Genomic DNA, 40,406 nt, shown 5'->3' on the forward strand with positions numbered 1-40,406 from the left:
CTTGTATTTACATTACCACAATAGTAGAACGTTATCCGAATTATTTGACTGGCGAATTTATTCGCTACCTAGACGGTTCGCTCGGTTTCATCTCCCAGCTAAAGAGCGTGGGAGCCTTCACCCATCGCTTGAACGGTAAAACCCGTTCCTACAGAACCCCCATCTCCCCCTGCTCCCTTGTCTCCTCATCCAAAAAAGTCCGTGATAAGTTCGATTGTGAGATAGAGTTGGATACTTGAATAATAGATAGTTCTGATAGTATTCATACCCTTTGACTGTCTCACCAGCTCAAACCCAGACTTATCGAGGATGATGACAATGACCATTAACACGACGAAAATTGAGAGCATTTTGCAAAATTTTGTCACTGGCACCAGTGAGGTTCAGGGAGCAGCTCTGGTGTCTCCCGATGGGTTACCCTTGGCTTCAAGCTTACCCAATGAGATGGACGAAGAACGAGTTTCTGCAATGTCAGCAGCGATGCTGTCGTTAGGAGAGCGGATTGGATCAGAGTTGTCCAGAGGCTATCTTGATCGTATCTACGTGGAGGGCGATCGCGGCTATGGTATTTTGACCAATTGCGGCGAATATGCTGTATTACTCGTTTTAGCCAGCAAAGCGGCGAAACAAGGCGTACTTTTGTTGGAAATTAAACGTGTGATCCCAGAACTCAAAGCAGCGCTTGATCCGATCCGGAAAATATCAGGAGCTTATGACAATCAATCACAGGTTGCCGAATAATTCATGACTACGACGGGAACTGCACTTGATCTCCTACCTCTATCATGGCTGTGACGAGGTGGGATGCGCTGTTCACCAGCCGAAGCATGAGTTTTTCCAGAATCCTGTGTAGACTTGAGTTTAAGCTCAAATCTGGGTAGAGATTCAATCCCAGAGCCATCAAGTCGGTGAGGTAAGCTAAAGCGCTGCTGGCAGACAACTCATTGAAACCGAAAGAATCCTAAGCATCGACACCCAATCTTGAATCAGCCAGTGTAAACTTATTCTGATTGCTCCCGTTGCCCTTTGACTGATGTTGCCAAGGTAAGGATAACACGATTACTATAGATTACTATAGATCATAAAGATATTTATGATTTATCTAAGAAAAGTAACAAAAAATTGATTATTCTTCAATTCGGCTTTCAGACCTAAGACAATAAGTCTAAAGGCTGCCTATTTTTTTGACAATTTTTTAGACAGTAGTGAACAAGTAATGGCAATTACAAGTTGTTTGTCGGAGTTTTCTCTCCCCGAACTATTTCAATTTCTGGATCAAGGCAGCAAAACTGGATTGCTGACCTTGCGATTTCACACAGACAATCAAGAGAAACGGGTACGCCATGTGCTATTACATCAAGGTCGCATTGTCGCGGTGACCAATCGTTTGGATCACCAGTGCTTGCTCGCCATGATTGTACAACGAGGTTGGATTAGCCCGGAAGTGCTGCGAGAGCAGGTGAACCGTTGTCCAGCAAATATTCCGATTGGTTTATATTTAAAGACTCAATCGTTTCTTTCGCCGGAACAACTCAGACTATTGTTCCATGCTCAAGTGCTAAGGCAAGTCTGTGGTTTGTTTAGGTTGAGGGAGGCGCGATTTAAATTTGATACTAAAGCGACTTTGCCCACCACGGAAATGACTGGCTTGAGCCTCAGCGCCACCGAAGCCACGCTGATGGGTTTACGAGTGTTAAGAGACTGGGTATTATTAGCAGACAAACTTCCAGAACCAACCTCTGCCCTGTCTAGGGTGGTGATTGGTAAGCGTCATCTGCGCTTGGATTCGGTGGAAGGGCAAGTTTGGCAGCGCTCGAATGGCTCGATTTCTCTGAATACAATGGCAACTCAGCTCAAACAACCCATAGAAATAATTCAACAAACGGCATTCCGACTGATCAGCGTGGGTTTAGTCCAAGAAGTCCCCATGATGACGGCGTTGTCTCGTTCTAAAGCAATGGCAGAAGATGTACTAGAGCCTGTAGCTGCTGGAACAAATCACGGTGGTAAGGAGGATAATGTCTCTGGCGTTAGTCATTCCTTTATGCAAAACCTGCTGGGTTTCTTGAGGAGCAGCAAGTAACGGTGGAAATTATGCGTCTGGTTGTGACAGGTACTGTGGGTGCTGGCAAGTCCACCTTCATTCGCTCAGTGAGCGAGATTGCCGTAGTCGATACGGATCGAGTCTCAACCGATCAAACCACTGACATCAAGAAGAAAACAACTGTAGCGATGGATTTTGGACGCTTACAATTTGCCCCAGAAATGGCATTGCACCTCTATGGTACACCGGGACAAGCTCGCTTCGATTTTATGTGGGATATCTTGATTCGCAAAGCCCATGCTTATATCATTTTAGTTGATGCTCACCGACCCAGCGATTTTCGCTTAGCCCGTAAGCTGCTAGCGTTTATGAAACAGAGGGTAGATATTCCAATGCTAATTGGCTTGACCCACAGGGATTGTGAAGGCGCTTGGTCTGAAGAAAATGTCGCGATCGCTCTAGGTTTTGTGGATGAAAAAACTCGTCCGCCTTTTGTCACCTTAAATGCGAATGAAAAAGATTCTGTTATTGATACTCTAATTGTCTTAATTGAATATTATTTAAACTGTGCCGTCAAAACAAAAACATAGTATTTTTACAGGTTCAATAGTTTTAAGAACAATCTTTTACAGTACAGATAAAAACTAAATAATCCAATCACATCGGAAAAGACCCTCTGTTCTAGATATAAGCATCCCAATGCCAGAAGAAACAGAGGGCAAATCCCATTTTTGTTAGGACTTACGCTTTCTTGACGGCACAGGCGCTACCTGTAGGGGCACTGAACTGCAGTGCCCCTACTATATGTGGCGTTTGTGCGTAAGTCCTGTTTGTAAATCATGATTGATCCTGTGATCCTCTAGGAGAACGTCATCGCATCCTCCATAGGTTATAAATCGCAAAAATTCAGACTATTGGCTAATGTGAATAATTGTTAAGTTGTGATAAGATTAAAAAAATATTAAATTTTGCTAGTTTTTCTAACATTCAACCAGTCATGCCTGATTGAAGTCTGTGATTGTGTTCTTTAAAATTTGATTCTAAAACTATCTAAAACAATGGCGATTACAGGTTACTTATCTGATTTGTCCCTTCCCGAACTTTTTCATTTAATTGAACAAGGAAAAAAAACTGGGTTACTCACATTACGCGCCGCCTTAGCCAGTCCAGCAATTCCTTATTATATATGGGTCTACCAAGGTCGTATTGTTGCGGCGGCTAATCGCTTGGATAGTCAAGGTTTAGTTGCACTGATTAAGCAATACAAGTGGGTTAGCGATCGCGTGGTAGCCAAGTTAATCCAATGGTGCTGTCCAACTGGAAAACCCCTGGGATTGTGCCTCAAAAATCACGGAGTTTTGCAAACTGAACATCTCAAACAGTTATTCCAAGTTCAGGTTTTACAGCAAATTGGTATCATGTTTCAACTCAAAGATGCTCAATTTACATTTGAGCAGAATGTACTCTTACCTGGACGAGAAATGACGGGGTTAAGTATACCCGCCACCGAAGCCACATTAATGGGATTGCGGGTTCTGCGACACTGGGATACCTTAGCCGATAAATTACCTGATCCCAATAGCGGTTTAATCAGTACAAAAACAGGTCAACTCCATTACCGACTAGATCCGATCGAATGGCAGATTTGGGAGTATACAAAAGGGACGGTTTCTCTCAAAATGATCGCCAGAGAACTACGACTACCGATAGAAAAAGTTCAGCAAATTGCTTTTGCCCTGATCACAGTAGGTTTAGCCGAAGAAGTACCGTTATTAGTAGGAAATCTACCCACTCAATCCGTTGAACCCTTACCCGCACAATTGACGGAAGAATCCGAAATCCAAACACTCAGTCAATCTTTCGTACAAAACTTTATAAGTTTTTTGCGTAACAATAAAGCCAAACCCATATCAGTTGTAACTTAATGGCGTGTTTGTAGGGGCGGGTTTCACAACTATCATTTCGGTTTTAACTAGATTTGACTAAACCCGCCCTCCGGATTTAGGCTGACGACGCTGTTGCTACTTTTACCATTTCCTCTGGCGTCAAATACGAATGAATGACTTCACCATCTCGAAACCAAACAATACGCTTAGTCAAACGAGCGACATCCGGTTCGTGAGTCACCATCACCACTGTAATTCCCTCCCCATTGAGTTGACTGAATAAACTAATAACTTCAGCCGTTGTATGAGAATCCAGTGCCCCTGTTGGTTCATCTGCCAAAAGTAATACAGGTTGATTCACGATCGCGCGGGCAATGGCTACCCGTTGCTGTTGTCCGCCAGACAGTTGATTGGGCTTATTCAACTGGCGGTTTTCCAAGCCCACCCGCTTTAAAGCACTCATAGCGCGATCGCGGCGTTCTTGGGGGGAAATGCCAGCATACACCATAGGCAACATCACATTTTCCAAGGCGGTAAGTTGAGGTAGGAGGTGAAACTGCTGAAACACAAAGCCAATCTTGACATTGCGAATCCCAGCTAATTGAGCATTATCCAGATGAGAAACATCCACACCATCAAGGTAATAGCGTCCAGACGTGGGTTGATCGAGACAGCCGATAATATTCATGGCGGTTGATTTGCCCGAACCCGATGCCCCCATAATTGAGCAGTATTCACCTTTGTCTATGGTTAGATTCACTTGGCTGAGAGCTCTGACTTCTGTGTTACCCGTACCATAAACCTTAGAGATATTTTCTAGACGAATAATGATGGGTGGCTCAACTGACGTTGAATGGAGGGATGATGGAAAATTGATAGAGTCGTGCATAAAGCTCTAGGGTTAATAAACAAGACAATTGTAGGGGCGGGTTTAGGAACTCAATTATGTATTCACCGATAACTAAACAACAAAACCCGCCCTACCCACTGATAACGGAACTTTATAATCGTGATATTTCATCAAAGCTATATATAGACCGGGTAAATTCAATGCTAAAAAAATTTAGAGGTGGATTTTTAATGGGAATTGGCTATATGCTCTCACCATTATCTTGGTGGAATGATTTATTTTTTAATATGCCCATTGCCTACCTTTTTGCCTATCTGTTCAGTTGGATTTTTCCTGACTTGTTCTTACCGCTCACCGCTGTTGGTTACTGGCTCTCAAACATTATAGGAATCTTAATGATGCAACTGGGGGCAACAGATATGTTTTTTGAGCAAAAGCAGCGGAATTCTAAAAAAGATTTACTTATTGGTTTTGGCACGTCAACGGTTTACACCTTAGTTGTATTGGCACTGATGTATTTCCATGTTCTCGAAGCTCCAGTGTTTTTAGTAAATCAGTAGAAGTCAACCCAATTCAAGCAAATTTTGTTTTTAAACGGACATAATATAAGGGCGGGTTTTGTTGTTCATTTAGTTCTGAGTAGCTGATTTTAGTTTCTAAACCCGCCCCTACAAATTGTTCCTAAACCCGCCCCTAAAATTGTGGCTAAACCCACCCCTACCATTGACTGATAACGTATGACGTTCTAAGCACTTCTCAATGCCACAATTGGGTCAAGTTTAGCTGCTTGTCTGGCGGGAACAACGCCAAAGAATAAGCCAATTCCTCCAGACACGCTGACAGCCACGAGAATAGCCATGGGGGAAATGCCGGCTTTTAATGGCGTTACAGCACCGACAAGCAAAACACCGCTCACACCAATTGCTGTTCCAATTATCCCCCCAGCGGCGGAGAGAATTATTGCCTCAATCATAAACTGAATTAGAATATCCTGTTCTCTAGCACCCACGGCTTTCCGCAGTCCAATTTCCTGGGTTCGTTCCCTAACTGACACCAGCATAATGTTCATCACGCCGATACCGCCAACAACTAAGGAAATAGCTGCGATCGCGGCGAGCATGATCGTTAATGCACCTGTCACCGTATTGACGATTTGCAAGATATCTTCCTGAGTTTGAACGCCAAAATCATCTTCACCCACAATCTTGTGACGTCGCCGCAGTAAGTTTTCAATTTGAAACTGAGCCGCACTAATACTATTTCTATCCCTAGCAGAAATAGCAATCCAGCTAACTTCGACGCCGTAAGGAGATGTGCGTCCCCGCAATCGATTCGCCATCGTACTCAGAGGGATAAACACCGCATCATCCTGGTTATTTCCCAAAAAAGTACCTTTGGATTCCATCACCCCAATCACTTCAAAGCTAACATCTTTAATCCGCACCGATTGACCAATCGGATCTTGGTAGCCAAATAATTTTTCGACGATTTCAGAACCCAGAACGGCAACTTGGTTATTGCGTTTAATGTCAATATCGGTAAAAAACCGTCCTCTGGCAACATTAAAGCTACGAACAGATAGAAATTCTGGGGTCGTGCCTGTCACCAATGAATTACTATTGCGATTGTGGTATGTGATTAAATATCTCAGATTAATTTGCGGGGCAACTTCCGCAACGGCTGGGACTTGAGTCGCGATCGCCTTAGCGTCTTCCAAAACCAATGTTTTGGGAAAATCAACCGTTGTCTGTTGCGCTTCACGAGAGCCAGGAATGACAAACAGGACATTGGGTCCGAGAGCTTCAAACTGTTCAGAAGCTAGCTTTTGCGCTCCTTGTCCAATCCCCACCATCGCGATCACGGAGGCATTCCCAATGATAATACCTAGCATGGTTAAGCTACTGCGTAGCTTGTTTGCCATCAAGGTGGTGGATGCCATTTTGATGCTTTCTACAATATCCATTTGGTGAATTATAAATTAGAAATTATGAATTATAGATTTTCTGGTTCGTCAGCTTTCCAGACACGAATACCCTTCTCCCAATACTGCTCGGATAAGCTCTAATTTCATTTATTCTCCCCCAGCTTGCCATAGTGCCATGGCACGTCTCTACTTCCCCAGCTCCCCCAGCTCTCCTTTGCCCCTACTCTTCTTCGTCAGGATTATAGTTTTCAGGTAAATCAATAAACACCCTTTCCCCTTCTCTCAATCCACGGATAATCTGAGTTTTATCCTCAATCGTGGCTCCAACTGTGACAGGTTTAAACTTAGGCTGATCTTCAAAATCAGGCACCATAACTCCATATTCGCCCTCTTGAGTCACAACCGCCACTGTAGGAACAACCAGAGCATTGCTAATGGGTTCCCCTAAAAATGTCAAGTCAACATTCATACCTGAGCGCAATTTCTCTTGCGCTTCGGGTGTCAGGGCAACTCGCACTTGAAAAGATGTAACATCATTCTCTACAACAGCTTCTGGGGCAACCAGCCTCACCTGACCTCGGAAAGCCTGATCCGGAAACGCATCTGATTCCACTTGTACCGGCTGTTTTTCTTGAATTTGTCCAATATCAACTTCGGGAACCGCAGCCAAAACTTCCAGTTGTTGGGTGGCTAATGCCACGATTGATGTGGAGGTAGCTGAAGCCGTACTCGATGCGGAGGTTGTCGGCGTGACAAATGCGCCAACCGTGGCATATTTCTGAGTGATAATTCCCGGAAAAGGCGCACGAATAATCGTGTCTTGTAGTTGGATGTAGGCAGCTTGAGCTTGGGCTTTCGCCGCTTCTACTGCAGCTTCAAGTTGGGCAATTTCTTCTGGGCGAGTTCCCTTGAGCAGTTGCTGCACAGCGAAACCAGCTTCGTTGACTGCCGCTTTGAGCTGCACAATCTCTGGGCTAGCTTCATCCTCAGTGTTTTTAGTATTGCGGACTTGGGCTAAGCGTTGTTTAGCTTCATCAAGCTGGGCTTTAGCGGTGCGGGCTTCAGTTAATGCCTCATCGAACCGATCTTGGGATACCACCCCCTCATCCACCAAGTACTTATACCGTTGGACTCTTACTGTGGCTAAATCTAAGCGAGAACTGGCAGTTTGGGCTTGAGCAACGGCTTGGTCAATTTCTCTAGGATTACCGACGAGAGCTTCAGCCAAACGAGCTTGTGCTTGCTGAAATCGCTGGTTGGCTTGGGCAATTTCTTCAGGACGAGGACCAGCTTTGGCTTCAGCGAGACGGGCTTGTGCCTGCTGTAGGTCAGCTCTAGCTCCCAAAAACCGAGCTTTAACATCGTCTTGCTCCATTACCGCAACCACATCTCCCGCGTCAACCTGATCCCCTTGTTCGACTTCCAGCTTGACCAAACGACCCGCCGTTTTTGGACTGAGGTTGACTGTTTGAATCGGTTGTACCGTGCCATTTGCTTTGATTTCCACCGCTAAATCCTGCACATCCACTGGCACAGTCAGTTCATCAAGGTTAATTTTGGCTGGTTTTGCCGCAATCACAAAATATCCCGCACCGCCCGCGACAAGAAGGCTGGCTGTGATGATTCCCATTACCCAAGGGAGAGGATTATTGACTTTACCCATAGTCTGTGTCAGGTTTCCCCATCAATCTGCTACAGCAGAGTTTTTGCTTTTAAGGAGTGAACACTTATTTTCCTCGCAAGGCGCAAAAACAAACAATCAATCATCTGTTTCCGTTGCACCGATTTGGCTATCTCAGTTGGTGCTACGTCAACGACGCCCGTCTAAGCCGTTCAAGTTCCTTTATTTCCATACTAACCGTACTGACGAAGGGCATCCTCAATTTAGGTTATCGGTTTTTTCCCGCAGATTAGCGGTAAAACCCGTCCCGATATCCTGGCGGCTCCAGTCTTGCACAGAATTCCCTGGACGAGAACGCGCAAATTCTTCAAAACCGAACACCGTCGGCTGAAAGTGCTACAACGTCGGTTAGCATTATGAAGTAGATCGTGATGTGGCGGCTGCCCAAGAAATCTGTAATCGTGGAATAGAAACTTATCCAGGGACTCTGGAGAAGCAAGAAATTGGCTCTCAAGTCGAGGTGTCGGGGGTTATTTGCCTAGATAACTGGCGTAGGGGAGCAATGCCCAATCGTGAGGTTGGGAAGCCGACGATGAATCAAAGATTACATCGTCGGAGGATGTCACTGTAGCTGAAAATTCCTTATTGTGGTTTGAGACTCCGCCGTGTTCAAACGTATTCTGTTATTGCCCATTTTTGTTCTGCTGGCTTGGTTGAGCAAACCTGCTCCTGTATCCGCCCAAGCCCTGCTTCCCTATACTCTACAGCTCAATGCTGAGGAATTGGAGCAGCAAGGCTTGAATCTAGCGCAGGATGCCGTTCAGCTTACTCGTTTTCAGCAATACGATCTAGCATTGTCTAGAGCTAAACTAGCAACTCAGCTTGCCCCCAATAGTTTTGAAACTTGGTTTATTTTGGGAACCTTGTATGTACAAAACCAGCAATTGGATGAGGGAATTGAAGCGCTTTCTAAGGCTCAATCCTTGAAACCAGAAGAGGCTGGTGTTCTCTTCTCCTTGGGAAATACTTATTTTCAGAAAGGGGATTATCGGACAGCTGTCTCCAAATTAGAAGCTGGTTTGAAGCTAGAATCTGATGTTCCCGAAGCGTTGTTTGATTTAGGCAACGCCTACTATATGCTGGAGCAGTATCCTAAAGCGATCGCGGCATACCAAAAAGCTGCTGCTCAGGAACCCAACGATACGTGGCCCGTGTGGCCCGCGATCAATAATATTGGGTTGGTCAAGTATGAGCAGGGAGATGTGGCTGGCGCGATTGAGAAATGGCAAGCCGCGATCGCGATTGATCCAGAAGCCGCTGAACCTAAGCTGGCTGTAGCGGTAGCACTTTATACCCAAGGGAAACAAGACAGAGGACTTGCCTTGGGAGAAACTGCCATCCGTTCAGATGATCGTTATGCTGATTTAGATTTCCTCAAAGAAAATCTTTGGGGTGAACGTCTGCTCTCTGATACTCAAAAATTCTTGGCAAACCCCAGAATGCAGGCAACCATTGCCCCTAGTGGCAATGTTCCTGTACAAGTGGAAGTTATTCCTTAAATCAAAATTTGAGTGAATAACTTCCCGCGAAACTTCAGACGCTTCTATGAGCATTCCCGGACGCGATTCAAGAAGCGTCTCTACATTCCTCCCCCATCTAAGGTATGGTATCAGGGGATGTTTGACGCTCCCATCGCTAAAAGCGAAGGTAGTTAGAGCTAATCACCGCCCTTTTGGTTGCCCTACTAAGGTCTTACACGATTATGTCTGAACCGAGCTTACTAGAATATCACTTGTTATCTAGCGCCCACTTGTGGTTCACTCTCCAAGCGTTATCGGATTTTCACCGACCGTTCCCGTGCGCCCCACGGTACGGGGATTACTCCCAAGTCTTTTTTTCTTGTTCATTCAGTCTCGTTGAAGACTTACTGCGCTATGTTTTACGTGGTTTTCGCATCCCTTCTTTTTTGCCACTTTTGCCGGCTTTCCGGTGCCATCGTGCCGCTTAAAAAGCCCTTCACTACCGCCCACCGAGGGGATTCAAACCATTTTGATTATAGCATGATATCTCGGCAATTCATCCCGTCGCTAAAAGCGAGGGTCTTCTTGCCGAATCAGATAAACAAAACCGATAGCAAGCTTTCTGAAGTTTTTCATCCTCTATATTTTGCCGAAACGGTTGTGGTATTTAGCAAGACTCTCGTGGTTCGGCAATGTCAGCACCCAGTTACAAAGGATTAATCGTCCTCTACCAAGAAGAGTCCCCGCTTCGTGAGAATTTTGGAAAAAACGCGAAGATTAATGGAATCGTCTTCTACAATCAGAACGGTTTTCATAGGCATTGCATCAAGAACATTATCTTTTCCACAAAAGTGCGATGTGATCATCAGTCTGATAGGGACTGGGCAATACAGACCAAGTTCTCTATCCCGGCTTCCCCTACCCCCCCTGTTCCCGGTAGCTCTGATCAACTAGGATTGAAAACGACTCGGTATTAGGGGATGGTATTAACGGGAACCGATCGCAAGGGTTATAAACTTTCTCATCCTCTGTATTTTGCCGAAACGGTTGTGGTACAGTACAAACGTACTTTAGTAAGACTCCAGTTTTTCGGCAATGTCAGCACCCAGTTCCAGAGGATTGATGTCCCTATCCGAAGATTGGTTATTGGAGGCGTCGCTCTCACTCAGGTTTGACTAATCATCTTTAGGCAGAAGCGCCAGGATTTGATCGACAAACTGTTGATGATCCACAACAGGTTTAGAGATATAACCATCAGCACCACTTTGCTTAAGGAAGTTTTCGCGATCGCCTTCCATAGCATGAGCCGTGACTAATATAATGGGCAGATTGCTGGTTTGAGCATCAGCTTTGAGCATCTGGGTAATTTTGATGCCGTCCACTGGCTTACCCTGGTAAACACTGTGAGCCAGGGAAACATCCATCAAGATAATATCTGCATCTCCCGCGTGGGCAATTTTCATGACCTCCTCTACATCTTCGGTTCCCTTGACATTCAAGCCACCCCGCTTCGTGAGAATTTTAGAAAAAACGCGAAGATTAATGGGATCGTCTTCTACAATCAGAACGGTTTTCATGGGCGTTGCATCAAGAAAGTCGTCTTTTCAACAAAAGTGCGGTTTGATCATCAGTCTGACAGGGACTGGGCAATGTTGCCACCAAAAAAATCAAATTTTCATCTCGTTGTGGTTAGAAATTAGGAAACAGAACTCATGGCAAAACAGTTGAATCTGCTGGCGACTGGTCAAGTTATTCCCACGCCCCTCCATGCAGAGATGCAACAGTCATATCTTGAATATGCCATGAGTGTCATCGTTGGGCGTGCCCTGCCAGACGTTTGCGACGGTCTAAAGCCCGTGCATCGGCGTATCTTGTATGCCATGTACGAATTGGGTTTAACACCCGATAGACCCTACCGCAAGTGCGCTCGCGTAGTGGGTGATGTTTTGGGGAAATATCATCCCCATGGGGATCAAGCTGTATACGATGCTATGGTGCGCTTGGTCCAAGACTTTTCCACTCGCTATCCACTATTGGGGGGTCATGGCAATTTTGGGTCGGTGGATAACGACCCACCGGCTGCCATGCGTTACACAGAGACGCGGCTGTCTCCCATTAGTCATGAAGCCCTCCTATCAGAAATTGGCGAGGCAACCGTTGATTTTATCGATAATTTCGACGGCTCTCAACAAGAGCCAGTGGTTTTACCCGCTCAACTACCCATTTTACTGCTCAATGGTTGCTCTGGCATCGCGGTTGGCATGGCAACCAATATTCCTCCTCATAATCTGGGCGAGATTGTGGATGGGCTAATCGCTTTGATTGATCGCCCGGATCTGGCGGATGAGAAATTGTGGAAATTGATTCCAGGACCCGATTTTCCCACGGGGGGTGAAATTATTGATACGTCTGGAATTCGGGATGCCTATAGCAGTGGGCGGGGCATTATTCCAGTGCGGGGAATCGCTAAAGTGGAAGAGATTCAAGTGGGGCGCACTCGCCGTCATCGCCGCACGGCGCTCATTGTCACGGAGTTACCCTATCAAGTAAATAAGGCGGCTTGGATTGAAAAAATTGCCGATCTGGTCAACCACGGACGCTTAGAGGGAATTGCCGATTTGCGCGATGAGAGCGATCGCCAGGGGATGCGGGTTGTTGTGGAACTCAAAAGGGACGCTCATCCTCGGGATGTTCTCAAACACCTCTATAAACAAACTCCCCTACAAAGTAACTTTGGCGCAATTATGCTGGCATTGGTCAATGGACAGCCCCGCCAGCTACCCCTACGGCAATGTCTGGAAGAATTTTTAAGGTTCCGTGAACAAACCCTGACCCGGCAGTATACTTATGAACTTGACCAGAAACAACAACGGCGTCATCTGGTGGAAGGGTTATTGATCTGCTTGAAACAACTCAATCGCGTTATTGAAATCCTCACCCATGCGGCTGATGGCACAACCGCCAAAACTCGTTTTCAAGAACAGTTAAACCTGAGTGAGAGTCAAGCCGATGCCATCCTCGCCATGCCGATGCGCCGCCTCACGGGGTTAGAACGGCAAAAACTTCAGACCGAATTTGACGAACTCACCACCCGAATTGAAACCCTCCAGGGATTACTCAGTAGCCGAAATGAATTACTCAAAGCCCTGAAAAAAGAGTTGCGATCGCTCAAACGCAAATACGCTGATCCACGTCGCACCAAGATCCGATCGCCGAAATCTCTCAAAGAACCAAAACAGCCAAAGTCGGAAAAACAGACCAGTCAGGGAAGCAAAACGTCACAGAACCCTAAAACCTCTACCTCGAAATCCCCATCGCCGAGTCTTAGCGACACGGAAGCCGAACAAACGGTTCTGGAGTTTACCTATCAAGGACATGTACAGCGACTGCGTTCTGCACCTGATCCCAAATCTAAACCCTCGATAAAAGATGGGAACGATTTTGTGGTTCAGACGCAGCAAACCACCACCCAGTCTGAATTTGCCGCCCTAACCAGTGGGGGGAAAGCCTACCCCTTGAAAGTGCAAGATATCCCGCCAGCCGCTGGACGCAAGCAAGGTATCCCCTTGACTCGTCTTCTCCCCGATGCGGCTCAATCCGAAACTGTTATCGCCCATTTTCGACCCCTAGAACTCACCGAATCTCTCAGCCTGATTTTGCTGACGCAACAGGGGCGAGTTAAGCGTCTTCCCGCTACAGAGTTACTTAACCTAACGGCACGGGGTTTAACGCTGATCAAGCTCAAAGAGGAGGATTCTCTGGCTTATGTCAGCCTTGCTCGACCCAATGATGATCTGATTATTGCCACCAGTAGTGGGCGCTTATTACGCTTTGAAATTAACGACGAAAATTTGCCGATTATGGGGCGTACAGCCCAAGGAAATCAAGGGTTGCGACTGCGGCGTCGGGAGCAATTAGTCGGATGTGTCGCGATCGCTCCCAACGAGAATCTTTTACTGGTATCTGAGCAAGGCTATGGCAAACGCCTAGGACTCAATGTAGTCAGGCGCATCAAACGCGGGGATCTCGGCACTCAAGCCCTTCAGTTTAAAACATCGACGGATCGGTTGATCGGATTAGTCAACGCCTCTCAAACAGAGACGGTTGTTTTGCTAACCAGTGATAATCAAGTCATGAATGTATCGTTAAAATCTGTAAAGTTGTCCGGCAAAGATGGGTGTGGCGATCGCTTGGTTAAACTCAAGTCCGACGAAACAATTATCACCGTGACAGAAATCCTCCCGTGAAAGTCCCCTCCTTCTTTTGTGTCTCAAGGGTTAACAACAGATAGCTAATATGATACTATATGCTCATGTAAGCTTATTCTTGCTCAGATGGGCTACGTTCCTTTAAGAGAAGCCGTCAAGGGACTTGGATATACGTAAGGAAGTATGCAGATAATGGCAGCATTCCCTCTATACGCAATCGGTGCGGACAACGTATGTTTGACGTTGAAGCCTATCTGGGAGCAAGTGTTGGAAGTGCCACTGTTTGTTATTGCCGAGTATCGAGTACCAAACAACGAGACGCTCTGGCCCGACAAGTCGCCTATAAGTAGAGACGCGCCATGGCGCGTCTCTACCCACGAGCTGAAATCATCAAAGACATCGGCTCAGGACTCAACTTCATTCATGAAGGACTGCGTTCCTTACTGGACAGACTTCTTAAAGGGGATAAGCTCACAATTATTTTTGCCTGTAAAGACCGATTGTGCCGATTTGGATTCGAGCTTATACAGTATCTGGTCGAACAAAACGGTGGCAACATCGTGGTTCAAGGGCCAACTGTATACTGCCCTCAGTCAGAGCTTACCCAGGATTTACTCTCCATTATCCATGTATTCTCTAGTCGAATGCTCCAGGGGAGAAAGTACGGTAAGAAAATCAAAGAAGATCCGGATCTACCTGAATCCTGAACAGAGAAACTTGGTCAAAAGATGGATAGGGGTATCAAGGTTTGTTTTCAATCGAACCGTTGAATACCTACAACAACCCGACACCAAGGCGAACTGGAAAGGTATCAAAGGGGACATATTAAACGCCTTACCGGAGTGGTGTAAGGAAGTCCCCTATCAAATTAAATCAATAGCCATTAAGGACGCTTGTACAGCAGTAAGAGAAGCCAAGAAAAAGTACAAGCTCACGGGACAAATCCAGAAAGTCAAGTTTCGTTCTCGTAAAGATAGAATTCAGTCTTGTTATATTCCAAAATCAGCCGTAACTGACTTGGGAATATATCACACAATATTGGGCAAAATACGCTACACAGAACAGTTGCCCGACAATATTGGGGATTGCCGATTAGTGTTCCATCACTCTCAACACTACATCTGCGTTCCCCATGACGTGCCACGAATCAAGTCCGAGAACCAAGGGCGGGTCGTGGCACTAGACCCTGGCGTTCGGTCATTCCTAACCTTATTTACCGAAGATAGCTTTGGTTGGATAGGGAGGGGAGATATTGGACGCATTCAACGACTCTGTTATTACCTTGATGATTTAATTTCCCGCCTAAGTTTAGCTAAAGCCAAACAGCGTCAAAGATTTAAAAAAGCGGCTGACCGATTAAGGTTGAAAATCCGCCATTTAATTGACGAGATGCATCACAAAGTGGCTCGATTCTTAGTCGATAACTTTGATGTTATTTTGCTCCCGACATTCGACGTGTCTGAGATGGTGGTCAAGTCCACAAGAAAACTCAGGTCTAAATCAGTTAGACAGATGTTGTATTGGGCGCATTACCGCTTTGAGATGTTTTTGAAGCACAAGGCGTTTGAGGCAGGTAAAGTTGTACTTGATTGCAATGAAGCCTACACCTCTAAAACTGTTAGTTGGACAGGCGAAATTATTTCCAATCTAGGCGGAAAGAAAGTCATTGTTGGTAGTGATGGATTTCGGATGGACAGGGACATTAACGGCGCTCGTGGGATTTTCTTGCGGGCTTTGGGAGATATCCCCTCTCTAAGAGCTTGTCTTTTAGAGTGCATTGTTAGCAAATGTTAGCAAAAAAATATCGGAAAACTTTTCGATCGGCTAGATATAGTTCTATAGTAGGGGGTAAATAGCTGTCAGCACCAGTATAGAAAATTCAACTTAAGTTGTAGAGTGGTAGTCCAACCATGACCGATCCAAAACGACCTCCGATTGCGCCACCCCCACCACCCCGCGTTCCTCCAGCCCCACCGCCACCGCCAAGGGGGGCAGTTCCCCGGCAAGCTCCCCCAGGTGCGACGCAAGTGATGCCCTCTCAAACGATGCCGATGCCGCCCAAAGCGGGTCAATCCGCATCAGCTCCTACCGCCGTTAAAACAGCACCCAGTTCTCGTCAAGCTTCACCCGGCGCTAAACCCCGGACACCACCACCGAGTGCGGGACTTGCTCCCGGACAGCCAACATTAGCCCAGCTTATCCGCGAGGCTTATGACAAGGGATTTTCTGACGTTCACGTTGGTGTGGGTGAAGTCCCTCGGATGCGAAACCGAGGGGAAATGGAAGCGACAGAATATCCTGTAACTGATCAAGCGACGTTTATGAGTTGGTTGCGGGAAATCCTCACGGATGAAGAAATTCGCCGCTTCCAAAACGAACTCGAATTTGATGGTGCAGCCCAGTATGACTTTGCCCGGGTGCGGATTAATGTCTTCGACTCCCTAACTGGACCGGCCATAGTCATGCGCTTGATTCCACTCAAGATTTTGACGATGGAACAGTTGCGATTACCGTCAGTTTTCAGGGATGTCTGTCATTACCACAAGGGTCTTATTTTGGTCACAGGTCCTACCGGTTCAGGTAAGTCAACGACGCTAGCGGCAATGATTGACTACATGAACAAGGAGATGCCGAAGCATATCATTACGATTGAAGACCCGATTGAATTTGTTCACAAAAGCCAAAAAGCCCTAATTAAACAGCGGGAAGTCGGCGCTCATACCCTCCAATTTGACAACGCTTTAAAAGCCTCCTTGCGGGAAGATCCGGATGTGATTCTGGTGGGGGAAATGCGGGATAGAGGTACCGTTAACACAGCGCTGAAAGCCGCTCAGACGGGTCACTTGGTTATGGGAACGCTGCACACGAACAGTGCGGTGAAGACCATTGAACGGATTCTCAATCTTTATAATCCAGAAGAACAACACGCCATCCGTGTCGCTTTTGCTGAATCAATGGTGGCAATCATTGCCCAAGGGTTATGTCGCACCACTGATGGTAAACGTGCTGCCTTCCACGACATTTTGATTAATACAGAAGCGATTCGGGATTATATCCGCAAGGGTGAATATGAGGAAGTTCACGAACTGATGGCGGCTAATGAATTTGACGGCATGATGACGATGAATAAGTCCTTGTTTAACCTTTATCAGGAAGGGCGTATCACTGAAGAAACTGCCCTAGAAATGTCGCCGACTCAAAACGAAATGGCGATGATGTTACGGGGTCGTGTTTAATTATCATTTGCCATTTGTTATATGGCATTTGTTATATGTCAGGACAAGGCAGGGGAAAGCAACTCTCATCTTATCCGCTGCCTTTACCTGCCCATAATTTCAAATCAACAATCAACAATGAACGAGATTCAACGCTCGTTTTCTCAGTTATTTAAGGGTATTGCCCTGTTTACACCAGGGGGAGATTTAATTTATGGCATTGATCCGAGTAAACAAGAGCATTGGCATTTGCATCTGTGTGCGAGTTTGCAAGAAATGCTCGGATTACCGGAACCGCCCCATTTTTTAGTGCCGGGATATACTGGCACAATTGATCGCTGGCTCGATCCTTATACCCAACAGATGCGAACGTCAGCGGAACTTTATCCGCCCATCCAGCACCATCAGGCATTGCTGAATGCTGTGTTTGGTGTCAGGAATGTGGTGTGGCAAGTTGCGCCTTGGCGGGAAGAGTGCTGTGATCCAATAGTTTTGGAGACATATCGCGATCGCTTTCCCCAACTGTGGCAGGATCATGATTTGATTATCCGTTGCGATCGCCCGGAGCAATGTGCAGAACAGTTGTCTGAGGCTAATCCTAGGCATGATCACGATTCAAGCCTGATCAAATCTCCTCAGAGTTATGCTTGGTCTATACCAGAACGTTGGACGATTCAACAAACGTCGTGGCAAGAATCCTCCCACCCACTGTCTACAGGGATTGATCCTCTCTTATCCTCTAAATCAGATAAGGAATCGAATCCTAGTGAATCTCAATCTACACCCAAAACTACCCCTAGTTATGTCTTGCGCTTATTTGTATCTGGACACAGTGGATCAACTGAACATATCCTGAAAAAACTACATCAGTTAATCGAGCAATCCCTACAACATCCTTACACTCTAAAAGTGATTGATGTATTTAAACATCCTGAACAAGCGGAAGCCAATCAAATTTCAGCGACTCCCACACTGCTGAGAGTTTGGCCCCCCCCTGTCCGACGTATTGTTGGAGATTTGAATAACTTGGAAAGTATTTTACGTGTACTTATTGCTCCAGAAGCTAAACTATAAAAACTGAGTTTTGTGTGAGAGAAACATAGTTAAGCTAATCCAAAATACGTTCTTCGTTTTTATTTTTATTGATTAAACTGAAGTTGATCCAGATTTAAGATTAGCCACTTGAGGAGTGCGTCCCTTTAAACCTGTCATTAATTGCAGAGCGTAACATTTAACGGGATACAGATGACGCAACATCCATAATCCCAGGCGACGTAGGGTAACGATAGGCAACCAGTTATTAGAAAACATTCGATCCAAGAAATCAGTAAAGCCTAAAATGACTAGATTTTCACTTTTGCGCCACTGTTCGTAGCGCTTGAGGATCTGTTCGTCTCCGATATCTTCACCCTGTTGATGGGCTTCTTGGATGACTTGGGCAAGGGCGGCGGCATCTCGGATGCCCATATTTAACCCTTGTCCACCCACAGGATGGCAACAATGGGCGGCGTCGCCAATGAGGGCGAGGCGGTGCTGGGTGTAGCGATCGCTTTGCATTAACTGTACAGGAAATAGGATGCGATCGCTATCTAATTCTAAATGCCCCAAAAGTCCGCCTGTGCGGTATTCTAGAAGTTCAAGGAATTCTTTTTCATTTAAGTCTTTTAACTGTTGGGCTTCGGCGTGAGGGGCTGTCCATACCACCTGACAGCGATTTTCAGCCAGAGGGAGTACACCCATCGGACCACTCTCCCAGAAGCGTTCAAAGGCGGTATCATTATGGGATTTCTCGGTTTTAATGCGGGCGGTGACGCAGGATTGCCAATATTTCCAACCTTTTGTCCCGATTCCGGCGGCTGTACGAATGCGCGATCGCGAACCATCAGCGGCGACAACTAAGCGCGATCGCAACTGCTGAGATGTTCCATCCAAGTTTACCGTAACCTCTACCCCAGAAGCTTGATACTCCACATTAACCACTTCTGCTGGAGACAACCAGCTTACATTCGGACAATCTGCCAAAAATTCATAAAGTGAGGTAAGCAGGGGACGATGTTCGCCCACATACCCCAAATCCTGGGTACCTAAATCCCTGGGGTGAAATTGCACAAATTTGGGATAATCGCCATCACAGAGGCGAATTTGCCGATAGGTGGCAATTTGCGGCTGAATAGTTTGCCAAACCCCAATTCCTTGGAAAATGCGCCCAGAAAGCAGCGAGAGGGCGTAAGCTTGCCGTCTGGCTACGGCGACTGACTTGGGTTTTGCCTCAATCAATCCAATCCGCAACCCGGAATTTTTCAACGCACAGGCGAAGGTTGCGCCGACAATACCGCCGCCAACGATGACCAAATCGTAGTCAAAGGTTTGATTGTATGCCTGTTCTTGCGTCATTTTCAGAGAATGTATCGAAATGATAAGCATTTTTACTTTTCTTCATTTTGACGCGGATAGCTGAAGAGGGCAAGGACTTGTCACGTCTATAAACCAATCAACCCACCCTTACCAGCTTCTGATACCACGTTGCGGGGCGCGTTTGTAGGGGCGGGTTTCACCATTATTGTTTCGGTTGCACCCATAAGTGACTAAACCCGCCCCGACTTTCGTCGGTTTAGAGACTTTTCTTAGTAGGTAGAAATCTTAACTATGGATCAATACCTTCCGGGTATTGAAGCCGTGATTTCTAGCAAAACATTACCCGAAGAGGCGATTCGCTAACGCTATAGCTTCGCTTCACGCACAAATCGAATCCTGACTTATCCGACAACGCGCGATCGCACACCTCCCTTACTCATCAATCACCGCCGTGCGGTCAAGCAATAGCAGCGATCGCAACTGATCGGTATCCATATCCGTTACCCAGTTTTCACCCGCTTCTACTGTCTGTTCTGCCAACTGCTTCTTACTTTCAATCATGTCATTAATCCGTTCTTCCAACGTTCCCGTACAGACAAACTTATGCACCTGCACATTACGAGTTTGACCAATTCTAAACGCCCGATCTGTCGCCTGATTCTCCACAGCCGGATTCCACCAGCGATCAATGTGAAAAACGTGATTTGCCCGCGTCAGATTCAATCCAGTTCCCCCCGCTTTTAATGAAAGAATCAGAATCGGGGGTCCTTCGGGGTCATTTTGGAAACGGTCAATCATTTCCTCTCGTTGATTCTTGCGGGTTGCGCCATAGAGGAACAAGATTTCCTGATCAAATTGTTTTGCCAAATAAGGTTGCAACAGCTTACCCCATTCAGCAAACTGGGTGAAAATCAAAGCGCGATCGCCTTCAGAAATTGCTTCGTCTAACATTTCCTGTAAACGCAGTAATTTCCCGGAACGTTTGGCATCTTTTAAGGATTTCTCCTTTAATAATTGGGCAGGATGATTACATACTTGCTTGAGTCGCATCAGCAAGGTTAAGATTAACCCTTTGCGCTTAATTCCCTCTGCCGCTTCAATTTCAAGCAATGATTCATCCACCAATTTCTGATAAAGGGTTGCCTGTTCTGCTGCAAGTCCACAGAATACCGTCATCTCCTGTTTTTCCGGTAAATCCTGAATAATCGTCTTATCAGTTTTCAGACGGCGAAGAATAAAAGGTTGCACTAACGATCGCAAAGTTTGCAACGAATCCCTGTCGCCAAACTTCTCAATTGGCATAGCAAACCGCCGCTGGAAAAATTGGCGATCGCCTAAATATTGGGGATTGAGAAAATCTAAAATTGACCACAACTCCGACAATCGGTTTTCTACAGGTGTCCCCGTTAAAGCAATGCGAAATTCAGTTTGCAGTTTCCGCACGGCTTGCGACTGTTTCGCCCCTGGATTTTTGATATTCTGCGCTTCATCTAATACGACACCTTGCCAAGATACAGCTTCTAGAGTTGTGGCATCTCGATACACCAATGGATAACTGGTAATCACCAAATCTTTGGTCTTCACGGCTTTAGCAAATGTCTTACCTTTTGAGCGTTTATCGCCGTGGTGAACGATGGCTTTGAGGGTAGGAGCAAATTTTTTCACTTCCCGTTCCCAGTTTCCCAGTACGGATGTGGGACACACCAGTAATGTAGGCGATTCTAGAACATCTTGCTCTTTTAAATGAAGCAGAAAGGCAATGGTTTGAATTGTGTTATGACAAAGAATGTTATTTGCCACAAAGTTGTGATGGTGACTGACTTCAAAATCATACACCCATCCCTCATAGTCGATATCCTCGATATCTTGAATCTGACAGTAGAAAACTTCTTGATCCAGGATATTTTGTCCAGTTTCCGCTGGGAATAAAGCAGAAGGCTTTTTGAAGGCAGAGGGCAGAGGGCAGAAAGCAGAAGGTAAGGAGGAAGGTAGCAAAGTAGAAGTCAATGAGAACTGTTGAGAAAGACTTGATATCACTCGTTCTCGACTAGCCCGTGAAAAGGGTTGTGAGACTAAATTCTGGTTATCTACCTCTATAATCCAGTCCGCGTAGGCGGACTTTGTTTGTGTAGCTGCGACTTCCAGTCGCCAGGTTTCTGGTTTACAGATTTCTTCCAGTTTCCGCTGTTTTTCTGGACAATTAAATCCAATTACTTGTAAGAATCGACGTGCTGAATTTCCACCAATTGTACAAATGTGTTGTGGTGTAATCTGCAACCAAATTCCCAAGCGCCGTAGTAATACAGAGAGTTGCTGAATCAGTAAAGGGGAAGCTGTACTGATTTCAATACTCCGCATCTGAGAAATAACAGACGCTTCCGCATCGAAATAGTTTTGGAGGAAGATCTTCACCGTATCTAGATCTGCCTGCATAATAAAATCTGGGATAGATTTAGCCTGCGATCGCATCCCCCAACTGTATCCTTTGGTTTGTAAGAATTCTCGGTAGGCTTGGCTATCGATTCGCAGATCTGGCACTCGATTTGGGTAGGTACAAATGCTAGGGTTATTGATTTTCAGGTTGTACCGCTGACCGATTTTTTGGAAGATCTGGAGTAAGTCTTGTAAACAGTCTTTGTCTTTGTGTGAAATGTTGACCCTTGCTCGATCCGATTGCTCACATCCTTCGGCAATTTGCCAAGCCAGAAACTTCACCAAATCAGGATCTTCGCGTTGCCCCTGCCAAATCATTTTGGCAGGTACACAGACATAATCCCCCACCTGAAAATTAGTCGTCCAACCGTGATGGGTTAATAGTTTATGACGATAGGTAATCGTAATTCGGCTTCCATCTTTAAGCTTGACGGTGCGTAGTTTTTCCTGCACTCGCTGGCGATAGAGACGCTGAATGGGAGCAGTGGTCATTTTATGGGTTTGTGAGTCAATGGCATTAATCAGTAACGACTCTGTTGGCTGACTCCAAAATCCCTCCCCATCAAATTCCGCTTCTGTTGCATACTGTTTCCAAATATCTTCAGCTTGAATAACTTTTCCATTGACGGAAATTAATGTACTAGGGGCGACGCATTTACCCAATCCCATATCGTCCGCTAAACAAGCTCCTAACCCCCAGCGTTCTAAAAAGGCTAACCAACTGGCTCCTCGAAGTTGATACGGGCGTAATGTACCGTTAAAGTCTTGGGGAACTTCAATGGGTTCAATTGTGCGATTTCCGGTGAGATTGGTAATTAATTCTTGCAGCGCCCCGGAGGCTTCAAAGTGAACAACCGGCAGTTTTCCTAATGTTTTAGTATCTCCTGTCGCCAGTTGCAAGGCGTCTTTTACTGACAGACTCATATCTTCTTTTGATGCTGTCAGAATGGTGTGCGCCGCCCGCGCATCCGCAGGTTGTAGAGCAATCCATTCCCCATTGACTTCAACTAACGGGGATTTGAGTGACATCAGGCGCTGAAATTCAGATTTGGAGAGTTTAGTATCACCAATTGCCAAATCCCACTTAAATTTAAGCAGGCTTTGTAAACCCAAACGTTCCTCTTTCTTCGATTTAGGCGCTTCTGCGGTAATACTAATACCGAGGCGTTTTTCCCCTGATCCGGGGGCTAATCCTGGGGGTAAGATAATGCCCAAGCCACTGTCTTGCAGTCGCCATGCACTGGCTTTGATAAATTCATATACTTGGACGGGGTTGAGTTCACAAAACTGGGGACAGCGTTCGTGTAAGTTGGCTTCTAGGGGGGGGTAGAGGCGAGAGGCTAATCCTAACCCTTTGAGTAAGGTTTCCTGGGGCTGTTCAATGATTCGCCCTTGATAGTCTAATTGTTCGACAGGATGCCGCCAAATCGTTTTGGCATCGACTAATAAGTCAGCATCATCCATGGCTTGCAAGCAATAGTCAAGCCGCCAGTTTGTTTCATCGGGTTCAGGGGGTTGTAATACTAAGCAGGTGCGGAAGAGATTTTGGGTTAAATCTTGGGTGGTGGGGGTAACCAGGTGCTGTTGGATAGATGTTGTCCAAGTGGACAATGCAGTATCCAAACGTGCGATCGCCATCGGTTCGACTTCCAGGCTATCCTTGGCGCTACAGAGGGCTTGCAGCCATTCGGGTAGGGGTGAGGTAGCGGTTGGGGGTGATAGCGACTCTACCCAATTTTTCACCTGAGTATTAATGGCGTCTCGTAAAAAGTTCAGGATGAGGGATTGGGGATGTAGAGACGTTGCATGCAACGTCTCTACATTATCCTCATACGCTTGACAAGCTAAGGGCATGGATTGGGTAAACTCGGCTAAGCGAGTTTGATCGGTAGCACTGTCGAGGAGGGGTTGCCAGTAAGCGAGGGCTTCGTCGTTGGGCTGACGATAGAGTCCTGGTACAAATTTACACCGAGTTAGTAAGTCTAAACTCCAGCGATAGACATGAGTCCAAAACCGTAAGTCTGAGCCGACGTAATTATCGGAGACGTTGAATCCTCCTAAGGGTAGAGATTGAAGAAAGGGTAGGGCGGCTGAGGGGGTGAGACGGTATCCAGTGACAGACCATTTTTGCCGTTCTAGGGATGAGGAGTCTGTCTCGTCTGTAGGGGGGAGTTGGGCAGAAAGAAGCGGGTAGGCTGATGTCTTAGAAGCTGTGGGGTGAGTGGGTAAAACTAGCAGGTGGGTTTGCCAAGAAGCGATCGCACTTCCCGTATCTCTGTGGCTTTTTCCCGTTTCTGGTTCAGGAATGGTTAAGCTGCGATCGCGTAAAAATTCCCTTAACTCCGCCTGTGTCATCCCAAAGGGATGGGGCATAATCTGATTATTGGCAGCAGAGTCCACGGAGGCTAAAGGACGCCACCGTTCTCCCCAAATAAATAAATAATTATTAGATTCGCGAGTAATCCAACTACCATGTAAAATTGCCATGTTTATAGAAAAATGAAAATAGAATCCAATACTATCAATTGCTACTTGTCCAATTTTAAAGGATGGGTGTGACAGCAATTCTTGCACTCACCACTCTCGCACTCAGTCAGGGCGGGTTTAGTCAAATCTCTTGTGAGGGAAAAAACGATAATAGTGAAACCCTCCCCTACTGAACTCAAAACTCAGACAGGCTATGGCACATCTGGGACATTCAAAACTCAAAACTCAAAACTCAAAACCCTTATCAAAGCAGCATTATTCCATAAATGCTAGGATTGCGACAGAGAAAAAAACATGATAAACAGAGAAGGGTAACGAACCAAATGGTAGAGTTAGACAAATCAATATCCTTTGATGGACGGGATATTCGGCTAAGAGTCGGTCTACTAGCACCCCAAGCTGGGGGAACTGTACTAATTGAATCAGGAGATACAGCGGTTTTAGTCACGGCGACTCGCTCAGCGGGTCGAGAAGGCATCGATTTTCTCCCCTTATTAGTGGACTACGAAGAAAGACTGTATGCAGCCGGTCGAATCCCAGGTGGCTTTCTGCGGCGAGAAGGGCGTCCTCCGGAAAAAGTAACACTTACCAGCCGTCTGATTGACCGCCCGTTGCGCCCCTTGTTTCCCAGTTGGCTGCGCGATGATATTCAGATCGTAGCAACAACCTTGTCCATGGATGAACAAGTGCCACCGGATGTGTTGGCGGTAACTGGGGCATCAGTAGCGGTACTGCAAGCGAAAATTCCATTCTATGGTCCCATGGCAGCAGTACGGGTGGGGCTAGTTGGAGATGATTTCATTATTAATCCAACTTACCGCGAAATCGACAACGGTGATCTAGATTTGGTGGTCGCGGGTTCTCCCCAAGGCGTGATTATGGTGGAAGCCGGGGCGAATCAACTGCCAGAACGGGATATTATTGAGGCGATTGAATTTGGCTACGAAGCGGTGCAGGATTTAATTGCAGCTCAGCAAAACCTGCTCAAAGAGTTGGGGATTGAGATGACCCAAATACAAGCGCCAGAAACCCCATCGGAACTGGAAGAGTTTATCCGCGATCGCGCCACGAAACAGATTAAGCAGGTATTGTCTCAGTTTGACTTAGATAAGCACGGTCGCGACAAAGCCTTGGACGAGATTAAGGACAAGGAAATTCTGGCTGCGATCGCACAACGTCCAGAAGATGACCCCTTGCGCGTCGCCGCCGCTGATTCTCAATTGCTCAGTAGTGTGTTCAAAGGCTTGACCAAGAAGCTGATGCGATCGCAAATTGTCGAAGATGGTGTGCGTGTTGATGGGCGTAAACTGGATGAGGTACGTCCGGTGTCTTGTAAGGTGGGTTTATTACCCGCCCGTGTCCATGGGAGTGGTTTATTTAACCGAGGCTTGACTCAAGTTCTGTCTGCGGTGACCTTGGGAACGCCTGGGGATGCTCAAATGCTGGATGATCTCAATCCAGAAGAAGAGAAGCGTTACCTGCACCACTATAACTTCCCGCCCTTTTCCGTGGGGGAAACCAAACCCATGCGATCGCCGGGACGCCGGGAAATCGGTCACGGTGCTTTGGCAGAACGTGCCATTATTCCTGTCCTACCGCCGCAAAATGAGTTTCCTTATGTGATTCGGGTGGTATCGGAGGTGCTCTCGTCCAATGGTTCAACCTCGATGGGTTCAGTTTGTGGATCGACTCTAGCTTTAATGGATGCAGGGGTTCCGATTACTAAACCCGTCAGTGGTGCGGCGATGGGATTGATTAAAGAAGGCAATGAAGTCCGGATTCTCACCGATATTCAAGGGATTGAAGACTTTTTGGGCGATATGGACTTTAAAGTCGCGGGAACAGATACTGGGATTACTGCCTTACAAATGGACATGAAAATCACCGGTCTGCCCATGGAAACCATTGCCAAAGCGATTGAACAAGCTAAACCGGCGCGACTGCACATTTTAGAAAAGATGCTAGCGGTGATTGACAAACCCCGCCCCGATCTTTCTACTTTTGCCCCACGCTTGCTGACGATGAAGATTGATCCTGACTTGATTGGGTTGGTGATTGGTCCTGGCGGTAAGACGATTAAAGGGATTACAGAACAAACTGGTGCCAAAGTCGATATTGATGATGATGGCACGATTACGGTTTCTGCTGTTGAAGGGGAAAAGGCAAAGAAAGCCATTACCCTGATTCAAGGGATGACTCGTCGCTTAGAAGAAGGGGATGTTTATGCCGGTCGCGTGACTCGGATTATTCCCATTGGTGCGTTTGTGGAAGTGTTACCAGGGAAAGAGGGAATGATTCACATTTCCCAACTGGCAGATTATCGTGTGGGTAAGGTGGAAGATGAGGTTGCTGTTGGCGATGAAGTGATTGTCAAAGTGCGAGAAATTGACAATAAAGGTCGGATTAATCTGACTCGTTTGGGAATTCATCCCGATGAAGCAGCCGCAGCGCGTGCAGCAGCGACAACTTAGATGGTTTTGGAGTTAGCTGAACGTTAAATCAATTGTCAGCAAGCCGCAGCATCCGCCAAGAACTCAAGTTCTTGGCTAAAAGCTTAAGTCCATTAAAATGGACTAAAACTCTGATCCAGTCCGCTCAATTCTGACTTGAGTAGGGTGGGCATTGCCCACCAACCTTAAGTCAGCAGCATTCAGCTTAAGTCCATTTTAATGGACTTAAATTCTGATCCAGTCAGTACCGTTAAAACCTTTATCTGCTTGAGTGGTATCCCCGCCCGTAATCCTTCGATTAACGCCTCTAGCTGTTTTCCTTGATTAAATAACCGATTCCGGTTCCCTGTTTCCGATTCTCGATACCCTGAAAATTCACACCGGAATCCGATCAAAATAACATCGCCGTCGCAACGCCTGTCGCAGTAGCACCTGATATTCCTGCTCCTCTATCGTACAAGCGCCAAAGCGAGATAAGTGAGGATTCATCATTTGAACATCAAACAACAAAAAGCCGCGCGATCGCAACCGCTCGACTAACTTAACTAACGCCACCTTTGAGCCTTCCGGAATCCGGTAAAACATGGATTCGCCAATAAACGCGCCGCCAATTACAATCCCTAAAATCCCACCCGCTAGCTCATTTCCTTGCCAGGTTTCAAAGCTATACGCCCAACCTTCCTGATAAAGTAACCAATAAATTTCCTGGAGTTCCGCAGAAATCCACGTACTCTCCCGATTAGCACAACCGGCAACAACGCCTTTAAAGTCTCGGTTAATTGCCGTGCTAAACCGCTTCTGATTTAAAACCCGCTGTAGCGATTTGGGATAGCGAAACCGCTCGTCTAAGGGGATGATTGCTCGCTGGCGACTGGAGTACCACCCTAATGATCGGGTTTCATCCGCCATCAAAAAATAGCCTTGAGCATATCCTTGGATTATTGTCGGAATATTTAACTCCATGGTGATCGAACTCGATTGAGAGTCCCTGTTCTTGAACCGCTAAACTTCAGTTTAAAATTTCCCTGATTGGACATAATTTCGCTATGCTTAAAAATAAAATAATATTTCTCAATGATGCCCCTCACATCATCTCTTTTGAGGTTGACAAATTAAACAATGTATGTTTGCTTAATAGCAATTTGTGATTCACCGTACTGTATTAGGGAGACAAGCAAGTATAGTTGACACTCCCCCGGCTATAAGAGCGCGGGGGATTCTTTCTTCGTAGGGAGGCAGAGTTTTACATCTTCTGGGATGTTACCTTTACCCTCAGAAAGCTTAACTACCGTGTGTCCCACGGCTTCCAGTCCTCTAATTTCCACTACTTGAGCGGCTGCAACATCCCTATCACAGGTGTACCCACAATGTTGGCATTTATGTACTCGCTTGGAAAGTTTCTTCTTGCCTGTTTCCTTTAGGCATTTAGGACAGGTTTGACTTGTCCCCTTGGCGTCTACCTTTTGGAAATATACCCCTCTCTTAAAACAGCATTGGGACAAGATATCAAGAAACTGTCCCCAACCTGCATCTAAGCAGCTTTTCGCCAACATTCCACGGGCTAATCCCTTCAGGTTGAGGTTTTCAGCAAATATCATATCCACCCAATCACACAGGTTATGGGCTAACTCCCAATGATAGTTTTTTCTGGTATTTGCAATCCGCTCATGCAGTCGTGACACCTTGGCTTGTGCTTTCTTCCGGTTGTTACTCCCAAACCGTTTACTTGACACCTTCTTTTGCAGCGATTTAAGCTTGCTCTCTAGGCGTTTAAACGGTCTTGGATTGGGGAACGTTTTACCGTTAGAAGTGGCGGCAAAGTGCATTAATCCGACATCAATTCCTAATGACGTACCTGATGGACTAATCTCAGGTATATCAATTTTCCATTGCAGCGTGAGTTGTACGTACCATCCTGAAGCTCGTCTTACAATTCGTGCCTGCTTAATGACTGCATCATCAGGTATTGGGCGAGATATGATGAACCGAACTAACCCGATACTAGGCAACTTGACCTGATTCCCTTGAATGGAATTAACACCCAATTGAGGGAACACAAATGACCGCATCTGACCTGTTTTCTTGTATCGCGGAAACCCTCTACCATTTTTCCACATTCCCTCAAATGCTAACTGTAGCCGCTTAAGGGTTTGTTGTAGCACTTGTGAGTGTACCCGCTTAAGTGCAGGTATCTTCTTTTTGGCTTGAGTGAGGGCTACCGCTTGACTATTGTAGGTTGGTAACGGTTGATTGGCTGGTATGATGTACTCACTTTTGATCGAGCAAGCATTTATCTGACATTTCCGACTGTTTACCCAATCTTTGCGCTCACAAAGGGCATAGTTGTAAACTCTGCGGCATTGTTCCAGCCATTCACCAAAGATGGCTATTTGGGCGCTAGTTGGCTTTAACTTAAACTCGTAAATCAGATTAAACATTTGCTCGACCTTGTGCAATGTTACTGATATTATATTACACTATTTATTGAGCGGCATCAGGATTATTTGACTGGCAAAATAAATTTGCCTCTAGACGATTCGCTCGCTTTCATCTCCCAGCTATAGAGCATGGGAGTCTTCAGCATCGCTACCATACGATAAGGGAGAGAAAATACTACAGACGAACACAACTATGGCTGAAAAATGCCGTCCCCAGAATGGTAGTTTTCCCATCCCAAAAATAAACATTTTGGCTTTTAACGTTTTATGGCTGAACCTATTCCCCCCGTTACCCTTCCCCCCGCTGAAAATGCCCAGCAGGAAGGAAAATGGTTGCGAGACGCTTTGGTTCACTGGCTGGATCATGAATTTTTGCCAGAACCAGCGAATCAGGAGATTGCCGATCGCGCCTCCCAAATCTTTGTCCGCCAACGCTTAGAAGGCGAAAACGATGTTGGTGCTTTGGTGATTGCCATTGTCACCGAAATGCAAGCCTTCGACTTCCGAGAAAGCTTTTATAGTGAATTTGCGATCGCCAACGCGGTTAGTGATTTGCTCCTAGACAGTCTGGGTATTGACCGTTGCTGTGGAAATTAGTCCTGCGTCATTGGTCATTTGTCCCAAGTCTTTCGGTAAGAACGATTGACCAATGACCCAAATCTACCAACTCGACTTAACCACCCCTGGTAGTAATCCTTTGTGCGCCCATTCCCGCAGTACATGGCGAGATAGACCAAAATCCCGATAGTAGCCCCGGGGACGCCCTGTTACCCAACAGCGATTCCGTACCCGATTCGGCGCACTACTGCGGGGTAACTGTTGGATCTTCCGGTGAATCTCTAGTTTCTCAGCCGGAGAGGAAGCATTATCGAACTCTTCTTTGAGCGCTGTTCGCTTAGCCGCATACTTCTCAACCATCTTCTGGCGCTTTTTTTCGCGCTCAATCATTGATTTTTTAGCCATGAGTCTTTGGCGTTTCCCTAAATAAAGACACTGTTCCCTATCTTATCGAATTTTGTTATCCCTCAACCTTAGCACTGGGACATAAATCAACCAGCACGCAAGTGTCGCACTTCGGCTTCTTCGCCTGACAAATTGCCCGACCATGGTAAATGAGACAGATTGACCAGTTTTCCCAATCTTCCAGAGGCAATAGTCGCATTAAATCGCGTTCGATACGAATCGGGTCACTATGTTCCGTCAAACCCAGACGCTGAGTCAAGCGCTTGACATGAGTATCCACCGTCACCCCCTCGTGGATATCAAAGGCATTCGCTAGCACAACATTGGCAGTTTTGCGAGCCACACCGGGTAATTTGATCAGCAGTTCGATCCGTCGAGGAATCTGATTGCCAAACTCGGTGACAATCATCCGACAAGCCCCTTGAATATTTTTCGCCTTATTGCGATAGAATCCAGTCGGACGCACCAAGGCTTCGAGCACCTCAATATCCGCCTGCGCGATCGCAAGAGCGTTAGGAAATTGGCGAAACAATTCCGGTGTCACCTGATTCACTCGTTCATCTGTACATTGTGCCGACAGAATCGTCGCCACCAATAACTGTACAGGGGTGTCATAGTTTAGCGTACAGTGAGCATCTGGATAAAGTCGCTTCAGGCGAATCAAAATCTCCAATGCGCGTTGCTGTTTAGCTGACCATTTACGGGTGATGCTCATTAGAACTCCTCCGTTGTGGGAAACCCCGTGTCTTCAGACCGGGGAGGAACGCGCGGTAGCGGTTTTAACCGCATACCCCTTTCGGGGTGGAGGGGTATGGTTGCCCCTCCAATGAGGTATGGTTGCCTCAATCTCCTTTCGGGTAAAGTTAGCTTCGCCAATGTTATCGGTCGGTAACTATCCAAAAAGCACTGTTTCAGTGACCTTAAAACTGTTTAACTTTTCGGTTCTAGAGCAGCAGACTAGCTACGCATCTACTGGTAGGTCTTGAACACTTGCCGATAACGTAGTCACTTAAGACTTAAGCTGGTCAGAATGGCTTGTTAGATTTCTCTTTCAAGCCTCATGCCTTTAGGCTGAGGTTCCTGACGCTCCCACTAGATCATCATCAATACTCTCTCACACAGTCAGGGCGGGTTTAGTCGCATCTGGGTGATAAAAGGAACGATAATAGTGAAACCCGCCCCTACATACATAAGACAAATGACGATACTCACTGAAACAAGTTTTGCACCCAACTCGAGGGAACTAAATTTGCCGTATCCCGCACAATCAAGAAAATGCCTAACCCCAAAAGCAAAACCAACCCAGTTTGCATAATATTTTGCTGAACTTCTGTGGGGATGGGTTTACCCCGAATTCCCTCAATCGCTAAAAATGCTAGTTGACCGCCATCCAGCGCGGGTAAGGGCAAGATATTAATAATCGCCAAATTGATGCTAATCAACGCGGCAAACTGAAACAGATTCCCCGCATCAGAACGGGCAATATTTGCGCCAATTGCCACAATCGCCACTGGACCAGATACTTGTTCAGCCGTTTCACTAAAGTTGCTAATCAGTTGACCAAAACCTTTGGCGATTTCAGTACTCAAGCGCTGGTATTCGTCAGCCGCAATCGTAAACATCTCTAAGAATCCGTCAGCGTACTTGCGAACTATCTCACCATTAGGTGCCAGTTGCACGCCAATTTTACCTTTGCCATCGTCGCCCCGTTCTGGCGTCACGTCCAGGGAAAGAGTTTGTTCACCCCGTTTAATCAAAAGTTCTAGGGGTTGGTTGGGGGAGTCTCGTATTTTGCTCGTCAAGGTAATGATCGCATCCCGACTAGCTCCCAATGGTTGATCCTCAACCGCCAAAATAACATCCCCTGGTTTAATCCCCGCTTGTTTTGCCACTAAGCTACTTTCTGCGGCAATTTCTGGAACCCTTACTCCGGGTTGGTAATTGAAGTCAGTAATTCCCACCGTTCCTACCTGCACAACCAGTAGAAAGTAAGCAAAGATCAGGTTAGCAATTACCCCAGCACTAATTACAATCGCTCGGTCTAAAACAGGTCGATTGCGGAGTAAATTTGGGTCATCTGGGGGAATCTCGCTATCGGGGTCATCATCGGGGAAACCGACAAATCCCCCTAGGGGGAAAGCACGTATCGCATATTCCGTATCGGGTCCTTGGTATTTCCACAGAACCGGACCAAAACCCAGGGAAAAGCGATTGGCATAAATTCCCTGCAAACGAGCTGCCATAAAGTGACCCAGCTCATGCACCACAATCAAAACCGCCAAGACTGCGATCGCCGCCAAAATTGACATAAGAAGTAATGTAACGATTGCTTGCGTCCTTTCTATTGTACGTTGTCTTAGTAGCCTCGGTTTCGATCAACCACATACTCCAAAGGTTTCCCTGTTTCAACCCGCGCGATCGCATCCAGAATCAAATCAGCTACATCATCGGGGGAACCGACAGCGGAGATATGGGGGGTGACGATAATATGAGCATGAGACCAAAAAGGGTGGCTTTTAGGCAAGGGTTCAGTCTCGAATACGTCCAAACAAGCACCAGCAATTTGACCTGAATCTAAGCCAGTTAATAAATCAGCTTCTACCAAATGCTTGCCTCGACCAACATTAATTAAGTAAGCTCCTAGAGGTAACGCCGAAAAGGTTTCATGGCAGAGAATACCCTCAGTTTCTGGTGTGACAGGTAGCAAACATACCAGCACCCGACATTTGCTCAGGAACCGCTTAAACTGTTCCCACCCGTGAAAACAGTCAACTCCGACAATGGCTTTCGGGGTGCGACTCCATCCCCGCAGGGGAAACCCCATACTGCCTAGTTTTTTGGCGACTGTGGAACCCAAAACCCCCAAGCCCAAAATCCCAACGGTAAATGAGCTAGCATCGGGTACGGGTAGATAGTCCCAGCGCCGCGATCGCTGCAAGGCTTGATACTCGATAAATCGCCGTTGAAACAGCAAAACGGCTAGGGTGACATATTCCACCATTTGCCTGCTTTTCTGCTCAGAAACGAGACGAATTATCGGGATGTGATCAGGCAAATCTGGGTCAATTAAAATCTGATCGACGCCGGCTCCTAGAGAAATAATTAACTTGAGATTTGCCAATCTTTGTATCACTCCCAGTGGCGGCAACCATGCCAGCACAATCTCAATTTCCTCAATTTTCCCGCATTCAGGCCAGACTCGCAAATCTAAATTGGGTTTGCCTTGCTTCAATTGGGTGATGAATCCGGGAAACCATGGATCTGTTGGCTCGATTTCTGCAAGTATTAGCACTGCCATTATTTAAGCTCTCGTCGCGAATCGACCTAAATGTTCTACAGCCCCTTGAATGTCTTCCCGCCTACCCAAAGCACTCAGACGCAAATACCCTTCTCCCCAATCCCCAAATACACAGCCAGGAACACCGACAATACCTGTTGAATCTAAAAGTTGGTCAAAAAACTGCCAGGATGATAAGCTGGGAAATGCCTTAACCCATATAAAAGGACTATCAATACCGCCAAAACAGGTTAATCCAATTGCTGCCAAACCTTCTCGGAGCAAGCCAGCATTTTGCAGGTAATAATTCACTACTCCCTGACATTCTTGTTGTCCGACTGGAGATAAAGCCGCAATTGCCCCCTGTTGGGCAACATTTGCGGTACCCCAGAATTTAATTGCGTGTCTAATTCGCCACAAGTGATTTAACTCTCCCGGCACAGTATTTTTAATCGTGAGGGCTTTTGGGATGACGCACCAGCCCACCCTTAAACCTGTAAAATTTGCCCATTTGGAAAAACTGCCAATTTCAATCGCGCATTCTTTCGCCCCTTCGATTTCATAAATACTCCGGGGGATATTTGTTGTCTGAATAAATGAACTGTAAACGGCATCAAAAATTATCACAGCTTGGACATTTCTGGCATAGTCTACAAAAGCTTGGAGTTGTTCGCGGGTAGCAACGGCTCCTGTAGGGTTATTGGGAAAGCACAGATAAATCAGATCGACTCTTTCTTCTGGCAACTTTGGCACAAAATTATTTTGCTCGTGACAAGGTAAGTTTAACAATGGGCGTCCGGCGAGTAAAGTTCCCTCCACAAAAGATGGATAAGCAGGGTTTTGTACCGCTACTCTATTATCTAGAGCAAACAAGTCTTGAATGTTGACTGAAGCAGATTGAGCGCCATCACTGATAAATATTTCCTCCGGCTCAAGTTCGACACTGATTTTTTGGCGGTAATAGTTGGCGCAAATTGCCTGTTTTAGGGCTGGGTTTCCGGTAATATCTTCATACCCTGTATAGGTTTGTGGATTACCCAAGCGATTCGCTGCATGTACCAAAGCTTGCACCACTGTTGCTGACAAAGGCTGTGTTGTGTCGCCAAACGCCATCATAAAGATTTGCTGTTGGGGATGGGCGGCTTGATAGGCTTCAACCTTGCCCCACACTTGCTTAAAAATGATTTCGGTATAGGTTTTATCTCCAGTTAGTTGACTGAGTTCTAAATTTTTAGTCGCCATTTCAATGAGAATGGGTAACGAGTGACTTGCGATCGCATTGCCAGCTTATCCTACTTTTCTGGAGGATTTGTTAGGATGAGGGTTGCTCTAACCTGAGCACCAAGAAAGGTTTATGGGTTGTCCCTATCGGGTGACTAAATTGCTAGTTTTTGCTGTATATACGAAGACAGTTTATATTGGGTTAAAACATTTGGGGATAAGTGGGCAGCACCTTGAATAGTTCCCCGGCAATCTTTACTTCCACAAACACAGTTAAATCCTCGATCTATAGACCATTCGGTTGATGGATAAAAGAAGGTTAATTCCTCTCCTGGTTTGATTCGCTGTAAGCTGATAACCGTCATTTTATTAGTATCGAAGAAAACATTAGGACTGCAGCTATGATTGATATACTGCAAAAATTCCGGGGTGAGCATAATATGTTGGCGATCGTCAATTTGGACGGTTAAATAGTTGGGGCGATCAAGAATCTCTTTCGCACCAAATCGACTAATCATTTGTCCAGGACTCAATTCGACGGTAGCGTGTAGGGATTTGCCGCCAGTTTTATGGCATTTCCGGATTTCGGCAATTGAGCCAATTTTTATGATTTCTTTAAGGTTGTGCATGGATTTTAATCATTGTCTAAAACTGTGTCGTGTTGCATCGCCTCCAATCCTTCAGGGTTGGTGTAGTCGGTGTGCTCTCCAGCAATCCCGTAGGTGATAAGCTAAAACGCCTTTAAATTGTGTATTAGCTGTTGCCTTTTGCCTTTTGCCTGTTGCCTTTCAGGGTTTTAGGTATCCCAATTTAAATGCCGAACAGCTTATTAGGCTCTGTTTTCTTGCCCACCACAGGGCAACTTAGGATGAATGTCACAACACCTCACGTCCGATATAGGAATGTAGAACCTCTGGTATTTTCACTGTACCGTTAGGTTGCTGATAATTCTCCAAAATTGCCGATAGGGTGCGCCCAACGGCTAATCCAGAGCCATTCAAGGTATGGACAAACTGAGTTCCTTTTTTGCCCGCTTCCTTAAAGCGTAGACTACCGCGTCGCGCTTGGAAATCACCGCAATTGGAACAACTCGAAATTTCACGGTATTTTCCCGAAGAAGGAAGCCACACTTCTAAGTCATAGCATTTTGTGGCAGAGAATCCTAGATCTCCAGTACAGAGTTCAATAACACGGTAAGGGAGTTTTAACGCCTCTAAAATGGCAGCAGCATCTTCCACCAGCTTTTCATGTTCAGCTTCCGAGGTACTCGGATGAACAAGTTTAACCAGTTCAACTTTATTAAACTGGTGCAGTCGAATCAGTCCTTTAGTATCTCGCCCGTAGCTACCCGCTTCTCGGCGAAAGCAGGGGGTATAGGCGCAGTGATAAATAGGGAGTTGGGAGACGTCTAGAATTTCGTCACGGTAAAGATTAGTTAAGGGGACTTCCGCTGTGGGCGAAAGCCATAGATCATCGCTATCACACTTAAAGCTTTCTTCGGCAAATTTGGGCAGTTGACCCGTCGCTGTTAATGAGCGGCTGTTAATCAGTATCGGTGGGATTACTTCCACATAGCCTGCGGCAATTTGTCGATCTAGCATAAAACTAATCAACGCCCGCTCTAAGGCAGCACCGACACCGATTAGACTGACAAAACGACTTTGTGCCACTTTCACCGCCCGCTCAAAATTGAGAATACCCAGGGTTTCGCCAATTTCCCAATGGGGTAAAATCTTGTCATTCTGGGGAATATACTCGTCACCCCAACGGCGCACCTCGACATTTTCCGCTTCACTCTGACCAACGGGAGTTGAGGGACTGGGTAGATTGGGTAGGGAGAGTAATAGCGCCTCAATTTCTGCTTTGAGTTCTTTTTCTTGAGGTTCTAGTTCACTAATTTGGGTTTTAACCTGGTTGCCTTCCTCTCGCAATTGTTGGATTTCCGGCGCGTCAGGGGGACTCCCTGCTTTAATTTTTTGACCGATGAGTTTACCAATCTCATTGCTGCGGGCTTGCAGGCGGCTACGGGAGGTCTCTAGCTCCCTTTGACGCTGATTCAAGTCCAAAATGGGCTGAAGGTCATACTGACCCGCCCCGCGTTGCTCTAGGCGTTCTTGGACGCTTTGTGGATTTTCTCGGATTTGCTTTAGGTCAAGCACAGATTTTTACGGATACTGGGCAAAATTGCCTTGGGCATCTGGGTGAAATTACCATTTTCCAGAATACCAATCTGGCACAGTTATGTTCCAAAGTACAGGGTATGATTTCCAAAAAGCGGGGAGCTGGGGAAGCATGTAGAGACGTAGCATGCTACGTCTCTTAGCTGGGGGGGAGTGATTCTTATCAAAACAAATGACAAATGACAAATTACCGATTAATGCGATTGAACAGCCAAATGGCAATGGCGATGCCCGCGAAATGGGCAGTAATGGTGTTGATATTCGCCTGTACCAGAAATAAGTCTAAGGGTCGAATGAATCGATTAGCATCATAAACCGTTAAGCCAGAAGGTTGAGAAATCGAGCGGATCACAATGCTGCCGATAATGGCTTGGGCGCCCAGAATCGTCAATAACATTCCCGCCATATTGACAATTAATCCTAGCCTGATGGTTTTGAGGGTATCGGCTTTGCTGGGTCGTGTTTCCACATTACCAGTCAACAGTTGCTTGGAAATGCGAGTATAGCGCCATGCAATGTAGACACCTACGCCCAAGGTGACTAACCCACATATTGCTAAAAATATGCCAAACCCAACACCCTGTTTTTCTTCTGTCGGTCCGATGGTGCGACCCGCGATTCCTGTGAGTAAAATCCCCAGTGAAACAACACCAAGGGTTAATTGTACCCATAAGGCAATCCTGCCGAAGGTACGCAGCACCAAGGCGATGCGCTGGAGGGGAGTGGGGAGTGAGGAAGTATCGGGCAATTCTCGCATTGGGACTCGAATCCGTGAGTGACACCTATTTCATATTTAACCAGGAGAACTAGAAAACTGTTGTTTGTGCAAGCGAAACGCTAACTCCGACGAATCTTTGCCACTCATTATAAATTTTCATAATTCATCATTTATATTTCATAATCTTTAGCTTATTCCTCCGTGAACTTTTAATCGGGGTTGTGCGTCTGTTAGGTCAGGTATAAAGCGAAAGCCAAGCTTTAGCCCTACGGTGGGAACCTCATCGTCTTGTCAGCTCATGGAGGAAGCGTATGGAACCGAATTGGAGACAACGTTTATCCTACGCCATCTGTGCCATCGCTTTAGTCTGGAGTTTGTCTTTGTACAAAAATCAGGTCAGTGCTAATCCCCTATCTGCGGCTCAAGAACACTGGCAGGCGATCGCAACGGCTAATCCCGATCTGTTAATCTATGGCTACAGTGATCATGCTGTCCTCAAGCGCTCCTACAGTGTGCCTGATGTAAATCAGACGTATCAGGGACAATCCATCTACTCAGCTTGGCAGGACTTTTTCCGCCAGTATGATATTAAAGACTTTCAGGTACTGGAGCTGCATCGGCGCGATCGCACCGTTAAAGCCCAAATTCAGATCACTGCCAAGTCCGCTCAAGGACTGATGGTGGTTTGGTCAATGTCTTACCAGGCTGACTTCGATCAAACGGGTAAGATTATTAAAGAAGTTTGGCATACGAATCCAGAACTGGGTGTTTAACTAACGTTTCCCAGACCCCTCCGGAATAGGGTAGCATCTCTTATCAGTGAAATAAGGACGGTCTGAAACCCCTTTTGGGAAAACGTTAAGGAATTGAAAACAAAATATTGCGGACTATTGCTCCATAAGCTAGTAGAAATTATTAATGCTGGCAATGCGATCGCGCAATCGGGTTCACACTGAGGGGACGATTTTCCCTTGAACTGGACTAGAAAGCCTAGATGTTTTTGGAGAATTACTCCACTACTTAGCTAAAATTGATGGAGATTATTCAGTGTTGTTGCATCTGCCGTCACCAAACTAACGAGTGCATTAGACGACCTCAATAGTTTGAGGTTATAAAGTACCAGAGGAATGAGCAAGCTAAGATTGCTCGTTATTCATCGATACATTGCACCGAAAATTTTCAGGGTGTTGAAACCATGGTTAGTTTTAGGAAAACTGTCCCATGCCAATTTGACTTACTGGGATATTCAGCGGACTATGCAGATGAAATTTGAGGATATCTATCAGTTTTTTCAAGACCCTCCTCCCAACTATCTCAACAAGGAATTAGCTGTATGTTATGTGTTGTCTGTCCTCATAGAAGGGGAATCCTATGGCACTCACTTGATCCAACAACTCGAACACGAATACCCAACCTATCGACTGTCTGATACAGTTCTTTACAGCGCCCTCAAGTTTCTGGAGGAAGCTGGGGCAATCACTGGGTATTGGAAAAAAGTGGAAGGACGAGGACGCCCGCGTCGTATGTATCAGATCTCTAGCGATTGGCGGGATAAAGCCCGCGAACTAGCAGGGTTTTGGCGTGGCTATATTACTCAGGAGAAAGAAGCAATATAGCACATTGCGGCAGACTTGCACCATCAGTTACTACCTTTCCCTGACTCCATTCGGTGCAAACACTGGTTGGTTAGGTGAACTGGTGGTCAGCTTCTGCTGTCATGTCTGGTTCTTTGGCTAAACGAGTTATCTGAATTCGGCAAGAAGACCTTCGCTTTTAGCGATGGGATGAATTGCCGATGAGAGAAAACTTGTTTTCAAATTGTCCTGTTAGATGTATCCTGCTATGCTATAGGTCGTAAGCAAAGGATACCTGGCTTAGGTTAATATCAGTGAGTACACCCATTCTGTCGTCTACATTCCTGCTAACTCTGTTGTTAGCGGTGGGCTTGTTCTTTTTCATCCGTGCTTCTGTTAAAGACCGAACCCAAAAAGTTCAACTCATTGCCCAAGAACCAGAAGCATCCCTCCTAGAAAGGTTGCAGAACTATTTTGATCAAAGGGCATACCAGATAGCTGCTGTTGACCCAGCTACGGGTCAAGTGACATTTCAGGGTTTTGTGCGACCGAGTTGGTTTCTGGCTATCTTTTTGACGGCACTCGCTGCCTGCGGTATTCTTTGCTTATCTTTGGTTCTCTCCGTACTTTACCCAACGTTGACCCAGGTTTTCCTGGGGTTAGTTTTGCTGGCTCCTGTTGCTGGCATTTTTTACTGGAAAGGTGCGGGACGCAATGAACAGGTGTTCCTAAAAGTTGAACCTTTAGAGAGTCCACAACCGGGTACACAAAGCTTAGTTACCGTTATCGCCCATCGCGATGAACTTGCTCAACTCCAGCAAGCCTTAAAGCTTCAACCCTCTCCGGAGGCGGGGGATTAAGGGTAACTGGGGGAGATGAGGGAGTTATCAGTTATCAGTGAGCAGTTATCCGTTATCAGGAGCAGGGGGAGCAGGGGGAGCAGGGGGAGCAGGGGGAGCAGGGGGAGCAGGGGGAGCAGGGGGAGCAGGGGGAGCAGGGGGAGCAGGGGGAGCAGGGGGAGCAGGGGGAGCAGGGGGAGCAG

At 46.3% G+C, this 40,406-nt stretch carries 36 protein-coding genes and 2 pseudogenes; 19 read left to right on the forward strand and 19 right to left on the reverse strand.

The genetic code is table 11. From position 1 onward, the window contains the following. The 5 genes from RLO19_RS28350 to RLO19_RS28370 form a co-directional block, all read left to right on the forward strand. Nucleotides 1-239 (forward strand): hypothetical protein (locus RLO19_RS28350; protein ID WP_446360733.1); only part of this gene is annotated, 239 nt, incomplete at its 5' end. A gap of 79 nt (nt 240-318) precedes the next feature. Next, complete coding sequence (locus RLO19_RS28355) at nt 319-741, forward strand: roadblock/LC7 domain-containing protein (protein WP_446360735.1); 423 nt, start codon at nt 319-321, stop codon at nt 739-741. A 475-nt stretch (nt 742-1,216) separates the two neighbouring features. Further along, nucleotides 1,217-2,083, forward strand: coding sequence for a DUF4388 domain-containing protein (locus RLO19_RS28360; protein ID WP_446360737.1), 867 nt, complete (start codon nt 1,217-1,219; stop codon nt 2,081-2,083). Nucleotides 2,084-2,094: 11 nt separating this feature from the next. After that, nucleotides 2,095-2,634, forward strand: coding sequence for a GTP-binding protein (locus RLO19_RS28365; protein ID WP_446360739.1), 540 nt, complete (start codon nt 2,095-2,097; stop codon nt 2,632-2,634). 468 nt (nt 2,635-3,102) lie between these two features. Next, entirely contained in the window at nt 3,103-3,969 is an 867-nt protein-coding gene (locus RLO19_RS28370) for a DUF4388 domain-containing protein (RefSeq protein WP_446360741.1), read from the forward strand. Between the two features lie 76 nt (nt 3,970-4,045). Here RLO19_RS28370 and RLO19_RS28375 read toward each other — a convergent pair whose 3' ends face one another. After that, nucleotides 4,046-4,819, reverse strand: coding sequence for an ABC transporter ATP-binding protein (locus RLO19_RS28375; RefSeq protein WP_446360743.1), 774 nt, complete (start codon nt 4,817-4,819; stop codon nt 4,046-4,048). Nucleotides 4,820-4,980: 161 nt separating this feature from the next. Here RLO19_RS28375 and RLO19_RS28380 point away from each other — a divergent pair, with 161 nt between their 5' ends. Continuing rightward, nucleotides 4,981-5,340 carry a hypothetical protein gene (locus RLO19_RS28380; protein ID WP_446360745.1) on the forward strand — a complete coding sequence of 120 codons (360 nt, stop codon included), beginning with the start codon at nt 4,981-4,983 and terminating at the stop codon, nt 5,338-5,340. 185 nt (nt 5,341-5,525) lie between these two features. Here the strand turns inward: RLO19_RS28380 and RLO19_RS28385 are convergent, their stop codons facing one another. The 3 genes from RLO19_RS28385 to RLO19_RS28395 form a co-directional block, all read right to left on the reverse strand. After that, nucleotides 5,526-6,743, reverse strand: a complete 1,218-nt coding sequence (locus tag RLO19_RS28385) for an ABC transporter permease (protein ID WP_446360747.1) — start codon at nt 6,741-6,743, stop codon at nt 5,526-5,528. Nucleotides 6,744-6,924: 181 nt separating this feature from the next. Beyond that, on the reverse strand, nt 6,925-8,367 hold the full coding sequence (locus RLO19_RS28390; RefSeq protein ID WP_446360749.1) for an efflux RND transporter periplasmic adaptor subunit: 1,443 nt from the start codon (nt 8,365-8,367) through the stop codon (nt 6,925-6,927). A gap of 216 nt (nt 8,368-8,583) precedes the next feature. Beyond that, a complete protein-coding gene (locus RLO19_RS28395; RefSeq protein ID WP_446360751.1) occupies nt 8,584-8,706 on the reverse strand; it encodes a hypothetical protein in 123 nt (40 codons plus the stop codon). Between the two features lie 34 nt (nt 8,707-8,740). Between RLO19_RS28395 and RLO19_RS28400 the strand changes: the two are divergent. Both RLO19_RS28400 and RLO19_RS28405 read left to right on the forward strand, forming a co-directional pair. Then, nucleotides 8,741-8,956 (forward strand): annotated as a pseudogene (locus RLO19_RS28400) (hypothetical protein); the annotation flags it as partial. 34 nt (nt 8,957-8,990) lie between these two features. Continuing rightward, the gene (locus RLO19_RS28405; protein WP_446360753.1) at nt 8,991-9,884 is read left to right on the forward strand and encodes a tetratricopeptide repeat protein; all 894 of its coding nucleotides are present in this window, start codon (nt 8,991-8,993) and stop codon (nt 9,882-9,884) included. A 701-nt stretch (nt 9,885-10,585) separates the two neighbouring features. On the opposite strand, the pseudogene RLO19_RS28410 reads toward RLO19_RS28405, so the two are convergent. Beyond that, nucleotides 10,586-10,660: pseudogene (locus tag RLO19_RS28410) on the reverse strand (response regulator); the annotation flags it as partial. A 165-nt stretch (nt 10,661-10,825) separates the two neighbouring features. Between RLO19_RS28410 and RLO19_RS28415 the strand changes: the two are divergent. Further along, nucleotides 10,826-11,020, forward strand: a complete 195-nt coding sequence (locus tag RLO19_RS28415; protein WP_446360755.1) for a hypothetical protein — start codon at nt 10,826-10,828, stop codon at nt 11,018-11,020. Here the strand turns inward: RLO19_RS28415 and RLO19_RS28420 are convergent, their stop codons facing one another. After that, nucleotides 11,021-11,422: a response regulator gene (locus tag RLO19_RS28420; RefSeq protein WP_446336864.1), complete on the reverse strand. Its 402-nt coding sequence runs from the start codon at nt 11,420-11,422 to the stop codon at nt 11,021-11,023. Nucleotides 11,423-11,557: 135 nt separating this feature from the next. Here RLO19_RS28420 and RLO19_RS28425 point away from each other — a divergent pair, with 135 nt between their 5' ends. From RLO19_RS28425 to RLO19_RS28445, 5 genes are all read left to right on the forward strand, one after another. Then, nucleotides 11,558-14,092, forward strand: coding sequence for a DNA gyrase/topoisomerase IV subunit A (locus RLO19_RS28425; RefSeq protein ID WP_446360757.1), 2,535 nt, complete (start codon nt 11,558-11,560; stop codon nt 14,090-14,092). Between the two features lie 320 nt (nt 14,093-14,412). Beyond that, nucleotides 14,413-14,760, forward strand: a complete 348-nt coding sequence (locus RLO19_RS28430) for an IS607 family transposase (RefSeq protein ID WP_446360759.1) — start codon at nt 14,413-14,415, stop codon at nt 14,758-14,760. Between the two features lie 10 nt (nt 14,761-14,770). Beyond that, on the forward strand, nt 14,771-15,847 hold the full coding sequence (locus RLO19_RS28435; RefSeq protein ID WP_446360761.1) for an RNA-guided endonuclease InsQ/TnpB family protein: 1,077 nt from the start codon (nt 14,771-14,773) through the stop codon (nt 15,845-15,847). Nucleotides 15,848-15,963: 116 nt separating this feature from the next. After that, on the forward strand, nt 15,964-17,289 hold the full coding sequence (locus RLO19_RS28440) for a PilT/PilU family type 4a pilus ATPase (RefSeq protein WP_446360763.1): 1,326 nt from the start codon (nt 15,964-15,966) through the stop codon (nt 17,287-17,289). A gap of 117 nt (nt 17,290-17,406) precedes the next feature. Further along, nucleotides 17,407-18,342 (forward strand): circadian clock KaiB family protein, encoded by a 936-nt coding sequence (locus RLO19_RS28445; protein ID WP_446360765.1) that lies wholly within the window; start codon nt 17,407-17,409, stop codon nt 18,340-18,342. Between the two features lie 72 nt (nt 18,343-18,414). Here RLO19_RS28445 and RLO19_RS28450 read toward each other — a convergent pair whose 3' ends face one another. Both RLO19_RS28450 and RLO19_RS28455 read right to left on the reverse strand, forming a co-directional pair. Continuing rightward, nucleotides 18,415-19,692, reverse strand: a complete 1,278-nt coding sequence (locus RLO19_RS28450; protein ID WP_446360767.1) for an FAD-dependent hydroxylase — start codon at nt 19,690-19,692, stop codon at nt 18,415-18,417. Nucleotides 19,693-20,055: 363 nt separating this feature from the next. Then, a complete protein-coding gene (locus tag RLO19_RS28455) occupies nt 20,056-24,543 on the reverse strand; it encodes an SNF2-related protein (protein WP_446360769.1) in 4,488 nt (1,495 codons plus the stop codon). A 323-nt stretch (nt 24,544-24,866) separates the two neighbouring features. Between RLO19_RS28455 and RLO19_RS28460 the strand changes: the two genes are divergently transcribed. Next, nucleotides 24,867-27,014, forward strand: coding sequence for a polyribonucleotide nucleotidyltransferase (locus RLO19_RS28460; protein WP_446360771.1), 2,148 nt, complete (start codon nt 24,867-24,869; stop codon nt 27,012-27,014). Nucleotides 27,015-27,193: 179 nt separating this feature from the next. Here RLO19_RS28460 and RLO19_RS28465 read toward each other — a convergent pair whose 3' ends face one another. From RLO19_RS28465 to RLO19_RS28475, 3 genes are all read right to left on the reverse strand, one after another. After that, nucleotides 27,194-27,388, reverse strand: coding sequence for a hypothetical protein (locus RLO19_RS28465; RefSeq protein WP_446360773.1), 195 nt, complete (start codon nt 27,386-27,388; stop codon nt 27,194-27,196). Next, complete coding sequence (aat, locus tag RLO19_RS28470; RefSeq protein WP_446360775.1) at nt 27,369-27,956, reverse strand: leucyl/phenylalanyl-tRNA--protein transferase; 588 nt, start codon at nt 27,954-27,956, stop codon at nt 27,369-27,371. Before aat ends, RLO19_RS28465 begins: the two co-directional genes overlap by 20 nt. A 236-nt stretch (nt 27,957-28,192) precedes the next feature. Beyond that, nucleotides 28,193-29,431 carry an RNA-guided endonuclease InsQ/TnpB family protein gene (locus RLO19_RS28475; RefSeq protein ID WP_446360777.1) on the reverse strand — a complete coding sequence of 413 codons (1,239 nt, stop codon included), beginning with the start codon at nt 29,429-29,431 and terminating at the stop codon, nt 28,193-28,195. A gap of 267 nt (nt 29,432-29,698) precedes the next feature. On the opposite strand from RLO19_RS28475, the gene RLO19_RS28480 reads away from it, so the two are divergent. Then, the gene (locus tag RLO19_RS28480; protein WP_446360779.1) at nt 29,699-30,028 is read left to right on the forward strand and encodes a hypothetical protein; all 330 of its coding nucleotides are present in this window, start codon (nt 29,699-29,701) and stop codon (nt 30,026-30,028) included. Nucleotides 30,029-30,091: 63 nt separating this feature from the next. On the opposite strand, the gene rpsN is transcribed toward RLO19_RS28480, so the two are convergent. The 8 genes from rpsN to RLO19_RS28520 all read right to left on the reverse strand — a co-directional run bounded on the left by rpsN (nt 30,092) and on the right by RLO19_RS28520 (nt 37,829). Next, entirely contained in the window at nt 30,092-30,394 is a 303-nt protein-coding gene (rpsN, locus tag RLO19_RS28485; protein WP_446360781.1) for a 30S ribosomal protein S14, read from the reverse strand. A gap of 55 nt (nt 30,395-30,449) precedes the next feature. After that, on the reverse strand, nt 30,450-31,109 hold the full coding sequence (nth, locus tag RLO19_RS28490; protein ID WP_446360783.1) for an endonuclease III: 660 nt from the start codon (nt 31,107-31,109) through the stop codon (nt 30,450-30,452). 493 nt (nt 31,110-31,602) lie between these two features. After that, nucleotides 31,603-32,703 carry an RIP metalloprotease RseP gene (gene rseP / locus RLO19_RS28495; protein ID WP_446360785.1) on the reverse strand — a complete coding sequence of 367 codons (1,101 nt, stop codon included), beginning with the start codon at nt 32,701-32,703 and terminating at the stop codon, nt 31,603-31,605. Between the two features lie 47 nt (nt 32,704-32,750). After that, complete coding sequence (locus RLO19_RS28500) at nt 32,751-33,692, reverse strand: 2-hydroxyacid dehydrogenase (protein ID WP_446360787.1); 942 nt, start codon at nt 33,690-33,692, stop codon at nt 32,751-32,753. Between the two features lie 3 nt (nt 33,693-33,695). Next, nucleotides 33,696-34,913, reverse strand: a complete 1,218-nt coding sequence (locus RLO19_RS28505) for an LL-diaminopimelate aminotransferase (protein WP_446360789.1) — start codon at nt 34,911-34,913, stop codon at nt 33,696-33,698. 134 nt (nt 34,914-35,047) lie between these two features. Continuing rightward, complete coding sequence (locus tag RLO19_RS28510; protein WP_446360791.1) at nt 35,048-35,521, reverse strand: SET domain-containing protein; 474 nt, start codon at nt 35,519-35,521, stop codon at nt 35,048-35,050. A 246-nt stretch (nt 35,522-35,767) separates the two neighbouring features. Beyond that, nucleotides 35,768-37,051 (reverse strand): serine--tRNA ligase, encoded by a 1,284-nt coding sequence (serS, locus tag RLO19_RS28515; RefSeq protein ID WP_446360793.1) that lies wholly within the window; start codon nt 37,049-37,051, stop codon nt 35,768-35,770. A gap of 208 nt (nt 37,052-37,259) precedes the next feature. Next, nucleotides 37,260-37,829 carry a DUF3611 family protein gene (locus RLO19_RS28520; RefSeq protein ID WP_446336845.1) on the reverse strand — a complete coding sequence of 190 codons (570 nt, stop codon included), beginning with the start codon at nt 37,827-37,829 and terminating at the stop codon, nt 37,260-37,262. Between the two features lie 272 nt (nt 37,830-38,101). On the opposite strand from RLO19_RS28520, the gene RLO19_RS28525 reads away from it, so the two are divergent. The 3 genes from RLO19_RS28525 (at nt 38,102) to RLO19_RS28535 (ending at nt 40,224) form a co-directional block, all read left to right on the forward strand. After that, on the forward strand, nt 38,102-38,563 hold the full coding sequence (locus RLO19_RS28525; protein WP_446360795.1) for a hypothetical protein: 462 nt from the start codon (nt 38,102-38,104) through the stop codon (nt 38,561-38,563). A gap of 489 nt (nt 38,564-39,052) precedes the next feature. Continuing rightward, nucleotides 39,053-39,406 carry a PadR family transcriptional regulator gene (locus tag RLO19_RS28530; RefSeq protein ID WP_446336905.1) on the forward strand — a complete coding sequence of 118 codons (354 nt, stop codon included), beginning with the start codon at nt 39,053-39,055 and terminating at the stop codon, nt 39,404-39,406. 272 nt (nt 39,407-39,678) lie between these two features. Further along, nucleotides 39,679-40,224 (forward strand): cofactor assembly of complex C subunit B, encoded by a 546-nt coding sequence (locus RLO19_RS28535; RefSeq protein ID WP_446360797.1) that lies wholly within the window; start codon nt 39,679-39,681, stop codon nt 40,222-40,224. The last annotated feature ends 182 nt before the right edge of the window (nt 40,225-40,406 follow it).

It is taken from the genome of Coleofasciculus sp. G2-EDA-02, from assembly GCF_040226375.1.
Lineage (GTDB): Bacteria > Cyanobacteriota > Cyanobacteriia > Cyanobacteriales > Coleofasciculaceae > Coleofasciculus.

What these genes read in the sequence shown, in the direction of transcription:
- RLO19_RS28360 (WP_446360737.1), top strand. Translation starts at nt 1,217, where the DNA reads ATGGCAATTACAAGTTGTTTGTCGGAGTTTTCTCTCCCCGAACTATTT.
- RLO19_RS28455 (WP_446360769.1), bottom strand. Translation starts at nt 24,543, where the DNA reads ATGGCAATTTTACATGGTAGTTGGATTACTCGCGAATCTAATAATTAT.
- nth (WP_446360783.1), bottom strand. Translation starts at nt 31,109, where the DNA reads ATGAGCATCACCCGTAAATGGTCAGCTAAACAGCAACGCGCATTGGAG.
- RLO19_RS28475 (WP_446360777.1), bottom strand. Translation starts at nt 29,431, where the DNA reads ATGTTTAATCTGATTTACGAGTTTAAGTTAAAGCCAACTAGCGCCCAA.
- RLO19_RS28370 (WP_446360741.1), top strand. Translation starts at nt 3,103, where the DNA reads ATGGCGATTACAGGTTACTTATCTGATTTGTCCCTTCCCGAACTTTTT.
- RLO19_RS28525 (WP_446360795.1), top strand. Translation starts at nt 38,102, where the DNA reads ATGGAACCGAATTGGAGACAACGTTTATCCTACGCCATCTGTGCCATC.
- RLO19_RS28505 (WP_446360789.1), bottom strand. Translation starts at nt 34,913, where the DNA reads ATGGCGACTAAAAATTTAGAACTCAGTCAACTAACTGGAGATAAAACC.
- RLO19_RS28390 (WP_446360749.1), bottom strand. Translation starts at nt 8,367, where the DNA reads ATGGGTAAAGTCAATAATCCTCTCCCTTGGGTAATGGGAATCATCACA.
- aat (WP_446360775.1), bottom strand. Translation starts at nt 27,956, where the DNA reads ATGGAGTTAAATATTCCGACAATAATCCAAGGATATGCTCAAGGCTAT.
- RLO19_RS28530 (WP_446336905.1), top strand. Translation starts at nt 39,053, where the DNA reads ATGAAATTTGAGGATATCTATCAGTTTTTTCAAGACCCTCCTCCCAAC.
- RLO19_RS28450 (WP_446360767.1), bottom strand. Translation starts at nt 19,692, where the DNA reads ATGCTTATCATTTCGATACATTCTCTGAAAATGACGCAAGAACAGGCA.
- rseP (WP_446360785.1), bottom strand. Translation starts at nt 32,703, where the DNA reads ATGTCAATTTTGGCGGCGATCGCAGTCTTGGCGGTTTTGATTGTGGTG.
- RLO19_RS28480 (WP_446360779.1), top strand. Translation starts at nt 29,699, where the DNA reads ATGGCTGAACCTATTCCCCCCGTTACCCTTCCCCCCGCTGAAAATGCC.
- rpsN (WP_446360781.1), bottom strand. Translation starts at nt 30,394, where the DNA reads ATGGCTAAAAAATCAATGATTGAGCGCGAAAAAAAGCGCCAGAAGATG.
- RLO19_RS28520 (WP_446336845.1), bottom strand. Translation starts at nt 37,829, where the DNA reads ATGCGAGAATTGCCCGATACTTCCTCACTCCCCACTCCCCTCCAGCGC.
- RLO19_RS28460 (WP_446360771.1), top strand. Translation starts at nt 24,867, where the DNA reads ATGGTAGAGTTAGACAAATCAATATCCTTTGATGGACGGGATATTCGG.
- RLO19_RS28425 (WP_446360757.1), top strand. Translation starts at nt 11,558, where the DNA reads ATGGCAAAACAGTTGAATCTGCTGGCGACTGGTCAAGTTATTCCCACG.
- RLO19_RS28510 (WP_446360791.1), bottom strand. Translation starts at nt 35,521, where the DNA reads ATGCACAACCTTAAAGAAATCATAAAAATTGGCTCAATTGCCGAAATC.
- RLO19_RS28420 (WP_446336864.1), bottom strand. Translation starts at nt 11,422, where the DNA reads ATGAAAACCGTTCTGATTGTAGAAGACGATCCCATTAATCTTCGCGTT.
- RLO19_RS28445 (WP_446360765.1), top strand. Translation starts at nt 17,407, where the DNA reads ATGAACGAGATTCAACGCTCGTTTTCTCAGTTATTTAAGGGTATTGCC.
- RLO19_RS28380 (WP_446360745.1), top strand. Translation starts at nt 4,981, where the DNA reads ATGCTAAAAAAATTTAGAGGTGGATTTTTAATGGGAATTGGCTATATG.
- RLO19_RS28355 (WP_446360735.1), top strand. Translation starts at nt 319, where the DNA reads ATGACCATTAACACGACGAAAATTGAGAGCATTTTGCAAAATTTTGTC.
- RLO19_RS28500 (WP_446360787.1), bottom strand. Translation starts at nt 33,692, where the DNA reads ATGGCAGTGCTAATACTTGCAGAAATCGAGCCAACAGATCCATGGTTT.
- RLO19_RS28430 (WP_446360759.1), top strand. Translation starts at nt 14,413, where the DNA reads ATGGCGCGTCTCTACCCACGAGCTGAAATCATCAAAGACATCGGCTCA.
- RLO19_RS28375 (WP_446360743.1), bottom strand. Translation starts at nt 4,819, where the DNA reads ATGCACGACTCTATCAATTTTCCATCATCCCTCCATTCAACGTCAGTT.
- RLO19_RS28440 (WP_446360763.1), top strand. Translation starts at nt 15,964, where the DNA reads ATGACCGATCCAAAACGACCTCCGATTGCGCCACCCCCACCACCCCGC.
- RLO19_RS28385 (WP_446360747.1), bottom strand. Translation starts at nt 6,743, where the DNA reads ATGGATATTGTAGAAAGCATCAAAATGGCATCCACCACCTTGATGGCA.
- RLO19_RS28365 (WP_446360739.1), top strand. Translation starts at nt 2,095, where the DNA reads ATGCGTCTGGTTGTGACAGGTACTGTGGGTGCTGGCAAGTCCACCTTC.
- RLO19_RS28415 (WP_446360755.1), top strand. Translation starts at nt 10,826, where the DNA reads ATGGTATTAACGGGAACCGATCGCAAGGGTTATAAACTTTCTCATCCT.